At 46.4% G+C, this 57,671-nt stretch carries 44 protein-coding genes, 2 tRNA genes and 2 pseudogenes (2 of these 48 cut by a window edge); 14 read left to right on the top strand and 34 right to left on the bottom strand.

The window, feature by feature from the left end; all coding sequences use genetic code 11:
* From E0E47_RS10285 to prmC, 16 genes are all read right to left on the bottom strand, one after another.
* A protein-coding gene (locus tag E0E47_RS10285) for a HEAT repeat domain-containing protein (RefSeq protein ID WP_130893595.1) crosses the window boundary here: on the bottom strand, positions 1–840 show its beginning. 1,335 nt of this gene lie to the left of the window's left edge; only the first 840 of its 2,175 coding nucleotides appear in the window; it begins with the start codon at positions 838–840; its stop codon lies off the left edge, out of view.
* A 22-nt stretch (positions 841–862) separates the two neighbouring features.
* A complete protein-coding gene (locus E0E47_RS10280; RefSeq protein WP_130893594.1) occupies positions 863–3,046 on the bottom strand; it encodes a HEAT repeat domain-containing protein in 2,184 nt (727 codons plus the stop codon).
* A gap of 11 nt (positions 3,047–3,057) precedes the next feature.
* Complete coding sequence (locus E0E47_RS10275) at positions 3,058–4,653, bottom strand: DUF6850 family outer membrane beta-barrel protein (RefSeq protein ID WP_130893593.1); 1,596 nt, start codon at positions 4,651–4,653, stop codon at positions 3,058–3,060.
* Positions 4,654–4,711: 58 nt separating this feature from the next.
* Positions 4,712–5,929, bottom strand: a complete 1,218-nt coding sequence (locus E0E47_RS10270) for a DUF4876 domain-containing protein (RefSeq protein WP_008626401.1) — start codon at positions 5,927–5,929, stop codon at positions 4,712–4,714.
* Positions 5,930–5,967: 38 nt separating this feature from the next.
* Positions 5,968–8,799: a TonB-dependent receptor gene (locus E0E47_RS10265; protein WP_130893592.1), complete on the bottom strand. Its 2,832-nt coding sequence runs from the start codon at positions 8,797–8,799 to the stop codon at positions 5,968–5,970.
* A gap of 172 nt (positions 8,800–8,971) precedes the next feature.
* Positions 8,972–9,982, bottom strand: coding sequence for an alpha/beta hydrolase (locus E0E47_RS10260; protein WP_130893591.1), 1,011 nt, complete (start codon positions 9,980–9,982; stop codon positions 8,972–8,974).
* 86 nt (positions 9,983–10,068) lie between these two features.
* A tRNA-Leu gene (locus E0E47_RS10255) sits at positions 10,069–10,153 on the bottom strand.
* A gap of 5 nt (positions 10,154–10,158) precedes the next feature.
* A tRNA-Gly gene (locus tag E0E47_RS10250) sits at positions 10,159–10,234 on the bottom strand.
* A gap of 70 nt (positions 10,235–10,304) precedes the next feature.
* On the bottom strand, positions 10,305–10,856 hold the full coding sequence (locus E0E47_RS17325) for a hypothetical protein (protein ID WP_008626398.1): 552 nt from the start codon (positions 10,854–10,856) through the stop codon (positions 10,305–10,307).
* A 41-nt stretch (positions 10,857–10,897) separates the two neighbouring features.
* Positions 10,898–12,238 carry an argininosuccinate lyase gene (gene argH, locus E0E47_RS10240; protein WP_130893590.1) on the bottom strand — a complete coding sequence of 447 codons (1,341 nt, stop codon included), beginning with the start codon at positions 12,236–12,238 and terminating at the stop codon, positions 10,898–10,900.
* Between the two features lie 16 nt (positions 12,239–12,254).
* Positions 12,255–12,737, bottom strand: coding sequence for an SRPBCC family protein (locus E0E47_RS10235; RefSeq protein ID WP_130893589.1), 483 nt, complete (start codon positions 12,735–12,737; stop codon positions 12,255–12,257).
* 27 nt (positions 12,738–12,764) lie between these two features.
* Complete coding sequence (pyrE, locus tag E0E47_RS10230; protein WP_008626385.1) at positions 12,765–13,397, bottom strand: orotate phosphoribosyltransferase; 633 nt, start codon at positions 13,395–13,397, stop codon at positions 12,765–12,767.
* A 537-nt stretch (positions 13,398–13,934) separates the two neighbouring features.
* On the bottom strand, positions 13,935–19,694 hold the full coding sequence (locus E0E47_RS10225; protein WP_130893588.1) for a T9SS type A sorting domain-containing protein: 5,760 nt from the start codon (positions 19,692–19,694) through the stop codon (positions 13,935–13,937).
* Positions 19,695–20,165: 471 nt separating this feature from the next.
* Entirely contained in the window at positions 20,166–20,888 is a 723-nt protein-coding gene (locus E0E47_RS10220; protein WP_232038402.1) for a ComF family protein, read from the bottom strand.
* On the bottom strand, positions 20,863–21,345 hold the full coding sequence (locus E0E47_RS10215; RefSeq protein WP_130893587.1) for a regulatory protein RecX: 483 nt from the start codon (positions 21,343–21,345) through the stop codon (positions 20,863–20,865). The genes E0E47_RS10220 and E0E47_RS10215 overlap by 26 nt, the downstream gene beginning before the upstream one ends.
* A complete protein-coding gene (prmC, locus tag E0E47_RS10210) occupies positions 21,333–22,187 on the bottom strand; it encodes a peptide chain release factor N(5)-glutamine methyltransferase (RefSeq protein ID WP_130894354.1) in 855 nt (284 codons plus the stop codon). The genes E0E47_RS10215 and prmC overlap by 13 nt, the downstream gene beginning before the upstream one ends.
* Positions 22,188–22,237: 50 nt before the next feature.
* Here prmC and ribD point away from each other — a divergent pair, with 50 nt between their 5' ends.
* From ribD to E0E47_RS10155, 11 genes and pseudogenes are all read left to right on the top strand, one after another.
* Positions 22,238–23,314 (top strand): bifunctional diaminohydroxyphosphoribosylaminopyrimidine deaminase/5-amino-6-(5-phosphoribosylamino)uracil reductase RibD, encoded by a 1,077-nt coding sequence (ribD, locus tag E0E47_RS10205; protein WP_008626373.1) that lies wholly within the window; start codon positions 22,238–22,240, stop codon positions 23,312–23,314.
* A 128-nt stretch (positions 23,315–23,442) separates the two neighbouring features.
* Positions 23,443–24,816 (top strand): DUF6242 domain-containing protein, encoded by a 1,374-nt coding sequence (locus tag E0E47_RS10200; RefSeq protein ID WP_130893586.1) that lies wholly within the window; start codon positions 23,443–23,445, stop codon positions 24,814–24,816.
* A gap of 36 nt (positions 24,817–24,852) precedes the next feature.
* Positions 24,853–25,584, top strand: a complete 732-nt coding sequence (porG, locus tag E0E47_RS10195) for a type IX secretion system protein PorG (RefSeq protein ID WP_008626371.1) — start codon at positions 24,853–24,855, stop codon at positions 25,582–25,584.
* Complete coding sequence (locus E0E47_RS10190) at positions 25,574–26,314, top strand: isoprenyl transferase (protein WP_008626370.1); 741 nt, start codon at positions 25,574–25,576, stop codon at positions 26,312–26,314. Before porG ends, E0E47_RS10190 begins: the two co-directional genes overlap by 11 nt.
* Positions 26,315–26,327: 13 nt before the next feature.
* Positions 26,328–28,961, top strand: a complete 2,634-nt coding sequence (locus tag E0E47_RS10185) for a BamA/OMP85 family outer membrane protein (protein ID WP_008626369.1) — start codon at positions 26,328–26,330, stop codon at positions 28,959–28,961.
* Positions 28,962–28,979: 18 nt separating this feature from the next.
* Positions 28,980–29,495, top strand: coding sequence for an OmpH/Skp family outer membrane protein (locus tag E0E47_RS10180; protein WP_008626367.1), 516 nt, complete (start codon positions 28,980–28,982; stop codon positions 29,493–29,495).
* 56 nt (positions 29,496–29,551) lie between these two features.
* The gene (locus E0E47_RS10175) at positions 29,552–30,049 is read left to right on the top strand and encodes an OmpH/Skp family outer membrane protein (RefSeq protein ID WP_008626365.1); all 498 of its coding nucleotides are present in this window, start codon (positions 29,552–29,554) and stop codon (positions 30,047–30,049) included.
* A 176-nt stretch (positions 30,050–30,225) separates the two neighbouring features.
* A complete protein-coding gene (locus E0E47_RS10170) occupies positions 30,226–30,756 on the top strand; it encodes an OmpH family outer membrane protein (protein WP_232038400.1) in 531 nt (176 codons plus the stop codon).
* The gene (gene murI, locus E0E47_RS10165; protein ID WP_008626362.1) at positions 30,753–31,598 is read left to right on the top strand and encodes a glutamate racemase; all 846 of its coding nucleotides are present in this window, start codon (positions 30,753–30,755) and stop codon (positions 31,596–31,598) included. The genes E0E47_RS10170 and murI overlap by 4 nt, the downstream gene beginning before the upstream one ends.
* A gap of 36 nt (positions 31,599–31,634) precedes the next feature.
* Positions 31,635–33,076, top strand: a pseudogene (locus E0E47_RS10160) (MBOAT family O-acyltransferase).
* 13 nt (positions 33,077–33,089) lie between these two features.
* Entirely contained in the window at positions 33,090–34,016 is a 927-nt protein-coding gene (locus E0E47_RS10155; RefSeq protein ID WP_130893584.1) for a hypothetical protein, read from the top strand.
* Between the two features lie 7 nt (positions 34,017–34,023).
* Here the strand turns inward: E0E47_RS10155 and E0E47_RS10150 are convergent, their stop codons facing one another.
* Positions 34,024–35,367 carry a VapE domain-containing protein gene (locus E0E47_RS10150; RefSeq protein ID WP_130893583.1) on the bottom strand — a complete coding sequence of 448 codons (1,344 nt, stop codon included), beginning with the start codon at positions 35,365–35,367 and terminating at the stop codon, positions 34,024–34,026.
* Between the two features lie 708 nt (positions 35,368–36,075).
* Between E0E47_RS10150 and E0E47_RS10140 the strand changes: the two genes are divergently transcribed.
* Genes E0E47_RS10140 through E0E47_RS10130 form a run of 3 tightly spaced genes read left to right on the top strand, consistent with a single transcriptional unit; the run spans position 36,076 to position 39,395 of the window.
* The gene (locus E0E47_RS10140; RefSeq protein ID WP_008628306.1) at positions 36,076–37,149 is read left to right on the top strand and encodes a DNA cytosine methyltransferase; all 1,074 of its coding nucleotides are present in this window, start codon (positions 36,076–36,078) and stop codon (positions 37,147–37,149) included.
* Positions 37,139–38,392, top strand: a complete 1,254-nt coding sequence (locus E0E47_RS10135; protein ID WP_008628305.1) for a DNA cytosine methyltransferase — start codon at positions 37,139–37,141, stop codon at positions 38,390–38,392. The genes E0E47_RS10140 and E0E47_RS10135 overlap by 11 nt, the downstream gene beginning before the upstream one ends.
* The gene (locus E0E47_RS10130) at positions 38,373–39,395 is read left to right on the top strand and encodes an HNH endonuclease (RefSeq protein ID WP_008628304.1); all 1,023 of its coding nucleotides are present in this window, start codon (positions 38,373–38,375) and stop codon (positions 39,393–39,395) included. Before E0E47_RS10135 ends, E0E47_RS10130 begins: the two co-directional genes overlap by 20 nt.
* Before the next feature lie 159 nt (positions 39,396–39,554).
* On the opposite strand, the pseudogene E0E47_RS17620 reads toward E0E47_RS10130, so the two are convergent.
* The 17 genes and pseudogenes from E0E47_RS17620 to aroQ all read right to left on the bottom strand — a co-directional run.
* Positions 39,555–39,710 (bottom strand): annotated as a pseudogene (locus tag E0E47_RS17620) (ABC transporter permease); the annotation flags it as partial.
* A gap of 31 nt (positions 39,711–39,741) precedes the next feature.
* A complete protein-coding gene (locus tag E0E47_RS10120) occupies positions 39,742–41,190 on the bottom strand; it encodes a TolC family protein (RefSeq protein WP_130893582.1) in 1,449 nt (482 codons plus the stop codon).
* Positions 41,171–42,286 (bottom strand): NUDIX domain-containing protein, encoded by a 1,116-nt coding sequence (locus E0E47_RS10115; protein ID WP_130893581.1) that lies wholly within the window; start codon positions 42,284–42,286, stop codon positions 41,171–41,173. The genes E0E47_RS10120 and E0E47_RS10115 overlap by 20 nt, the downstream gene beginning before the upstream one ends.
* 4 nt (positions 42,287–42,290) lie before the next feature.
* Complete coding sequence (locus tag E0E47_RS10110) at positions 42,291–43,412, bottom strand: RNA ligase (protein ID WP_130893580.1); 1,122 nt, start codon at positions 43,410–43,412, stop codon at positions 42,291–42,293.
* On the bottom strand, positions 43,402–44,580 hold the full coding sequence (locus E0E47_RS10105; RefSeq protein WP_130893579.1) for a hypothetical protein: 1,179 nt from the start codon (positions 44,578–44,580) through the stop codon (positions 43,402–43,404). The genes E0E47_RS10110 and E0E47_RS10105 overlap by 11 nt, the downstream gene beginning before the upstream one ends.
* 103 nt (positions 44,581–44,683) lie before the next feature.
* On the bottom strand, positions 44,684–46,045 hold the full coding sequence (locus E0E47_RS10100) for an HlyD family secretion protein (protein WP_130893578.1): 1,362 nt from the start codon (positions 46,043–46,045) through the stop codon (positions 44,684–44,686).
* 3 nt (positions 46,046–46,048) lie between these two features.
* On the bottom strand, positions 46,049–48,262 hold the full coding sequence (locus E0E47_RS10095; protein WP_130893577.1) for a peptidase domain-containing ABC transporter: 2,214 nt from the start codon (positions 48,260–48,262) through the stop codon (positions 46,049–46,051).
* 447 nt (positions 48,263–48,709) lie between these two features.
* On the bottom strand, positions 48,710–49,399 hold the full coding sequence (locus tag E0E47_RS17615) for a WG repeat-containing protein (protein ID WP_232038399.1): 690 nt from the start codon (positions 49,397–49,399) through the stop codon (positions 48,710–48,712).
* A gap of 2 nt (positions 49,400–49,401) precedes the next feature.
* Positions 49,402–50,493 (bottom strand): hypothetical protein, encoded by a 1,092-nt coding sequence (locus E0E47_RS10085; protein WP_130893576.1) that lies wholly within the window; start codon positions 50,491–50,493, stop codon positions 49,402–49,404.
* A 4-nt stretch (positions 50,494–50,497) separates the two neighbouring features.
* Complete coding sequence (locus E0E47_RS10080) at positions 50,498–51,100, bottom strand: hypothetical protein (protein ID WP_130893575.1); 603 nt, start codon at positions 51,098–51,100, stop codon at positions 50,498–50,500.
* A gap of 8 nt (positions 51,101–51,108) precedes the next feature.
* Positions 51,109–51,951, bottom strand: a complete 843-nt coding sequence (locus E0E47_RS10075; RefSeq protein WP_130893574.1) for a hypothetical protein — start codon at positions 51,949–51,951, stop codon at positions 51,109–51,111.
* Positions 51,952–52,080: 129 nt separating this feature from the next.
* A complete protein-coding gene (locus E0E47_RS17610) occupies positions 52,081–53,388 on the bottom strand; it encodes a hypothetical protein (protein WP_232038398.1) in 1,308 nt (435 codons plus the stop codon).
* 270 nt (positions 53,389–53,658) lie between these two features.
* Positions 53,659–54,888 (bottom strand): FtsX-like permease family protein, encoded by a 1,230-nt coding sequence (locus E0E47_RS10065; RefSeq protein WP_130893573.1) that lies wholly within the window; start codon positions 54,886–54,888, stop codon positions 53,659–53,661.
* Positions 54,885–55,220, bottom strand: a complete 336-nt coding sequence (gene rbfA / locus E0E47_RS10060) for a 30S ribosome-binding factor RbfA (RefSeq protein ID WP_130893572.1) — start codon at positions 55,218–55,220, stop codon at positions 54,885–54,887. Before rbfA ends, E0E47_RS10065 begins: the two co-directional genes overlap by 4 nt.
* A 10-nt stretch (positions 55,221–55,230) precedes the next feature.
* Positions 55,231–55,869: an O-methyltransferase gene (locus E0E47_RS10055; protein ID WP_130893571.1), complete on the bottom strand. Its 639-nt coding sequence runs from the start codon at positions 55,867–55,869 to the stop codon at positions 55,231–55,233.
* A 12-nt stretch (positions 55,870–55,881) separates the two neighbouring features.
* Complete coding sequence (pyk, locus tag E0E47_RS10050) at positions 55,882–57,342, bottom strand: pyruvate kinase (RefSeq protein ID WP_008628293.1); 1,461 nt, start codon at positions 57,340–57,342, stop codon at positions 55,882–55,884.
* Positions 57,343–57,380: 38 nt separating this feature from the next.
* A protein-coding gene (aroQ, locus tag E0E47_RS10045; RefSeq protein ID WP_008628288.1) for a type II 3-dehydroquinate dehydratase crosses the window boundary here: on the bottom strand, positions 57,381–57,671 show its 3' portion. Its footprint extends 141 nt past the window's final position; the window shows 291 of its 432 coding nt (coding positions 142–432); the start codon falls outside the window, past its right edge; it ends in the stop codon at positions 57,381–57,383.

Below are 57,671 nucleotides of genomic sequence, written 5' to 3'. Positions count from 1 at the left end.
CGTACCGTTCAGGTATTCCGTGTCGAAATATCCGTGGTGGTGCAAGATGGCCAAGTCCAGGTCGGTACGCATCATTTCGTTCATCAGATGTTCTTTTACCGGATTGTGGTCGGTGTGGTCCATATAGCTGATGCGGTTGGTGCGTCCGGCCAGTGAGGGGAAATGTTCGAAATAAGCCGCTTTCTCGTCCATGCGGGCGGTTTTGGATTCGGAGATATACCCGTGGCCGCTGAAGAAAAACAGTTGTTCGAGCGCCCGTTGTCTTTCTTTCTCCCTTACAGCCTTGGTCAGATATTCCCTGAGCTTCTGGTAGCGGGAGCTTTCGGGCGTGTCGGTAGGCCGGATGCGTCCGCTGTACAAGTCCGGATAGACTTTCTGGCTGCTTTGGGGAGTGAGGGAATAATAAAAATAGGGTTTCTCCTCATCCTTCCCCTGAAACTTGAATTGCAGGCCGAAGTCGTCGTAGAACCGGTCTGAAGGGACAGACGACTCGCGGCGGTCACTTTTTTGGTTCATCTTGAAGGCACTGGTCAGGTGCTGTGCGTCGCGAACCATGACGATGGGGATGTCGCCCACGAAAACAGTCCCTACGATAGGATCGGATTTCTGTTCGTGCAAATGTTTCAGGGTGGCACGGATGGAGTCGGGCACCTGCCACCGGTCGATGACCGTGTACACTTTAAGGCCATGCAGGCGTTCTATGGCGCGGGCATAAGCGTCCACTTCAGGCCGTGCTTCCTGATAACTTACCGAGTCTATGACGATGGCAAATCCGTTACGTGCCGCAGTTTGAACCGTAAAAGCCAGGCAAGTAAGGACGGATAATAATAATTTTTTCATGATGTTCCTTGTTCTATGAGGGTTATTTTAATCGTTTGTAGGTTTTCAGAGCTTCTTGGCGCACTTGTTCCGAGTGGGAAGGGTCTTTCATGAGTTTTTCCACTACGGAGAGTACCTGTGCCGAAGTATAGGCCTGGCGGTGCCATCCCAAAGCCTCGAGTAACGGTAACAGCAGTTCGTCGTCTTTTAGCGTGGCGGCATAACCGGCTACTTGGGGCAAGCGGTAAAGCGGGCAATAGATTCGCATGAAGTTGATTTGTGCCAAAGCACGTTTGCGGGACATTTCCCCTTTACACAGCTTTTCAATCTCTTCGTCCCATCTTCCGGCATAGTTTCCGGCGTTTTTCAATACTTTTTCGGCATAAGTTCCGGGTTGGACCACGTAGGGAGCCATTTGCCGGAGCTTGTCTTCTACGGCGGGGAGCAGGTCCTGTCGGGAAAAGAACTGTGCGCCTTGCAGGGCATTGAATGCCACTCGCGCCGATGTATTTACGTCGCAGAGTTTCCCGGCCAGCGTATTTGCCAGACGGGGATTACCGTTTTTGATAAGCGCATTGACTGCAAAACGCTGCAGCAATTCGAAATTGTCGTATGCCGCGTTTTCAATGGCAGAGACAAAGTAGTCGGAATGCCGTTGTTGGAGGAGCAAGAACGCTTCCAGGCGGACACTTCCGTAGGGTGACGTTTTTAGATATTTCAACAGGTGTGGGTCGGAAACTTCCTTGCTTTCTTGCAATTGGTGCAAGGCCAATGCCTGTATATCCGGATGGAGACTGTGGCGGAGCAACCTTTTCCAATCTTTCGGCTTACCGGAACTGATGAGGTCATTAAGAGAGTGATCTTGTTCCGGAAGGAATGCAAAAGTGGGGTCGCCTACCACGTGCATTTCCAAATCGGGATTGAGTTGGTTCAGGAATCCGATCATAACACCCTGTTCCAACAGGCCGGCAAAGCGGTCCGGCCACTTGTCCTGAAGTACGTTGACAGAGCCTCCCAGTCCGCAGATTGTCTTTCCCGGTTGGAATATGTATTCGTTGGCAATGCAGCTCTCACGATGCCAGGAACCGTTGTAACAGGCGTCCCAGAAGGCTACTCTGCAATTCGGCCGGAAAGCGTAGCGGGCGAAATCAGACAGCACAATGTGGGTCATGGCGCTTTCCAAAGAATCGTCCTTTGCCAAAGTGCTGTCGTCCAACTCTGCCATCCAAGCGTCGGGTAACTGGTCCCGGCTTTGTAAGTTTCGTCTGATACTGTCCGTATCATATCCGAAATGCCGGGCACGGCTCAGGGAGGCGCGGTAACAATGCAGCAAGTACTCGCGTGCTTCTTCCGCAGTTGAGGGTTGGGGCCAAGCACTGAGGTACTGTGTGTCGTAATCTCCATGATGGTGCATGAAAGCCACGCTCAGGTCCGGCGACATGAGCGCGTTCATCAATTTTTGTTTGATGAGTTTTTCGTCGGAATAGTCCATGTAGCGGTAGGCATTGGGACGGTGTGCGAGCGAAGGGAAGTGGGCATGCATGGAAGCCATTTCGTCGATATGGGCCGTTTTGGATTCTGACAGGCTGCCGCTGCCTGTATAGACAAAGACGGACATCATACGTTCGGGATGCAATTTTGCTTCCGTTGCTTTCTGCAAGTAAGCTTTGAGCTTGGTGTAACGTGAACCGGGTATATCGCCGTCGGTGGGACGGATGCGTCCGGAAAACAAATCGGGGTGTACTTGCTGACTTCCCCGTGCCGATAATGAATAGTAATAATATGGGGCTATACTGTCGCGTTTCAGAAAGTCGAATTGCAACGAGAAGTCGTCATAATAACGGTCTGACGGGACAGAGGATTCTTGCCAAGGCATTTTCTGGCTCATCTTGAACGCACTGCAAAGATGCTGTGCGTCGCGAATCATAGGAATGGGGATGTCACCGATAAAAACGGTGCCTATGATGGCTTCGTGAGGCCGGGCGTGCAGACCTTTGAGAGTAGCACGGATAGAATCCGGTATTCCCCACCGGTCGATTACGGTATAGACTTTGAAATGTTGTTTGGATTCCAATGCCCGGATGTATTCAGCCAGTTCGTGTTGAGCCTGTTGGTAGCTGATGGAGTCGATGACGACGGCAAAGCCTTTTCGTTCGGCGTGCAGTGTAGGGCAAAAGAATAGCACGCACCACAGGCTGATAATAGAGTAGATGTTTCTTTTTCTCATAAAACTAATCCTTAAAATTGCAAATATACTCCTGCGGTAGAAAGCGAACGGTTCGTACCGTCGAAAGTATCATCATATTCGTTCTTGTCCCTATAGAACTTGAAATCCGTGGATATATAAATGCCTAAAGTTATTTTCTTAGGAAAGGGGATTGCTACTTGTGCCAAAACCCCTATCAAGGCGTGTCCGGAAGTGGCATACTCGAATTGTGGACGGGTGTATACGGCAGAAATGTCTTCATCGGCCGTTCTGGTGTTTCCATTTCCGTAAGTGCGGTTCAACGGTATACGGTAACCGCCATGGACAGACAAGTCCAAACCTGCGGATTTGATGTTCAGGAACTTGCCTGCAGAAAGTTGTGTGGTTAGTAAGGTGGATGTTTGTTTGGCTTTTCCGGTGGACAACTGGTGATTATAGGCAGATGACGTGAATGCGGCCAAAGCGTCTACGAAGAAATCCTGTTTGTCGTCTTTCAATCGTTCGAAGCGATATTCCAGTCCGGCGGTCATTCGCTGGTCATCCTGAATTTTATATTTGCTGAGCGTCTCGTAATATACCAGGTTCCCGTGTTCGGTGTCTGTCATCATTTTCTGGTCCCGCCATATACCTTTTCCGGAATGGTAGGAAGCCGTCAATACCAGATGGTGGCGTGTCAGACGGTGAGGGGAGAGGAGGAAACGGTTCTGTAGCATCCATTCATCCGAAGTGTAGTCTCCTCCGTAAAATTTATAGGAAGAACCTCCGTCTGTAGCTTCTTCCGAAACATGCGTATAACGGACTTCCGTGAAATTCCCGTATTTTTTGTGTTCCGGTTCCCATACAAGTTGCAAGGCACCGGTATAATTCAGTCCCTTATAGGCACGTTGGTAGCCTGATACGTCACCCGACGAGATACGGTAATAGTCCCCCATACCTTTCATCAGGAAATAACGGTGGCTGTTGAGTGTGTTGACCAACGTATAGGCGATGTCCGAATTATAAAAGGAAATGCCGGCCGTAGCACCTAGTGCCCATTGGGAGTTCAACCGGTGTTCCGCTCCTACGTAAATAGGCAGGACGGTGGTATTGGTTTTGGGGCGAGGGTCTGTCTGGTCGGACAGGCTTCCTAATGTCAATCCGATAGAGATTCCCCCTTTCCAGGATTCATTCCATGCATAAGAGGCCGTCATGCCCATTTCAAAAGATTCCGTGGTAGCGTCGCTTGCCACTGAATCGCAAAGCACAAATGGGTTATCGGGGTTGAGGAAAAGGGTGGAGTTCCACTTCTTGTCTTTCTCTTGTAAATTACGGTAACTGATGAAGCCCGACACGTCTACCTTGCCCAAGTTTTTAATTCCACCCATATAAAACTTGAGATTATCCGACTGTCTGCCTTCATCCACCGCCCGGTAACTTCCACGTCCAATCGTATAGTCCAGTTTGGCCACACCCTTGTTTTTGTAGGAATTAGAAGAGATGCGTGAGGGGTTCAGGCTAGTATACCGGATATTGTCCGACACATTAGCCGAACTTTCATTCCATTCGCTTCGGTACTCTTCTAAAGATTGCGCGTGCATTGGGACGAGAGGACCCAAACTCAACGACAGTAACAGGAAGTAACGTTTCATTTTCTTTTCGGATTAAAACAGGGATGGGATTTGCTCCCGTCCCTGTCAGTTTTCATAATTATTCATCAACACTTGTAGGAGTTTCTCCCGGAGTCAACGGTTGGTCGCGCAAGAAATCGGCGGCAGAATCGTTGGTATCTTTGTAGACGGGTCGCCCGTTCTTCATTTCGACGACCTTGCGGCGGATACATTTGGCCGAATACATAGGGTTGCCTTTCACGCCGGTAGCATCATCTTGCGGCAAGAAGGTGGGGTAATGGGTTTCGCTGTCCGCATCGTAGATGTCTACTGCGTCAAGCACATATTTGCTAGGGATGACCAGATAGGTCATAGTAGTGGATGAGGTTCCCGGTTCGTACATCACGCTCGACTCCAAAGCCGCGTAAGCCTCCGGTGTCATGCCTTCCGGCAATTTTGCCAACACATAGGAACGTCCTGAGGTTCCCAGTCCGAAAGCAAACATGTATTTGTTGTTGTAGAAGATGGTTTTCAAGTTGGGAGCTGCATAGTCCACATCGTTGGCGTTGTAGTCCAAATAGATTTCCCAATCGGCGTTGCTCAGGTCCGGGCAGTTGGCGTAGTCTGCCGCTTGCGACGCATCTTCGCCGTATGCCAGTTTGTGGTTTGTGGCATCGTTGGCAATCAGGACACTCTCACCCGGTTGGAGGGGATAGTCGTGCCCGTTTCCGGGGAATGCCACCACGGAACCCTGTCCGCAGGCGTAAAGGTCTTCGTAGCCATTGGCCTGCCATGCATTTGCCGTTTGTTGGTTCCCGGCAGGAGCAGTCAGAATCAGGTTGTCCAAGTATTGCACTTCGTCCGAGTTGTTGACAATCTCAAAATAGCTCTCGTGCATGTAATACTGTTTGCTTCCTGCGTTGTGGATGGTTTTGAATATCAGGGTCGATTGCATGATTTTTTGTAGGTTGACCGTAACCGGAGTATGAGCATAAAGGTCCACAGACGTGCTGCCGCTGAGGGAAGCCTTGGCTTCATCGGCCACCTTGCCGGTGACCGTCACTTTGTACTGTCCCTGCGGAAGTTCTATCTCTTTCGGGTTAGCGTCCAAGGACAACGTGTCGTTTTTAGTAGTCGAACCCAAAATGAGCTTAAGCTCTTCCACGTTAGACGCTTCCACGTCCGATGGAAGGGAATAGCTGACCGTCAGTTTGTAACTCTTCATACCCTCGTCGTTATCTTCGCTACAAGACACGAAGGAGAGGCCGCATACGGCCATCATGGCTATGACGCCACTTTTAAGAAACTTCTTTCTCATGTTTTCTGTTTGTTAAATGTTTATATATAGGTGTGCTCTCAAAGTTTCAGCTTCAGTTCCGCTCCGAAGTACATGTCCGGGTATAGTTGCGTTTTGGCCAAGCTGTGCGGGTTGGTGTGCCACTTCTTAGTATTGGTGAAGTTGTTGGCGATGACGGACAATTCGGCCACACGGCCTATTTCTTTGGTAAAACGGAAGCTCAGCAATGCCCATGGCTTGATGACATCCTTTTCGTACAAGTAAGGTTGTGTGCGGTACATGATGCGCGACTTGTCCGCGTCGTCGGCATCGGTCGGGCTCCATGCCGTGTAACGGCCCTGCTTGTCGTAGTATCCCACAGGGTCGACTACCAGGTAATCCTTGTCTTCGTAAGACTTGAGATAGTAGCGGCTGTTTCCGTTCTCGTCTTCGTAGATGGTTTGGGTGCTTTCGTACCATACGACCTGTACCGATGTGGTGAATACCATTTTGATGGCCGGGATGTGGGTGATGAGCCGGAACGTGGAATTGAACCGGTCTCGCAGGTTCCCTCCGCCCGAAGGGAGCACGCCTACGTAGTCGAACGAAGAATTGATATAGTTCAGGGGCATGTTCTCATTTTTGCGCTTGATATGGAACCATGCTCCGCTGATGTTCAGCGAGGTGTGCAAGGGCTTGATTTCACCGAAGTCCAACCCGTACTCGATGCCATGCTTGTGCGTGGTCGTACCGTTGGCTGCCCGGCTCCAGGTATACATCTCGGTGGTCTTCGTCCGCAGGGCTGTATGCTCCGTCCCGTCCGTGCGGTAGGTCACGTCGCCGCTTGCGGCATCGAATACGGGGTCGGTAGCCGTGGCCGGCACGGTGTACTTGTCATAGTTTTGCCAGATGAGTTGCGACGTAAAGCCCAGTTCGTGCCGGTGGGATTCATGGAAAAAAGTGGCAAAACCCTTTATCCTGTTGATGCGGAAAGACAGGCCCGCTTCCCATTTCGTGGAGCGTGCCGGACGCAGGTCGGGATTAGCCGTATTCTTTACTACGTCCGTCGTGATCAATCCCAAACGGTCCTTTGTTTCCGTCCCGTATTTAGACAGGCTGGCATTGTCGAAATAGGCATAGTCGGGATAGAGGTACATCAGTGTGGGCATCTTGTTGGAGATGCCGAAACCTCCGGTCAGGGCTAGCAGGTCGAAGACAGGATTGTTCCGGCTGTCCAACAGGTTTAGCGTGGCGTTGACACGAGGCTCGGCTACGAGGAAGTGGCTGATACCCCCACTTTGCTCCCGGTCTACAAACATGTTGCTGACGCGTACTCCGGCTTCCAACATAAGCCCCATGGAGCCCAACCCCTTACGCAGGCGGCTGCTGGCAAAACCCGACAAGGTGTTTTGGGCAGGTATGTCCTTGTAGCTCCGTGGACGGAGAGTCTGTGCCCCTTGAGCCTGCGGTGGGTTGTTTTCGTCGTAAGTGAATCCTTCCCCCCGGTTGGCATCGTAAGTGTATTCCGCGCCGAGTTTCAGGTTGGCATAGTCGTTTTCCGAGATTTGCAAGTATTTGTTTGCCACAGCCTGGGCATACAGGTTGACGGGGATGCCCTCAATGCGGTAAGCCGATGTGTAGCCCACATTACGTATCTGAGCTACGTGTACACCCGGTTCGCGGGCTGTCGTGACCAGTCCGTCGGGATTGTTCACCCAATTGTCGTGGCTGTCTACCGTGCGTGACATTTGAGCTGAGAGATTATAGTCCAACGAAGAGAGAAAGCCTCCGGCAGGCTTGTAACGTCCGCTCACGGAAAGCCGTCCGCCCACGTTGGTGTTTTTGTAATGTATTTGTTGTTCCTCGAACTGGGGATCGTCCTTACGGTTGTTCACGTTAGAGTAAAAGGCTCCTTTCACGTTAAGGGAAAGCGGCCCGAATTGGGCGGAGTATCCGGCCGAGGCCGTGATGCGGTCGTATCCCATGTAGTGCTTGCGCGTATCGGCCCACGACTGCGACCAGTCTACGCTGAAGTTTGCAGCTCCGCCCCTTTTGAGGTTGAATCCCTTGCCGGCGAAGACTTGTTTGGAGTTTGGGTCCGTTTGGAACTTGGCTTCCCAAGGCGTGTGTCCCGCCTTGGTCTTGACCACCACTACGCCCGACGTCAGATTACCGTATTCCACGGAGGGGATACCGCGTATCACTTCCATCGATTCTATATTTCCGGCACTGACGGTGCGTAGGTCCACGCCTCTTCCGGCTGTGGTCTGTTCGCTCATCCCGTCGCTTTGCATGCCCGAATTGGCGCCGAATTTGCTGGGCGATACCACTTGCAGGTTCGATTCGTTGCTTAAAGGGGTGCCGTCTACTACCACCAAGGTGCCTAAGGCATTGTTGTCGTCATCTTCTATTTCGCGTATGTGTGCCTGCCCCAGATTGTTCAAGTTCGGATTTTCAATCAGGTTGCCCGGTACGAGCTGCAACAAATCGTTCAGGCTTTTGGGTTGTACGTGGCGTATGGCGTCCTCTCCGATAAGCGATTTAGAGCCCATTTGTTCTTGCCGTGCTGTCACTGTTACATTCTTAAGGTTGAGGCTCAGCTCTTTGAGTGTGACATCCAGTCTTGTTTTTGAGGATTGGATATGCACCGTGCCCGTCACCGTTTCATAACCTACAAAAGAAACACGGTACTGGTAGGTACCTTCTTTCAGTCGGGTCAGCTTATAGTGTCCGTTCCGGTCGGTATGGGAACCTATGACATTGTTCAGGCTTACCGTAGCTAACTCTATAGGTTTTCCCTTTATGTCGCGCACGGTTCCTTCCAATATATTTGAAGCATTTTGAGCAAAAGACGGGAGAGAGAAGAAAAAGAGTAGGATGATGCCGAGAATGGGATTTTTTCCTTGTAACATGACGTTTAATTTTTGAGGTTACAAAATTATCCCATTCGAGAATGTTCGTCAATACTTAAATATCGGTATATTTTGTTGTGTATCGGGTGTATTGTTCGGATATAAGTCATTCCCTTACGCAGGAATAACTTATAATAAGTATATTTACTAAATATCTTTAAACGGGAATCCGTTAAGGCCGAAGGAAATCTTCTGCCAAAGATACGGCATGTCGGAAAGCTGTATCCTGCCCCGGTACGGTGATGAACAGATGGACGGTGCCTGGCAATACTTCACGGTGCGCTGTCACGCCGAGGCGTTTCACGTGGTCGGTGAAAGCCTTTCCTTGGTCGCATAAGATGTCGCGTTCGGCAGCCACGAGAAGCAGTCGGGGCAGACGTGAGAGCAGGCTGTCCGGGCAAAGGGAGGGAGAGATGAAAGGATGTTTAGCCTGACCGTGTGTGTAAGCTTGATTGAAGGCCTCCATCAACGAACCGTCTAATGCCGTTCCCTTTTGATAGGTTTTCCAAGAAGGCGATGCATCGTTCCAAGCAGATACCACCGGGTAGAAAAGCAGGAGAGAGCGGAGGGGCGGCATCCCGTTTTGCAGGTTATGCAGACAGACGGACAAAGCTAAGTTGCCTCCCGAACTGTCTCCCCCGACGGAAATGAGTTCCGGTGAGCTGCCCCATTCCAAAGCTTTTTTGCGAGCCAATTTTACGGCACGTATACAGTCCTCCAGTCCGTCCGGAAACGGATGTTCGGGAGCCAGACGATAGTCTACTGCCAACACGATGACATTACCCGTGGCGGCCAATGTCTGGCAAAACCGGGCGCAACTGTTAATGCTTCCGAATGTCCATCCTCCTCCATGCAGGTAAATGAGGAGAGGCAGAGGGCTTTGGTTCTTTTTTATGGGAGTGTACAGGCGCAGGGACGGAGTGATTTGGAGGGCATTCACGTCGGTTGGTAAAGGTATAGGAATATTACGTGATACCCGGATACGAGTGAGGGGTACGGTGTCTCCTTGTATGGCTTGCAGTATGGCTTGGGTCTGTTGTTCCTGTAACCCGTCGGGCATGGCCGACAAGAACCGGTCGGCTTCGCGACGGAACGTATCACGGTCTTTCTCTATGGAGTTTTGGCCGTAAACAGTAGGTAAAGTACCTAACAGACTAATGCATATCAGAAGTATAGTTCTCATTTTTTGTTTTGAACGACTTGTTACTATTTATCGTATAAAATAAAAATCGCAACCATTCCTTTGCCGGATGATTGCGATTTTTTTCGTACTCGAAGCGGGACTTGAACCCGCACAGCCGTAATGGCCAAGGGATTTTAAGTCCCTCGTGTCTACCGATTCCACCATTCGAGCAACCTTGGAGCGGAAAACGAGACTCGAACTCGCGACCCCGACCTTGGCAAGGTCGTGCTCTACCAACTGAGCTATTTCCGCAGGGGACTTTTGTATTACGGCTGCAAAGATAGTGTATTTCGGAGTTTACACCAAATTTTTCTTTTATTTTTTACCGGTTGTTGATGACCATCGTGTTGCCGGAATATGTGATACGGTAACGGAACAAGCTTACCCCTTCCTCACCGATACTGATTTGTCCCTGATTGTTCAGGTTGTACGTCCGGCCGCAGGATACGCATGCGGCATAACCGCCTTCTTTCAGTTGCAGGGCGCGGGATATATTATAGGCAGAATAGCAGTTGGGGCAGGCCAAATCGTAGCAGACGGGCAAAGAAACCGTGTTGCCCAATTCCGGGATGTTGGGCAGGCCGGCAATAAAACCGGCGATACCCATTTGAATGGAAGAGTTACCGGCAATGGCAGTGGCATTGACCGGAGTGGTGTGTCCGCTTTCGTCCGTGAACAGGAAACGGTCGCGGTCGCGGCAGATGGTCGTATAGACCCCTAAGCTGTTCAGGGCCGCGTTGAGCTGCGGTACGGTGTTGACGTTTTTGTACACGAAATAGGCCGGATAGTTGGAGTAGGTGTTTTGTACGTCCTCCTTGCAGGCCGTGAGGCATAGCAATGCCGTGAAGATAAAAAAACTCCGTATTCTTTTCATATCAAAGAAACGGAGTTTTTTACCTTTTATTGTGGTGCTTCTTATTTTCCGAGCAGGCGGTTTTCCGCTTCACGGGTGCGGGCGAAGTTAAAACCGTTCCACACTTGTTCCATCAGCCCATGTATCTTGTCGTTGCATAAGTTGCCGATACTTCCTTCGTGGGTGTGGTGCACGTGTTTGTCGGGTGTAAAGTTTCCGGCTTCGATGTCCAGTCCCACTTTCTTGTAAGCATCGCGGAACGGCATGCCGCCCGTGGCCAACCGGTTCACTTCTTCCACGCTGAACATGTTGTCGTATTTCGGGTCGTCAAGGATATGCTCGTTCACTTGTATCTTATTGATAATGTAGGCCGCCATGCGCAGGCAGTCCTTCAATTCCTCGAATGCCGGGAGGAATACTTCCTTGATGATTTGCAGGTCGCGGAAGTAGCCGCACGGCAGATTGTTCATGATGAGTATGACCTGTTGGGGCAGTGCCTGGATTTTATTGCACTTGGCACGCGTCAGCTCGAACACGTCCGGGTTTTTCTTGTGCGGCATGATGCTCGACCCCGTGGTACAGTTGTCCGGCAACTTGACGAAACCGAAGTTTTGCGAGTTGAACAGGCAGGCATCGAAGGCCAGTTTGCTCAGCGTCCCGGCGATGCCTGCGAGGGCGAAGGCCACGTTGCGTTCCATTTTCCCGCGTCCCATTTGGGCATAGACCACGTTGTAGTTCATCGAATCGAATCCGAGAAGTTCGGTGGTCAGCGTACGGTTGAGGGGGAATGATGAACCGTAACCGGCGGCAGAACCGAGCGGGTTGCGGTTGGTCATCTTGTAGGCGGCCTGAAGGAAAAGCAGGTCGTCCACCAGGCTTTCCGCGTAGGCTCCGAACCATAATCCGAAACTGGAGGGCATGGCCACCTGAAGGTGGGTATAGCCCGGCATGAGCACGTTTTTATAGCGTTCGCTCTGGGCTTGCAGTTCTTCGAACAGCACCCGGACTTCTTCGGCTATTTCCTGGAGTTGTGCGCGGGTGAACAGTTTCAGGTCCACCAATACTTGGTCGTTGCGCGACCGTCCGCTATGGATTTTCTTCCCCATGTCGCCCAGTTTACGGGTGAGCAGCAGTTCCACTTGCGAGTGCACGTCTTCCACACCCTCTTCGATGGTGAAGCGTCCGGCTTCGATGTCGGCATGGATGCGGCGCAGTTCCTCCAACAGCACCGGCAGTTCGTCCTTGCCGAGCAGTCCGATGGATTCCAACATGGTGATGTGCGCCATCGAACCCAGTACGTCGTACCGCGCCAGATACAAATCAAGTTCACGGTCGCGGCCGACCGTGAACTTTTCTATTTCTTGATTGACTTCCGTGTTTTTTTCCCAAAGTTTGCTTGCCATATTGTCTTTGATGTGATTAAGCTCCGTATGGAATCATGGCCAACATGTCTGCCAGTTTCTCTACCCCCTCTTTCAGCGGTTTGGCCACCATGCCTTTGATGAACGGGTTGAGTTCTGCCCCTACCGTCAGTTTCATCTTGCATGCCGTTTCGGAAGTGGGCAACAGTTGAATCCACAGGTTGAGATGGATAGGGGAATTGACCGTTTCAAATTTGATACATTTCGGTTCCTCACGCTCGATGATTCGCAGGGAGACTTCCCCTAAAGGGGAAATCTTGCAACTCACGGAGTCCGTGTCGAACGTCATTTCCTGGATACGTTCGTTCAGTTGGTTCAACTTGTCTTCCGGCACCTGGCCCGACATCATGGCGCGTACCGACGGATCGTTGAACCGTTCCTTGATGACGGACAGGTTGTTCAAGTCGGCCAGTTTGGCATAGACGCACGACTGCGCGTAGGGAATTGGCTTGACGTTGCTTTCAAATTGTTGTTTTGACATTTTTCCGTTTTCCTGTTGATGAGACGATTAACCGTTCCAATGGGCCGGGTCTTTTCTCCACTCGTTGAGCACCTCCACGTCGCAGGGGTCGATATAGCCGATGCGTACGGCTTCTGCCACTACGGCTTCATAATTAGTCAGGGTGACCAGTTTTACATTAGCCGCCTTGAAAGCCTGGGCGGCCACGTCGAACCCGTAAGTGTAGGCTGCCACCATGCCGCTCACCTCGCAACCGTTGTTGCGGATGGCTTCCACGGCTTTCAGGCTGCTTCCGCCGGTAGAAATCAGGTCTTCTACGACAACGACTTTCATGCCCGGACGAAGTTCGCCTTCAATCAGGTTTTCCAAGCCATGGTCTTTGGGTTTGGAACGCACGTAGACGAAGGGCAGGTTCAACAAGTCGGCAACCAATGCACCTTGCGGGATGGCTCCGGTAGCCACGCCGGCAATAGCGTCGGCTTCAGGGAAACGCTCGGCGATGAGGCGTCCTATCTCGATTTTTACGAAATTGCGCAGTTCCGGGTAAGACAATGTCTTGCGGTTGTCGCAATAGAACGGGGATTTCCATCCGGAGGCCCATGTGAAAGGGTTGGTCGGCTGAAGTTTGATGGCTTTGACTTTAAGTAACTTAGCTGCGAAGATCTTCTCTAATGTTTCCATAACTGTCCTAAGTTTATGATTCGTGCTGCAAAGATAGTGAAAGGTGGGCGCAGGGGCAAATGAAAACGGAGTTTTTTAATTGGGCTGTGCCGGACTGTACCCTGTCTTCGTATTTGCAAAGGTAGTGGAAGAGGATGACCTTTCGGGGAAAAAGAACTTTTTTCAATGTATAGATTCATGTCTGGCTCAGACCGTTCTATGGCTCTTGGGCACTCATGTGGAGACGCTTGCTTCTCCGTGAAGGGCAGGTGAAGGCTGTGAGTAAGAAAGTTCACTGTAACGAATTGAACCACAGATAGTATGAAAGATGTGAACCCTTTTTCGTTCAATCTCATTGTATGGGTGGCCGAGGTGGCATACGGCATGAAACTGTTTGCGGCAGCACGCAAAATCATTCTGCGCCAAACGAAAAATCGTTCGGCTGAGAATGATTTTGCGTTTGGCGCAGAAAATTCGGGCGCTTTTATGTCATACAAAAACCCCTTGCCAACCCGGGCACGAGACTGCGGGAGGCAAGGGAGATGAGTGGGCACGCTATCATTTCTTAATGAACTTGCGCGTTACGGTTTGTCCGTTGGTGATTACCTTTAAGAGGTAAATGCCAGGAGGATAACTGTGGCATGGGATGCGGATGTCCGTTTCCCATGTTTGTTCCGTATGCTTGCACCGTCCATCCAATCCGATGACGTGAATCTGTTTTTCACTGTTGTCCGGCATGTGGCAGACATGAAGGTTTTCGGTCACGATGGTCGGATAGACGTGGATGGTGTTTTCGCGGGAAGAGCGGATGTCGCTTCCGGGGAATCCCACGGCGTGGAATGCACGGGTATCCCGTATCTCGGGATAGGCCAGTGATTTTACCTCAATCGTGCCCTTGCCGTTTTGGGTGGCATGGAGGTACGTGTGTCCGGAAGCATCCTCTTCGATATAAGCGAATTCACTGCCTTCGATAATGTTCCAGGCGACTTGCGGGTTCGTGGCTTCTTCCGGGTAAACCTGTGCTGCCAGTTCTATGCGTTGCACTCCGGTGCTATTGTCGATATAGAGTTCCTCTTCGGGGTAGATGCGGATGCTTTCTACCGGGACGGGGAAGGATGCTTTTTCTACCGTCAAGTCCTGATGCAGTTGTGAGCCGTCGATGGTCGTGGCGCGTACGATAATCTGCCCGGCCTGAGTCCCGTGAGCGACCAATAGTCCTTGTGGGGTGACATAGGCCAGTTCTTCCCCCTGTATAATCGTCCAGTTCACATTCTTGCACGAGGCGTTCGCCGGGTAGATGTGGGCATACAGGTGCAGGCTGGCTTGTTGCTCGTTCAATACGGCCTCTTTCTCCAAATGCGTGACGGCCAGTTCTTCGGCCAACCGCAAGTTTTGGGCTTGCGCTGCACTGGCTGTGTTCGATTGGGCAGAAGCCATGGCGAGATTGCGCTTCATCGGTTGCCATTCATCTTCGTAATAAGCACTATAAGCTATGGCATAATAAACCACGCCTTCGGGAGCTGTGAGGTCGGTGTATGACTGGGTGCTGCCCGGAACGGTAGCTATTTCGGTTAAGGTTTCAGGCGAGGTGCCTCTCAGGATGCGGTAATGGTCTATGTCGCGTCCGGAGTAAGCATTCCACATCAGGTTCCAACTGCCGTTCATGCCTTTGTTGATGGCCAGGTGGACGCTTTGGTGGGGCGTACCGCTTTCCGTCGGTATACCGAAACTGGTGTTCAGGCAGATACGGTAGCGCGAAGTGGTGACGGCCGGGTTGGAGGCCGTGTCGGTGAACCCCTCGTCTGACGGTTGTGCTTCGCCAATCAAGTCGAATTGGTTGTAGTGGCTGCCCTCTTTGTAGATGCAGACCGTAGAAATGTAATCCGGAAGGTTTTTGAATTTCCAGTTAATCCGGTTTTTCCCGGTCGTGGGGTCTACCGTGACCAAGGCGATCTGCGGGGCTTCCATACCTTCGAGCACGTCGATGTCGCGTTCTTGGTAGATGTTTCCGCAGCCATCGTCTTCCACGTTCATGCGCACGGTATAATGTCCGGTATGCGTGAATGTGGCCCGTACCTCTTTCGTGTTTTCTTTCCGTTCAAAACTGATACCATAGTGCTCGGGAGTATAAAAGTCATCGTCGTCTTGTGACTTGACGGTGAAACTTACGCTCCGGTTGGCCATGAAGATGTCGTCCGATATTTCAAAGTTGGTTTTCGTGTGGGCCAACGTGATTCCGGGCAGGGTAAATGTGGCGTCCAACGGGGGATTGACATAGGTGGACACTTCGCTGCTGATGCCGTCCACGGTTACGGTAAGGGTCTTTTGCCCGGCTGTGCTCCACACCACTTCGTACGTGTGGCCGTCGCTACTGTCCAATACGGTGGCATCGGCTCCGAAATCCACCTTTATGTTCTTTCCTCCCGTGCCGACATACCGTATGGTGGCCGATTTGTCACGACAGATGCGTGGCGGCAAGGACAGCAAAGGTTTGGGCAGGATTTCCACCACCAAGGGGGTGGTGAAATCCGAAGTGGTGAACCATCTGTCTATGCCTTGCATCTGAATCTCATATTTGCCTGCCGGCAGTGCGGATACGGGGATGCGTATCTGTGTCCCCGTCAGTTCTTGCAATGGGGAGGGCAGAGGGGCGGCCTCATTGCTTAGCCCGTTCAACGGGGAGATGATGAATGCCCCTTCTCCGGAAGCCCCTTGCTTTTTCACGCTCAGGTTATAACGCATCTGGCAGGCCGGGGTTTCGGCATCTTCGGCAGCGTTCCATGATATGGTGAGATACCCGTCTTCGTCTTGCGTGGCGCGCAAGCCTTGCGGAGTGTGCGGTGGCGTATTGGAAATGCGGCTGTTGGCCGTGTTCATGTCGTCTCCGGCATTGTTCAGGAACAAGGGCTTTCCGTTGGCATCTTTTCCAAATAGCATATAGGAACCGTTGTCGTCATCGGTGGTTTGCAACTCAAACTTTCCTCCTCCGTAATTGTACAGCCAACTGTTCAAATGCGTACCGACCAAATCAAGGTATCCGTTGTTGTCCAGGTCGTAGAAGATGAGGTCTTGGGTTGTTCCCACGGGACCTTCCACTTTTATGGGAGAGTCATAGTTAATTTGTCCGCCTCGGCTGAGGTAAATATGATAGATGCGGTTTTCGACATTGGCTTCCTCTTCTATGATGATGTCTTTGATGCCATCGTTGTTCAAGTCGGCAAACGCCGGATAGCTCCATTGCCAATGGTCATCGTCGATGATGTCGGTATCTATCCTTTGGAACTTGAAGCCGCCTTGGTTGATGAACAGCACCAGTCTGTCATGGGAATAATGGCCATATTCGTCCCACTGTTTGCCCCAACCGGCCATGTCCATCAGGTTGTCCCCGTTGATGTCGGCATACACGAAGTCGTACTGGAATTCATTACTGGTACCTGAATAGGCGATGCAGTCGATGGGATGAGCCACGAACGTGCGCCAGTCTCCTGTATTCTCATAGATGGTATCGTTTTGGCCGGAATATCCGGACGAGTTGCGCCAATGGTAGTCGGGCAAGCCGTCGTTGTTGAAATCATAGATGGGGTATTCCCAAAAATCACTAATGCCTATTTTAGGTACGAATGCATCGCCTATGGCATTAGTTACGGTGAAACGCCTGTTGCCTTGGTTGAGCATCAGGTTGTCTTTGAATGTCCCATTCTCAGCATTCATACCGCCAATGAAGTCCATTAGCCCGTCCCGGTTGTAATCCCATGCAAAGTTCAGGCTGACATTCAGGTTCGTGTTGTAAATGCCCGGTGCTTTTTCAAAGTCTTGCCCTTCCGTGGTTTGGTACACGCCGTCTGAAGCGAGCAGTTCGGGTTGCCCGTCTATGTCGATGTCGGCAATCTGTTGTATGCTATAGATGGGGTTGCCTAACGTCCTTTTGTCAAACCGGACGGCACTGACATGCAGGTCGTCTGTCCGGGGAGTGCTGGTATTGCCTTCCGCGTCGATCACACTCAGCGTGATGTGTTTCTGTCCTGGTTGGTCGAACACGACTTTTAGGATGCTTCCTGAAGCCTCGGAAGAGATGATGGTGCCGCCGTCCAAATCCCAGTCGTAGCTGAGCGAGGGGTCGGCTGGGCCGTCATAACCTATGATGGCCGTGTCGGCAGTCGTGATGTCCTTGTCCGCGATGTAGAACGGGGCATGCGCCACTTCGTGCCGGTAGATGGCGGCATCCGACCACGCGCTGCCTTTCCCCATGGCATCGATGGTCTGCACGGCGATGTAATAATCCCCTTTTCGCCAACCGGACACGTTGAGCGTCTTGTCCAAGTTGTACTCCATATTGCCCGGCATGAGGTTCAGGCGGTGTCCCTGTTCGTCGGCGCAGGCGTAAAGGATGTCCCCTTTGCCTGGGGCGGTACCGATGCGCAGGGCGTAGGTCAGGTCGGTGGTTGGAGTCAGGTCGTCCTTTCCCGGTTGCCAGTTGATTTGCAGCATCCCGGATGCGGCATCGGACACGAGGGTCGGCATGTCCGGTTTCTCCGGGGCTTGGTTGGCGGCTGTGGCTTCCTGCTTGAAAGAATAAAGGAAGCTGTTTGAGGCTGTAGGCAGCTTGTCCGAAAGGCGTTCAAAGTACATGCTATGGACCAGGATGTCGCAGAAACCGTCATTGTCGAAATCGCCGACGTAAGCTTCGGCGTCGCCCTCCAATCCTCCCGAAGATTCATATTGCACGATTTGGGTGGGTATCAATGCGTCCGGCATTTCCTTGAAAAGCATGTCCTTGCTTCCTTTCAGCCAATAAAGGTCGCATTCCCATCCATTCCAGACTTTGCGGTCTGCGTTCTTTTCCAAAGCCAGTATGTCGTAACATCCGTCGTTGTCTACATCAGTGCATCCGATGAAAAACAGTTGGCGGTGGAAGGTGTTGTCTTCGTTGATGGCGAAATTTCCTTTTCCGTCGTTGATGGCCATTACCAGATAGCAGTATTCCCCCGTGGCTGACGAATGGCTGAAAGGCAAAAGTACGTCCACATAGCCGTCGGCGTTGAAGTCGCAGAAGTAAATGCGTTTGTCCATGGCCAGGTTGCTCATCAACGTTTGCCTTTTGATGCTCCCGTCTTTTTGGAACACCATGCTTTCCACCGTCTGGGTTTCCTCATCATAACAGATGTAGTCCATGATGAAGTCGCCGTTCAAGTCGCGTGGATATAGCCTGCCGCTTTGTGGGGCTACAAGGAAACGGTTGTTGCCCCGGTTGAGCAACAGTGTGCCGGTGGATTCATCAATCAAGTCCGCGTGCCCGTCCTTGTTGAAATCCATGCTATAAAACTCCCTGTTGCTGGAGAAAGTTGCAACTTTCTGTGAAGAAGAGCCACCAATGGCTACGCCCACATCGCCGCCCAAGTTGCCCAGACCTATGCCGGAGGAGGAGGGTTGTGATTCCCAACGGTTATATACCAATGTGTCTTCTTCTGATGAGATAGGTATGATTTCGATGGGGCTGAAACTGCCATCGGCAGCTTGGCGGTATATTTTACGGTTGTCGTGCATCAGGTCGATGCGCCCGTCGTTGTTGTAGTCGCAGGGATAGGGTGCCTCGCTGATATTGTCGGGGATTTGCCATGAAGCGTCCTGTCCGGAGAGGGCGATGGTTCCACCTTCCAAATAGCGGATGTCCGGGAATGCGTCGTTGTTCAGGTTGCACAACCGGGCGTGTTCTCCGCTTTCGGGTATGGAATATTGTTCCATAGGCATTAGTCCCGGATATTGGTAAGAATGGAAACGGAAATCCGTTCCTAAAAATTCCATCTTGCCGTCTCCGTTGATGTCATAGATGTTGCTCATGGCTTCGACGGGGTGGGTCGTGTTTGTCGGCAGGACAATGTGGCTGATTTGTACATTGGCGGTGGTACCTTCCACATGTTGGGCTGTCAGATACACATCATTCCAACCTTCTTGGATTAGTTCTCTGTGTTGGGTGTCGCTTCCTGTGCCATCTTGTTTAATCGGATAGAACAGTGAAATATTGTCCTTTTGGCTATCGATGCCACTGGCATGGAAATACACGGTGGCATCTGCGTGGTCATCCGAGGCATAGAACGAACCGACTTTAATGGTGGCTATTTCGCCTTTTTGGGCTGTGCCGGTCAGGGTGTATACGCCGTTCTGCTCCGTCCAACGGTAGCTGTCATCTTGTGCTTGGGCTGCCATTGCTCCCCATAGGCTGCAGAGCACAAGGAATAAGGCACGGGATAGCAGAAGGAGAGTGCCATTGGATGTGAGAGGGGGTGCGCCGGAGAAGGCATCATGATAATGTTTTTCCATATTTATACTTTTTGTGCCTTATGCAACCCCGGAGCGGCGTTTAATCAAGGAATCATCGGCCATATACAAAAAAGCGTGGGTCGCTGTACCTGTCGCTCGTCCCACTCTTCAAGGCGTCTCGCATTGCCCATTTCGTCAAGAACGAGCAACGCAGAAGCCCACGCAGAATATGTGTACACCCCATCGGTTGTATCCGTGTTGACGAACGGACACAACAAGGGCTATAAAATACATATCCCAATGGGCATCTATCGTTGCTTTGTCATTCGACGAAATTTCAAGTTTGCGAGACTTTGAAGAGTCAAAAGAACAAAGCGCCTGATAAACGCCTTTTCCTATATGTCGTCCCACCCCTCCGCTTCTGCTTGTCAGACTGCTTCAAGGTGAGGATGTGGCAAATTTACAATTTATCTCTGAATAAGGAAAACGGTTGGGTGTTTTTCTTTAAGAAAATGAGCGGATTCCTGCTTTTTACGAATGCCCGGCCCATGCGAGGCTGAGCACGCTGAAGCGGACGCGGCAGGCACGGGCAATGGTCTCGGCGCAGGACAACATGGTGGCTCCGGTGGTGATGACGTCGTCTACTAACAAGATATGGCGGCCTTCCAAGCTCCCGGGATGCCGGACGGCAAAGATGTCCCGGACGTTCTCGCGCCGTTGCCGGTGGTCCAAGGTGGTTTGGCTCGGATTGGATTTGGTGCGTACCACGCTTGTCGTATCGGTGGGGATGCCGGTGGCTTCGGATATGCCCCACGCTATCCAATCGCTTTGGTTGTAGCCCCGTTGCCGTTCCTTTTTCCGGGACAAGGGAATGGGCACGATGAGGTCTATCCCGTCGAAAAAGCTTGTGGCTTTCAGTTCCTCGGCCATCATACGCCCCATGGTTTTCCCTACTTCGGGATGGTTATGGTATTTCAGTTCGAACAAAATGCGGCTGTAAGGAGAGTGTGGGGTGTAATGGAAAAAAGAAATTCCTTTCTCGATGGGAACCAGTCCCCAAAATATGCGGGCGATGTCGTTTTCTTCAAACGAGATGGTCCGGACACGTGGGAGGTCGGCCTGGCATCGTACACAGAGCACCTCTTCACCCGGCGACATGCGCCTGCGGCAACAAAGGCAATACCGGGGGAAGAAAAAGTCCAAAAGGGCTTGGAGGTACGGCGAGAGACTATGTAAAATCTTCTTCTTCCACATGCAGGCAACGCGTAATGGCATTCATTTCAAATCCGCGGCTGAGGCCGAAGCGAATGAGTTTCCCGTTGCGCTCATAGTCGGAAACAGCCTTCACGCTCCGGGATTTGCTTTGCAGAAGCTTACGGAGGACACACAGGTATTCCTCTTCTTCGATTTCGGCCAGTGCCTCCCGGCAATACGTGTCGGGAATGTTCTTAAGCCGGAGGGCTTGCATGATTTTAATGCGCCCCCATTGGTTATATCTGAATTTGTCCCGTACGAAACACCGGCTGAACCGAGTTTCATCGATGAATTTTTCCGCTTGGAGGCGTGTGAGCACCTCTTTCTGTTGCGCTGCCCCGAGTCCCCATTTGTCCAGCTTCTTTTGGATGTCGGAAAGACAGTATTCCGCGCCGGAACAGCAGGCCGCAGCCTTGTTGAAGGCTTCTTGTGTGGTCAGTTCTTTCATTTTCTGCATCGTATCATTCGTTCATTGTCGTAGAAATCTTTCTTCAAAGTGACGTCTCGTAAGCCGAGGCTTTGGAACAGCCGGGTGGTTTCCCATCCGTATGCCCTGTTGATTTCCACGTAAAGCCGTCCGCCTTCTTTCAACATCTTTACGGCATATTCCCCTATTGCCCGATAGAAGAGCAACGGGTCATGGTCTGGGACAAAGAGTGCTTGCGAAGGTTCGTAGCGCAGCACATTCTCTTCCATGTCCTCCCGTTCATGCTCGCAGATGTAGGGGGGATTGCTGACGATAATGTCCCAAAGCGGGGAGTCCTGTCCTTTGGACGGAGAGTCCAATATGTCCTGGTGCCGGAAATCCACGGCGGCCCCCAAACGCTCTGCATTCTCCCGGGCGATGGCAAGGGCTTGCGGGCTGATGTCGATGGCAGACACTTGTGCTTGCGGCAACTCTTGGGAGAGTGTGATGGCTATGCAGCCGCTGCCCGTCCCGATGTCCAATATGCAGGGCAATGAAAATCCCGACTCTTTTTCGTCCCGTATAATCCACTTCGTTAATTCTTCCGTTTCGGGGCGCGGCACAAGGACACCCGGAGCCACGGAGAAAGTGCGGCCACAGAAATCCGCCTGCCCTAAAACATATTGTACAGGTTCTTTTTGCGACAGGCGTTTCACAATATTTTCAAGGTCCCGGCGTTCTTCTAAAGAGAAAGTCCGCTCCCGTCCCATGCAGATGTCGACTTGCGTGAGGCCGAAACGGGTTTCCAATACCAGACGTGCGATGGCGCGTGCTTCCCTTTCGGGATAGGCTGTGGAAAGCTTGTCGAAGATATATTTGAAAGAAGCATTCATCTCTGTGATGGGTTTGTCGGACAAAAATAGGCATTTTTATCGGATTGGATATGACAACAGACGAAAAATACATGTCCCGTTGCATACAACTGGCACGCAACGGGTTTTATGGCGCAGCACCGAATCCTATGGTGGGGGCTGTCATTGTACACGACGGGAAGATTATCGGCGAGGGGTATCATGTGCGTTGCGGCGGACCGCATGCCGAGGTGAACGCGATCCGTTCTGTGGGTAATCCGGAACTGTTGAAAGAGAGTACGATATACGTAAGTCTGGAGCCATGTTCGCATTATGGAAAGACGCCTCCTTGTGCCGATTTGATTGTGGAAAAAGGGATTCCCCGTGTAGTGGTCGGGTGCATGGACCCGTTTGCCAAAGTGGCGGGCCGGGGCATACGGAAATTACAGGAGGCCGGCATTGAAGTCACGGTCGGTGTGTTGGAGGCCGAATGCCTGGCGTTGAACCGCAGGTTCATGACTTTCCATACGCACCGTCGTCCTTATATTACGTTGAAGTGGGCTGAATCGGCCGATGGCTTTATGGATGGCCTGCGCACGGACTATGAAAAGGAAAAACCTTACGCATTCTCCACGCCGTACACCCGGATGTTGGTACATCGTTGCCGGGCGGGTCATCAGGCTATTTTGGTCGGGCGGCAGACCGCTCTGGCCGACAATCCTTTGCTGAATTTGAGGCTTTGGCCGGGTAAATCTCCTTTACGCTTGGTGGTAGACCGGAATGGCAGTCTTCCAAAGCATCTGGCTCTTTTTAACGATGGAGCGGAAACACGCGTGTATCTGGATGCTTTGTCGGTTCATCCTCTGTACGGGGAACAGGCGGGAGTTACTTGCGTGCGTTTGGATTTCAGTCGGGATATTTTGCCGCAGGTTTTGGATGATTTATACCATTTGTCAGTCCAGTCCCTTTTGGTGGAAGGAGGACGTCGGTTGCTGGAAAGTTTCATTTCAGCCGGACTTTGGGATGAAATCAGGGTGGAGCAGTCCCCGGTATGGTTAAAAGAGGGCGTTCCGTCTCCGTCATGGCCTCACGGACGGATACGGACTACAGAGGTGGAAAGACATTTGTTGGTTCATATACTCTCGTCGCGAGGCAGTTCGGCCGTATAATCGTGTGGATGAACGCAAAAATACTTCGATTTATCGAAATTTTGCATAATTCAACGCTCTATGTTTCGTAAAAGTAAAAAATGTGCGTACTTTTGTACCTTGATAAATAATATTGTATTGATAGATTTATGAAAAAATCCATATTGTCATTGTCTTTAGCCGTGCTTTCCGTGTTATTGATATGCTCGTGTAAGGACGACGACGAGGTTGTGTTGAGTTCTGATTGTTATATTAGCAGTTTTACGTTGGGGAATGTGAAGAGGCAGATTACGACGGTGAACTCTGCCGGTCGGGATACTACTTATACCATTTCTTATAGTGCTTCTTACTTTCCTATGACGGTCAATCAGTTAGACGGGAAGATAGCCAACAAAGACTCTCTTCCTGTAAACAGTGATGTGAAAGCTGTATTGGCCACTGTGGAATCTTCCGGAACCGTAGTGTACAAGAAGGTATCCGAGGGAGAGGACGCGTGGAAGGCTTATTCTACTTCGGACTCGATTGATTTTACGTCGCCTTTGACTTTCCGGGTATATTCGCCCGACTATTCGGCAAGCCGCGATTATACTTTGCAGGTGAATGTACACCAACAAGACGGAGAAGTGTTTTCCTGGGAAAAAGTGGCGGAACCGGCAGCATGGTCGACTGCGGAAGCGGTAAAGACGGTGGTGTGGAAAGGATACGTATGGCTGTTCAGCCGGGAGAATGGCGGTGTGCGTGCGTTTACGACAGCTTTGGCAGACGGAAAAAGTTGGACCGAACGGACCTTGTCGGGATGTGCGGCGGCCGATGTGTCGACTTTGGTGGTATTTGGCAATGAATTGTATGTGAGCGGGGTGGACGGTACGTTGATGCGCTCGGAAGACGGACTGAATTGGAGCGTATGTGCGGCAGACCGCAGCGTACGTTTGTTGGTGGCCGACAGGACGCATCTTTATGCGCTTTCGGACGGACGTGTTTGGCGTTCGGCGGATGGCGCGTTATGGCTTGAAGAAGCTTTGGACGAAACGCCGGCTTTCTTGCCGGTACAGGATTTTGCAGCCGTCTCTTATACGCAAGAGAATGGCTTGGAGCGGACGTTGTGGATTGGCAACCGCAGCATGGACGATTATCCATCAGACGAGGCGGCCATGGTGTGGAGCCATAGTCTGGCCGCAGGGCAGGAAACGGCTGTTTGGGCTTATTTCAATGCCGCGCCGGACAACCGTTATACTTGTCCCCGTTTGCAATCCCTGAATCTCATGCGTTACGATGATGTGTTGTTGGCTTTGGGCGGTAAGTCACTGGACGGGACGGCCCATAAGGCTTTCGACAATATGTATGTGAGCCGGGATAATGGTGTGACTTGGAAAACCGACGGGGTATACGTCCTGCCCGGTGGTTTGGAAGGAAAAGATGTGTTGATGTCCGCCGCGGTGGATGCCGAATACCATGTGTGGCTTGTTGCAGGCAGCGAGGTTTGGCGCGGACGGTTGAACCAGTTGGGGTTTGAAGACCGTTGATTCAAGCGGGCAGGCTTAAATATAGATACGACGGGGATGAAGAAGGTTCTGGTAACATTGTTTTGCTTGTGGTTGGGGCTTCCTTGGGGGGGCAAGGCGCAGGACGACATTTACCGGATGGAGTTGGGCGGCGGCGTAGGCGGATGCTTTTATTTGGGCGATGCCAACAGCAAGCCGTTTGCTCATTTGGGAGCCATGGGAAGCGTTGTGGCGCGCTACATCTTCAATCCTCGTATGGCGATAAAAGGGAACCTGGCTTTGGGGCATATATCGGGTGAGACGGGGAAAGACTTCTTTCCCGAGAATGCTGGAAGCGGCGATGCTGACGGGGGGAGGCCCGGCGTGGCGCATTTCAAGCGCAATGTGATAGATTTCGGTGCCCAGTTCGAATTTAACTTCTGGGGATACGGTATCGGGCGCGGCTACGAAGGATACAGCCGTATCACTCCTTATATGTTAATCGGAGCCGGACTGACATTGGCACCCAAGCCGGTACAGGCCGATGCGGGATTCAATATCCCGGTGGGAGTCGGAGTCAAGTTTAAGGTAAGGCCCCGGTTGAATATCGGGTTCGAATGGAGCATGCGTTTTACGACAACAGACCGTTTGGATGTATCCAATATGGATGGGGTGATACTTCACGATCCGTACGGTGTGAAGAGTGGCGGTTTTAAGAACAAGGACTGCTATTCGTTTACGATGTTGTCGGTCACTTACGATCTGTTCCCTAAGTGTGTAAATTGTAATAATATAAAATATGTCTTTTAACAACGAAATAGACGCTGCGCGTGTTCCTCGCCACGTGGCCATTATTATGGATGGTAACGGGCGTTGGGCGAAAGCCAAAGGGTTGCCGCGCACGGCCGGGCACCAGGAGGGGGTGGAAACCGTGAAGAAGATTACGGAGGAAGCTGTCAGGTTAGGTGTCAAGTACTTGACTTTATATACGTTTTCCACAGAAAACTGGAATCGTCCGGTGCCCGAGATAGCGGCACTCATGGGATTGATTCTCGACCATCTTGAAGATGAGATTTTCATGAAAAACAATGTCCGTTTCCGTGTAATCGGCGATATGTCCCGTATTCCGGAAGCCGTGCGTGTGCGTTTGGAAGAATGTATGCAGCATACGGCCGCTAACGGGAAGATGACGATGGTCATCGCATTGAGCTATTCTTCCCGTTGGGAATTGGCGCAGGCCATGCGGCAAATAGCTGAAGAGGTGCAAACAGGTGTTTTGTCGCCGTCCCGGATTACGGAAGAGACCATCGAAGCCCATTTGGTTACCCGTTTTATGCCGGATCCGGATTTGCTGATTCGTACAGGCGGTGAATACCGTATCAGCAATTACCTGTTATGGCAATGTGCCTATACGGAATTTTATTTCTGTGATACCTATTGGCCGGATTTTGATGAGAAAGAGTTCCGCAAGGCGATTGCGGATTACCAGTCGCGGGAACGCCGATTTGGCAAGACCAGTGAACAAGTGGCTACAAAATAAGCAACACCGACGTATGAAAACAGTAAAGAGCATCTGCCTTACATTATTAATATTGGGTACGGGTATTTCATCCGTGCAAGCTCAAACGGGAGAAAAACAAATCAAGCCAACCGTAGAATATTCCCGTGTGCCCCGTTCCTACACTATCGGAGGAATTTCCGTGGAGGGAGCAAAGAACTATGACGATTATATGCTTATCGGGTTGTCTGGGCTTACGGTCGGCCAGAAAGTCGATATTCCGGGGGAAGAAATAACTGATGCTGTCAAGCGTTTCTGGCGTAACGGTTTGTTCTCGAATGTTTCGATAGAAGCGGATAGCGTGGTGGAAGACAAGATTTTCCTTTGCATCAAGCTGACACAGCGTCCGCGTGTGTCGCAGATCAATTACAGCGGTGTGAAAAAGGGAGAGCGTGAAGATTTGGAAAACCGTATCGGTCTGTTGAAAGACAACCAGCTCACTCCGAACATGATAGACCGTGCGAAGTTCTTGATTAAAAAGTATTTCGATGAAAAGGGATACAAGAATGCCGAAATCGAGATTTTGCAGCGGGATGATGTGGCCGCACCGGACAAGACCATCGTGGACATCCGCATCGACAAGAAAGAGAAGGTGAAGATACACTCCATTACGATCGAGGGGAACCATGCTTTGAGCACGAAGAAGATAAAAGGAACGATGTTCGTTCCGGGCGTTTTCAAGAAGACCAACGAGAAAGGACGTCCCGGCAGTTGGTTCCGTACGAAGAAATTTATTGAGGAAAAGTACAAGGAAGACAAGGAAAACCTGATTAAGAAGTATAACGAACTGGGATATCGGGATGCCGTGATTCTGGAAGACAGCGTGGTGCCTCATAATGAGAAGACGGTGGACGTGTATGTGAAGGTGGAAGAAGGCCAAAGGTACTATCTGCGCAATATTGAATGGGTCGGCAATACGATTTATCCCACGACAACATTGAACAATTTGTTGCGGATGAAGAAAGGAGACGTATACAACCAGACGAAACTGGAGGAGCGCACGTCGACCGACGAGGATGCCGTGGGTAATCTTTATTACAATAACGGATATGTGTTCTACCGGTTGGATCCGGTGGAAGTGAATATCGACGGCGACTCGATAGATTTGGAACTCCGTATCTTCGAGGGGCCGCAGGCCACGATACGCCACATCGCCATCAGTGGTAACGACCGTGTGTACGAGAGCGTGGTTCGCCGTGAGTTGCGTACCAAACCCGGTGACTTGTTCAGCAAGGAGGCTTTGGAACGTTCCTATCGTGAAATCGCTTCGATGGGGCATTTCGACCCGGAACAGATTGACCCGAAGGTCGTTCCTTCGCAGTCGGACGGTACGGTGGACATCGATTGGGGATTGGTGTCGAAGTCGAACGACCAGATAGAGTTCTCTTTAGGTTACGGGCAGACGGGTGTGATTGGAAAAATCGGCTTGAAGTTCTCGAATTTCTGTTTGGCCAATTTATTTTCAAAAGGTGGGCTCCGCCGGGGTGTGCTGCCGCAGGGTAACGGCGAGACGTTTAGTATCAGCGGACAGACGAACGGGCAGTATTACCAGTCGTACAGTGTCAACTATATGAATCCGTGGTTCGGAGGCAAGCGTCCTAATGCCTTGTCGTTCTCGGCTTTCTTCTCTAAGCAGACAGACGTGAGCGACAACTATTACAACTCCTCTTACTATAACAGTTACTATAATTACCTGTATGGTTATGGTACGAATGGGTATAACTATTATGAGAATTTCCTCGACCCCGATTCGTACGTGAAACTGTTCGGCTTGTCGTTGGGATGGGGTAAGCGTTTACGTTGGCCGGACGATTATTTCCAACTGTCGGCCGATCTCTCTTACCAACGGTATATTTTGAAAGATTGGAATTATTTCCTCATTGCAAATGGTTCTTGCAATAACATTGCGTTGAATCTGGCATTGTCCCGTAATTCTACGGACAATCCGATTTATCCGCGTCGAGGTTCTGAGTTTACATTATCCGTAGGATTGACGCCCCCGTATTCTTTGTTTGACAACAAGGATTACAAGAATCTCGCGAACAACTACCAAAGCGCAAGTTACGACCGTGAGATGCAGGAGAAGTACAAATGGATCGAGTATCACAAATGGAAATTCAAACTCCGCACCTACACGGCTTTGAGCAGTGCGGTGAAATGCCCGGTGTTGATGACCCGTGTGGAATTCGGGTTGTTGGGAGCTTATAACAAGTATAAGAAGTCGCCGTTTGAAACCTATTATGTCGGGGGAGACGGAATGTCCGGTTACTCTACGACGTATGCTACCGAAACTATCGGTTTGCGCGGTTACGACAACGGTTCTTTGACTCCAAGCGGATATACGGGTTATGCCTACGACCGTTTCACGTTGGAGTTGCGCTATCCGCTCATGCTGCAAGGTTCAACGAACATCTATGCGCTGACCTTCATCGAAGGCGGTAATGCGTGGTCGAGCGTGAAAGATTTCAATCCGTTCGACATGAAACGTTCAGCCGGAGTCGGTGTGCGTATATTCTTGCCGATGGTAGGTCTGTTGGGAATCGACTGGGCATACGGTTTCGATGATGTCTTCGGTTCCAAACAATATGGCGGAAGCCAGTTCCATTTCATTTTGGGACAAGAATTCTAATTTAAAAACAGAAGAAAGATGAAAAAGTTATTCACTTTGTTGTGTTTGCTCATGATAGTGGGCGCACAATCAATGGCACAGAAGTTCGCGTTGGTCGACATGGAGTATATCCTGAAGAATATCCCGGCATACGAGCGTGCCAGCGAGCAGTTGAACCAAGTCTCCAAAAAATGGCAGGCCGAGGTGGACGCATTGACGGAAGAGGCACAGGTTTTATATAAGAATTACCAAAGTGAGGCCGTCTTCCTGAGTACGGAACAGAAAACCAAGAAAGAAGAGGAAATCGTAGCCAAGGAAAAGGAGGCTGCCGAGTTGAAGAAGAAATATTTCGGTCCGGAAGGTGAGTTGTTCAAGAAACGTGAAAGCCTGATGGCTCCCATCCAGGATGAGATATACAATGCCGTAAAGGACCTTTCGGACAGTAAGGGGTATTCGTTGATTTTGGACCGTGCGTCCGATACGGGTATCATTTTTGCCTCTCCGAAGATAGATATAAGCAATGAAGTACTGGCGAAATTAGGATATTCCAACTAACATTCGTACATTTGCATGCTATATGAAAAATAATAATATAAAAAATAGACATTAAGATGAAAAAAGTGATTTTAATGGCATTGTTGCTCGTACCGATGAGCATCTTTGCACAGAAGTTTGGCCATTTCGATTCAAGTGCCATTATCCAACTCATGCCGGAATATACTACGGCGCAGACCGAAATCCAACAGCTCCAGGCTCAGTATGAGAACGACCTGAAACGTATGCAGGACGAACTGAAGAAAAAGTCTGAGGAGTACGACAAGGAGAAGGCAAACCTGTTGGACAATGTGCGTCAGCGTCGTGAGGCTGAGTTGCAGGATTTGTACAACCGCATTCAACAAAGCTATCAGGACAACCAAAAGTCTTTGCAAGAGACTTCGCAGCAGAAGATGCAGGCTATTTCCGACAAGATGTTGGGAGTTATCAAGCAGATTGGGACAGAGGGCGGCTATGTTTATATCATGGACGTTTCGGCGGGTATCCCTTATATCAGCACGACGTTGAGTACGGATGTGACGGCTGACATCAAGCAAAAGTTGGGCTTGAAATAAGCGGGATATTTTTCGTGCTTTTCGCATACAGGCTTCCCCGGTGGCATTTGCTGCCGGGGAAGCCTTTTATTTGCAAATGTGTTTTTCCGAGAAAAAAAGGCTGTTTTTTATCGGTATGAACATAAAAATGAATACCTTTGTTACGGTATAATAATATACGGTTCATGATGCGAAAAATGAATAAGTTAGTCTTGTGTCTCTCTTTTTTGTTATTGCCTTTCTCGGTCAAGGCGCAGGCTACGCAGGGCAAATTCGGTTATCTGAGTTACAATGCCATATTTCAGGCTATGCCCGAATATGAGGTTTCCCGGCAAAAGTTGGCGGGCTTGAAGTCTAAATATGATAAGGAAGCCCAACGGAGTGAGGAAGAATTCCAACGGAAGTTTGCGGAATTCCTTCAAGGACAGAAAGAATTTCCGGAGAACATCTTGTTGAAACGTCAGCATGAACTGCAAGACCTGTTGACCAAGAGTATCCGTTTTAAGGAAGAGTCACAGAAGTTGCTCGTGCAGGCGGAAAAGGATTTGCAGGCCGACATGCTTTACTTGTTGAACGAAGCCATTCGTGCCGTAGGTGTGGAAAGAGGGTATGCCTATATTATCAATACGGACGGTAATACCTGTCCTTTTATCAATCCCGCAATGGCCGACGATGTGACGAACTATGTGAAAGAAAAGCTTCAGTTGCCCATTAGTGTCGAACCATGAAAGTTGCTTTAACTGAAAAGCCGGGGCCTATCGGAGTGTTCGACTCCGGTTACGGCGGATTGACCATCCTGCATGAGATCCGCCAGTTGATGCCGCAGTATGATTATCTTTATTTGGGGGATAATGCCCGCACACCCTACGGGACTCGTTCGTTCGAGGTCGTATATGAGTTTACGCGTGAAGCCGTGCAGAAACTCTTCGACTTAGGTTGCCATCTGGTGATATTGGCTTGCAACACGGCTTCGGCCAAAGCTTTGAAAACCATTCAGCAGAACGACCTCCCCAAAATGGAGGGGGAGACGCGTCGCGTGTTGGGTGTCATCCGTCCTACGGCAGAATGTATCGGGCAGATAACCCATAGCCGTCACGTAGGAATTTTAGCCACATCAGGTACTATCAGTTCCGGTTCCTATCCGTTGGAAATCCGGAAACTTTATCCCGACATTGCCGTGAGCGGGGAAGCCTGTCCCATGTGGGTGCCATTAGTGGAAAATTACGAATACGATTCACCCGGAGCCGATTATTTTGTGGAAAAGCGCATCGGCAACCTGCTCCGGAAAGACCCTGCGATAGATACCATTATTTTGGGGTGTACGCATTATCCCTTGTTGCTGAACAAGATTCTGAAATACACTCCTCGTAATGTGCGTATCGTCCCCCAGGGAGAGTACGTGGCCTATAGCCTGAAGGATTACCTGCAACGCCATACGGAAATAGAAACGTTGTGTACGCAAAGCGGCACGTGCCGTTTCCTGACCACGGAAAGCCCTGACAAATTTACGGAATCAGCTTCCATTTTCCTTCGTCAACATGTGGAAGCCGAGCGCGTGGTGTTGGAATAAAAAATAGTGGTGATAAGATAGATATGGGAGTTTGGTATGTTATTTAATTCGATTGAGTTTTTGTTCTTCCTCCCTCTTGTATTTACAGTGTATTGGCTTATTTTAGGGGGGGGGGTAAGTGTAAGAATATTTTTATAGTTGCGGCCAGTTATGTTTTCTATGGATGGTGGGACTGGCGGTTTCTGTTCCTAATGGCGTTGACTACATTCTGTAGTTATTTCAGCGGCATTTTATTGGCAAAGTATGATACGTATCCGTTGAGGCGGAAATGGATATGTGGAGGAAATATCCTATTGAACCTTCTTATTCTGGGATATTTTAAATATTATAACTTTTTTGGAGAGAACTTTGCAGCTTTTTTCCGAATGTTGGGTTGGGAAGTAGACTGGGTGACCCGGGACATCCTTTTGCCGGTGGGCATCAGTTTCTATACGTTCCAGGCTTTGAGTTATACGATTGACGTGTATCGCCGTAAAATGTTTCCTACCCACGATGTGGTGGCCTTTTTTGCATTTATCAGTTTTTTTCCGCAGTTGGTGGCCGGTCCGATAGAAAGGGCGACCCACCTCCTTCCGCAGTTTTTAAAGCCCAGGGTATTCTCTTATGCGGCGGCAGTAGACGGGATGCGGCAGATTCTTTGGGGGCTGTTCAAGAAGATGGTCGTGGCAGATAATTGTGCCGATGCCGTGAATGAGATTTTTGCCAATTACCAGACCGCCGACGGCATGCAACTGTTCTTGGGTGCATTGTTTTTCACGTTTCAGATTTATGGCGACTTTTCGGGATATTCCGATATAGCTATCGGTACGGCACGCCTTTTCGGGGTGGATTTGATGCGTAATTTCAGCTATCCTTATTTCTCACGTGACATTGCCGAATTTTGGAGGCGTTGGCATATCTCCTTGACCACATGGTTTCGTGATTATATTTACATACCTTTGGGAGGAAGCCGTTGTGCGAGGTGGAAAGTCATGCGCAATACGGCTGTGATTTTTCTGGTCAGTGGATTCTGGCACGGGGCTAACTGGACATACGTGTGTTGGGGGGCGTACCATGCCATGCTATTCTTCCCCTTGCTTTATTTCGGGAAGAACCGTAAACATGTGGACGGTGTGGCCGAGGGGCGCATATTGCCTACGGTAAAAGAGGCCTTACAGATGCTGATGACATTCTTGCTTGTCGTTCTCGGTTGGGTGATATTCAGGGCCGAGACGATAGGGCAGGCATGGGAATATATTGCCAGGATGTTTACACATTTCACGTTCAGGCTTCCGGCTCATGGGAATGACCCGTTGATTTATATAGGCATCCTCTTATGTGTCGAGTGGTTGCAGAGGGGTAAGCAGCACGGGTTGCAAATCGGCGCCGGTGGTTGGTTTAAGTACAGGGCTGTACGTTGGTTGCTTTATTACGTGGTTTTCATTGCGACGTTCTTGTTGTCCGGGCAACAGGAAGAGTTCATTTATTTCCAATTTTAAATAATAAGAAGTCATGAAACGGTTCATTGTGAATGTATTGTTCTTTTCTTCTTTCTTATTGGCTTTGGCCATAGGCATGGAGTGCATGCTGCGCCGTGTACCGAATACTTATGCTTTCAAACGGAGTTTGATGGAAGAACAAGGGAGGCATATCAAGACCTTGGTCTTGGGCAGTTCCGTGGCAGAGTGCGGGATTGCTCCTTCTTGTTTCCCGTCCGGGACTTATAATCTGGCTGTTTCGGGTCAATGGTTGCGTTTTAACCTCCAAATGTTCGGGCAATATCAGGAATATATGCCGGAGCTTGAAAACGTGATATTGGGAGTGTGTTACCATACGTTGTGGAGTGACGATGACGTGGAGACGGATGAATGGAGTATTGTGGAGCATGGCATCTATTTGGATATCCATTTGGAAGATGATTTTTTGCCGCATAGTGAATTGTTGTCTCTCGGTGCCCGTTCATTGAGAAAATGGTCGAAGTTCTATCTGTTGCACGGGCAGACTATGCTGTGCGACTCATTGGGACTTGACCATAGCTTCGATTTGTCGGAACGGGCTGCTGATTGGCGGGAGAAGATTGCTTCTGTGGTTGCCGGGCACAATGGCTTGGTACAGTCGGACAAGGACGGGGTGCGCTATGGCCGCAATATGGAACGGATATGCCGTTTGGCAGAGATGTGCAGGGAAAAGGGAATAAAGTTGTGGATAGTGGCACCGCCTGTGCATGAAGATTATTATGCGAGGTTGGATTCCTGTGCGTTGATCCGACTCCGTAACGGATTGTCCGAACTATCTTCTGAATATCCTAATGTCCGTTGGTTGGATTATTTAGGTGACACGCGTTTTTCAGATGATGATTTTTATGACGGGAATCATTTGAGTGCCGATGTCGGGGCGCGGAATTTCTCCCAAATCCTTCGGGAGGATATGGGGGTATAAGCCAAAGTTACAATTCCGCCACGCGGTACCGGTTCCCATAATGCGTATGCACTTTCTGCACCCCTGCGGTCACGAGGGCTTGCGCCAGTTTGGGCAGCGTCACGCCTGCCATCGCCCCGGGTTCCAACCGTCGCAGCCGTGCGAATATCTCGGGCAGCGAAAGCGGGCGTACCTTCTCGCCCGGCTGAGCCGCACGATAGTAGCGGCGCAACACCTCCCCGGCCGGGCAGATGCGGTAGAAAGCCGCGTTGTGCAACCGCAGGGCGTTCTCTTCCCCGTGGCTGAACCAGTACCGTTCCCCGTTTTCCAGTTCCGCTTTCAGCTGGGCGTAGATTTGCGCATGGTCGATGCCCGTGCAGTCGACAGGATGTTCCACGAGCACACAGATGAACCTGCGGCTTCCCGAAGGGTCGGAAAGCAGTTCGCGCGAGTTGGAGGTGCCGATGAAGGAGGCGATGCGCGGCAGGGCTTGGCCATGCCTTTGGTATGCCTTGCGCAGGTTGAGGGCAGAGAGCTGCATGAGGTTCTTCAGGAGCGGGTGCTTCTTCTCGGGTATGCGGTCGAACTCGTCCAGGTTCAGCAGCCCCATCTCGGTGAGCTGCCGTTCCACCTTGTCGGGACGTGCGAGGTCGACGCTGTCGGTGTAGTAGGCCTGCAACTGCGGTGGCAGCAGGGCGCGGCAGAAGGTGGACTTCCCGAGTCCCTGTTCGTCGCTGACGAGCAGTGGCGCGGTGCTGTGTGCGTGCAGTCCGTCGGAGAGACCTGCCCATTGCGCGGCCAACCCGAGCATCCACCGGTGGAAGGCTTGTATCCACAAGGGGCTGTCCGACACGCGGGCGGCCAGGTCGTGCAGCCGGTCGCGCCCGTCCCATGCCGGTAGCCGTTGGAAATACTGCCGGAAGGGATGGTATTCCGGTACGTCTGCGGAGTGCACCATGCGTGCCACGTCGCGGTCCCAACAGTCGATGCCGTGTCGGTGCGCTTCGAGGCATACGGCGTTCAGGTCGCGTTCCGTGACGGGCCGGAAGGTGCCGTTTTCCTTATCAGGCAGGCAGCGGAATTCCGTGGCTCCGGTGAGCACGTTGAAGCGGAACCCGTATCGTCCGGCAAGGAAGCTGCCGAGGGCGGATTCGAGGTTGGCGGCTTTTAGGGATGCCGTCTCACGGACAGCGGGTGCGGCTTCCGCTACCCGGAGGATGTCCCCCGTTGTTTCGGGAAGGGTATTGTCCTGTGGGGCAGTGGAGTTTCCGTTTTCCGGTAAGTTGGTACGACGGGTGTCCGCCGTTTTGTCCGCATGCCGTTTTTCATTCCACCTGCAGACGGCGGCATGCGCGATTTTCTTGAAGTCCATTATGCTTTGTGTTTTCGGTGTTTTCTCGTTTGCAAATATACGAAATGGAAAAGCCCTTGTCAAGTCCTTCACCGTAACCCTGTTGATTACCAGGTGATTTATATTTGTAAATCGGAGCCAGTATGCTGTTTCCTCATTTTCCGGTGAAATCCCGGTGAAGGATGTGAAGTCAGAAAGTTCACCTTAAGGCGTTGGTACAGAGGGCGTCTGAAGGATGCGAACCTTTCCGGGCAAAAAACTGTTTGTGGGAAGTTGGTGAGGGGAAGAACACCCTCCGGAAAACATTCACGCATCCTTTTTACCCGGTATCCGGTACAGCAAAGCCCGTAAAATGGATGTCTGCATAGCTGAAAACCGTTCTCGGCGGATTGAAAAATCGTTTGCAGCAGAACGGAAGATCGTTTGGCGCAGGATGTACGGGCGGTTTTGTATTCTATTGGGCAATAGTTTCAGGTAAAGGATTTTATGGGTGGCTTTGTTAATATATAGTTTGTTTGTTTTTGTTGCTCTTGTTCTTTTTAACTTAAACTTCTTTATGGATTAGTGCTTTTCGTGTTTTTTGAGTAACTTTGCAATCCAATTTCGTCTTGTCGTAGACGAACAGACCAGTAATAAAAGAGTAATTGAATAAAACTGTCTTAAAAATCCTTCATGGTCGCAAATGGTTGGTCGCCAGTCAGTACTGTGAGGTTGTAGCTTGTGTTATAAATGGCTGACAAAAAGTACAATGTCGTGGATTTGTTTTGTGGTTGTGGAGGTCTTTCAAAGGGATTTGAAGAGGCTGGATACAATATACTCGTTGGGGTTGACTTTGAGCAGAGTGCCTTGAATACATTCAGTTACAATCACAACGGTGCGGTAGGCTTGAGATTAGACCTTTCAGAGCCAGAGTCTTTTGATGCCATAGTTGATGCTGTTGACGGTCGTTTGGTCGATATTATAATCGGTGGTCCCCCTTGTCAAGGGTTTAGTCTGACAGGTCCTCGTAATATTGATGACCAACGCAATAAACTTTACCTCGCTATGATTGAAACGGTGCGACGCTTCAAGCCCAAGGCATTTCTCATAGAAAATGTTCCTGGTATGGCAAACCTGTATGGTGGAGCTGTAAAGGAAGAGATTATAAGGAGGTTTACCCAAATGGGGTATAAGGTGTCGTGCAAAATTGTGTGTGCCGCAGATTATGGGGTTCCTCAAATTAGGAAACGGTTGGTCTTCATTGGCCTTCGGGATTCAAAAGCTTCTTATGAATTTCCGGTTCCTTATCGGTTACCGGATAATTATCTAACCTGTGAGGATGCCATAAGTGACTTGCCTGCACTTGTTGATACTTTGGGGGAAGAAGTGGGTAAGTATGAAATGGAGCCTTTGAATGATTTCCAAAAACTGATGAGAGGAGCTTGTACGACCTTATACAATCATACGGCAATCAATCATAAGCAATTTGTCAAGGATGTCATAGCCCTTGTGCCAGATGGGGGGAATTACAAGGACTTACCTTCAGGTGTGGGTGAAAGCCGGACATTCCACATGGCTTGGACACGGCTCAACAGTAAAAAGCCAGCCCGGACAGTTGATACTGGGCACCGGAATTTGTTCCATTATAAATATAACCGATGTCCGACGGTACGAGAGAGTGCAAGGATACAAACATTTCCTGATGATTTTGTGTTCCTGGGTAATAGAGGGCAACAAAACAAGCAAGTGGGTAACGCTGTTCCTGTCCTGATGGCAAAAGCTTTGGCTACAAAACTTTTGGATTACATGCCTTATGAAACGTAATGTCGTTTTAAACACGCTTGATCTTTTTGCAGGTTGCGGGGGGCTTACGGAGGGGTTCCTCCAGTCAGGCCACTATCATACAATAGGAGCCGTGGAATGGGAAAGGGCTCCCCGTGAAACTCTTAAGCATCGTTTGCAAACAGCTTGGGGGTATAATGACGCGGATAATGTTGTGGTGCGCTTTGATATCCAACGTACAGAAGAACTTATACATGGTTTTGATGACCCGGTATATGGTTTGCATGAAGGGTTGGAAAATCTGGTAGGAGGGCGGGCTGTTGATGTCATAATTGGAGGCCCTCCATGCCAAGCATATTCTTTGGCCGGACGTATACGCGACGAACATGGTATGCGCAATGATTACCGAAATTATCTGTTTGAATGCTATGTCAAAATAGTCAAATATTTTAAGCCTAAGTTTTTTGTGTTTGAAAATGTGGTAGGGTTGTTAAGTGCAGCACCCGATGGTACATTGATTACAAGTAGGATATCAGAAGCTTTTAATGGGGCGGGATACGTGGTTACGCCCAATTTCAAAACTGCCCTGTTTGATGTGGCTGATTATGGTATTCCCCAACACCGTAAAAGGGTAATCATCCTTGGTATATCCAAGGGCCTGTTTGGAGATAAATGTGGTAAGATGCTTGATTCATTCTATACATGCATATTGCCTTCCCTAAAAGGGAAAGCAAGGAATGTCCACGATGCAATCTCTGATTTGCCGGCGCTGTATCCATTGGAATTTCCGAAGAAGGAGGGGAAATCTAAGATGTCACACATGCAACGTGATACACGATATTTTACGAATCATATTCCTCGCTTTCATAATGCGAGGGATATAGCCGTATTCAAGTTGCTTGCCGAGGACATAAAGAGTGGCAAAAGGGAGTATGTCAGTATTGAACGCTTGAAGAAACTTTATACAGAGGTTACAGGAAAAGTGAGCAACATACATAAATATTATGTATTGAGGGAAAACGAACCCAGTAATACCATTCCTGCACATCTTTTCAAGGATGGTATGCGGCATATCCATCCAGACCCTGAACAGGCTCGGTCGATTACTCCAAGGGAAGCGGCTCGTTTGCAAACATTCCCGGACGATTTTGAATTTTTGGGTGCGGCAATGTACCAATACAAAATGATTGGGAATGCAGTACCTGTTGACTTTTCTAAAATAATAGCAGAGGCTCTATATAAATTATATACTGATAATTACGAAGATGGCAGAATTTTTCATTAAACGGTTGGGGAGGCAAGAGATGGGGTCTCCTACGCCAAAGGAGGGTGGTGGTTGGCAATTCCATAGAGGACGTTATATGTTAATCTCAAAGGAATTTTATAGTTTCTTCCCACATTTGTCGACTACTATACTTAATGATTGTACGGCGCTTCCGATTTTGACAGAACATTCTGATGAAATCATCTATGCGCAATATGTCTACCATAATTCAAAGCATGTTGATACGGCATTGGTTGACGGCCAACCCCGTGACGAGTCAAGAATCTACTTGAATGGTAAATTGGATAATGAAAAAACATTGTTCATGCCAGGTGATATTGTGGTAATGATGAAATGTAGGGAGCAAGATGTTACATTTTATGTGTTGCATATATTTCAAGCCACTTCGCCATATTACAGCTTTTGGAATCAGAAACTGAATGGAAAGGCTTATGGGGTATGGGAGGGGGATTCTGCACCAACCTTTGACCATGAGTTTCACTTACCAACTAAATCGGCATCAGTCATTGGAGACAACCGGGTTGTAAATGCGATTGAGACGCAGCAAAAACAGGTAATAGATGCCATGGCTATTTCTGAAATAGAAGCTTCCATGGGCGCAGAACTGTTCAACAGCCGTACTTTCCATGACTTTGTGATGATGGCCTACGGGGAAAGATGTGCCATTACCCACAGGGTTATATCATGCAATGGGTTTAACAATCTGGAAGCCGCTCATATTATGCCGCAAGCTCATAAGGGTAGTTTTCTCCCTTGTAATGGTATTGCTATGAGTCGGGACATGCATTGTGTTTTTGATAAGGGTTTCTTCACAATAGAAGACGACTATACGGTCATTGTGCATGCTGACGTTCTTGCCACTGATTCATACTTGAATGAATATAATGGGAAGAAGATATTCATACCGCAGGTTGAATATTTCCGTCCATTGCCAAGGTTTCTCCAATATCACAGAGACAATGTGTTTGGAACATTCCGTCAAATACGTAGTAGAAGGATGTGAATTCTTAACTTGTTAGGATGGCGTAAATGACATGAAGACATGCCGATGCTTGTCATTATGGTATTGGCGTTTTAAAGGTGGTTTAAAGTAAAAACGTAAATACACCTTGGTGTTTATGCAGGTTGGGATAAGAACGGGAAGTACAGTTATGTAAAATCGTCACTCGAGCAACCTTTTGCTCAAGTATCTTACGGGGTACCATAATGCACCATAGCTGACCAACAATACGGTAAAGAATACGATGACGACATCCCACAGGTGGATACTGACGGGGTAGGCATCCACGACGAAACTGCCGGAGGAGTTGCCTAAGGTACGTGGGTTTTAATTTTATATCGAACTCACGTCAATATAACTTTTCATTTGTCCGAATATCAATTAAAGCTAATTGCCTATATTTATAGACACATAAATAGAAATTACGAATTAACTTGTTATAGGCTATGAAATTTTCCATTTGTTCCATTTTGGCCTTTATGACTTTTTGCATATCAACTTTGCCGTGTTTGGCATGTAATTTCACCAAGTCCAGTTGTTGTTGAACCAGTGCCAATGTTTGGTCGTACAGATTAATTCCGTAAAGTATTCTATTCATATCTAATAGGTCTTTCTCATATTCTATTTTTGCGTTTTCTATTTTATGTTTGATGTCTTCCTTTAACTTCATTAGTTCTACTTCGGCTATTTTCTTTCTATTTTTATATATGTTGCCATCAAACAACGGGACATCTACTGACAATGAAGCTATCATGCTGGAAGCTTTTTCGTCTAAGATGTCTGAAAATGCCTCAAATTGAGAGTTGTATCCAGAACCCAAAGATAAGGTCAGTATGGGGCCACGTTCTTGTTTTAGCTTTTTTAATTCTATAGAGTGGTTCATTATCTCCAACTTATTTGGGAACTTAAAATTGTATTCTATGGCCGCATTAATAACGTTTTGCATTTTGTAATTTAAACTGCATGCCTGTATCGTTTTATCATCAAAGTAAACTATTGGGGTCAAATCGCCATGTAGTCCTATACACAGTTGAAAAAGTCTTCTGGCTTCTTTTAAATCCAAGTCGTTTATATTATTCTTGGATTTGATAAACTCAATCTCGGCTTCCAATAAGTCTTCTTTAGAGATTCGTTTGAATTTATATAGACTTACGGCTTGTTCATAAATGAAACGAGAAAGTTCTAATTGTTCTTGGGATAAATCATATTCCCTTTGTGCTATCAATAGATTGAAAAAGGCATTTACTATTTTGTACTTTGCAGCCTCTATTCCTTGATAATACCTTACACGCTCAGTACTTTTACTTATTTCATTTTTCTTTTTTTCCCATTTGTACAAATTCGGCCCTAAAAGATTTTGCGAATAGGAAATATTACCCAAATTGAAATAATATGAATGGTCTTTATATCCGACATTAAAATTGTCCAACCTGTTTAAATTGGAGGAAAAAGTCAATGTCCCTCCTGTAAATGGCAACAATTGTTGTATCTGTAGTCCAACTCCTGTCGTTGCATACCGTCTGCTTACATAGGCATCCTTTCCATCCGGTTGAGTAACTATTGAGATCATTTTCCGATAATCTGGCAAAGACGCATTTAAGCGTATTTGAGGTAATAAGTTAGCATCAAAAATCTTATAATATAACTCATGGTACTTTGAGTCATACTGTAACTGTTTATATTCAGTAGTCGTTTCTATATACCGCAAGGCATCTTCTAATGAAAACCTCACTTGTCCATAGATGTTTATGGAAAAACAGTATATACATCCTAATAAACTATAAATATTTTTCAGCATATTGTTTTTTATAATTTGCAAACTTTATTTTTATTCTTCTCCAATTTGCATATACAGCAACAAATCCTTCTTCATTTATTCTGTCATATAGCAAAAGTTCTTTTAAATTACCATGGGAAGGGAAATGCTCCACACGAGGAAAAGGTAAATGCAAAAGTTTTGATAGGTGTATTTCTTTATTTAACAGGTTATGATAAGCACCTATTAAAAAGAGGTCTTCACACGAACCATAATTAACAATGTTTCTTGTATCTGGAGAAACGATTTCAAAGTAATAAGTCAAGTCTTTATCTAATGAGCTAAATGCATGTGCATACTTTCGATATAAAATAGAAGTTCCCAAAATGGCTTGTTTGGATATGAACGAGTTTCTCGTGGCAATAAATGGGAATCCATCTTTCCAATATAATAATCCTAATACACCGTCCTTTTTTTCATATAATTCAAAAACCTCTTTTCCATTCGGGATAAATTCTTTGTATAATTGATGAAGTTCAAAGAATTTTTTCATGGGTCGGTATAAGATATTTCCTTGTAAATCGGCGATAAGCCCCCTGCTCCATAAGGTTACTTCATTCCAAAATTCGTATTGTTTGCATAAAGGTGTATAATCATATATACACAGTTTATGGTCTTCATAGTGGTGTTCTTTCCTTATTATACCTTTGAAACATAGCCATTCCATAAACTTTTGAGGTATTCGTTTTGGATTCAAGTGCATTAATACAGATTGTTGTGTTATTTGCAAGTTCTGTTCAGCCTCATTGTATGGCAAGAATCCGGCCCACGAGATTTCATCTGTATCAATGGGGCAAGTATCCGCTTTTTCTTCCAATCTTGTCACAAAGTAAATTATCCGCCTTTGGAAAGTTTCATTGTTCTGGCTTATTAAATACGGTTCAGGAATAATTTTGTCCATGGTCATTTTTATTCCGGTTTCTTCATAGGTCTCCCGGATGGCTGTGGTTAAAAGCCCTTCTCCTGTTTTCATGCCTCCTTTCGGTATAGACAGATGCATGCCATTTTGATCTTTTCTTTGCCGTACCAATAGAATCTTCTCTTCGTACAGTATAACCAATCCAACAGAAATCAACATAGTTTTACCACAATTTTTCTTTCAAATACCTGTCTTCCCAATTCCATACAATGGTTTCATATATATGGGGTTTTGACATTCTGTCATTAATGTCGAAATAGTTTATGTTTATTACCTTCGCATTTTCAAAGGATATGTCTTTTTTTAGATTGAATAAATTAATAATGTACTCCTTTTCTTGTCGAAGCCAATAATCAAATCCCATAAGTTTATAATAAGAAGGGACTTGGCCTTTTATAGAAATGAGTTCTGAATCTCCATTCTTTAATGCATGCCATATATCCATTGTAGATATACGTAAGGGAACCTTCTTTAATATGCGTTGAAGTTCAAGAGATTTTCTGTAAAAAGCCTTGTCTCTATTGAAGTGGAAATCCAGTAACTTATGTGCTTCCTGATACCATGGGAACTTTAACTTCATCATGGTGCCATTTTCGAAATAAATCACAAAGCCTTCTTGGTTAGGCAGGTTCAAGGCTGCTAACTCGTCAAAATTAGTGATATGCCCATATAAATCCGTATAATCTTTGCATGTAGGAAATCCTATATCCGGAAGTTCGAGTATTTTATTATGGTTTTTATCAATCATTCCTATTAGAACCAAGTCACGTTTATTCCCATAGTCAATCAATACTTTTGTTTCCGGATATATGGCTTCAAAAATATAGGTATACCTTTTATCTAAGCGGCCGAATAGATGACTGTATTTCTCATATAGAATCTTGGTTGCTTCCAGTGCTTTTATATTCGTAAAGGATCTTTGTGTGGCTAAATACGGTTTTTCACCCATCCAATAAAGGGTTACCATAGTTCCGTCCACTTTCTCTAAAATGCGTCGTTTGCCTTTCGGGATCTCCATTGTTTTGTCTTCGCTTAGCAGCACTGCGTTTTGGCTCAGATACTGGCGATAAGTCCAAAACTTAGGAAAAGGATGTTCCACAACATCCCCTTTTCCATTTACAATTAAGCCACGGCAATGGATACTGATATCGTCCCAAATCATGGGCTTCTCGTTTCCATTGTCTTTATAATATCCAAATAGATATAAATCAGCATCAGGGTGTTTCTCGCAACATACATTGGTTTTTTCTGTATATTGTCGTAATAAGTTTAAATCAAAATTCATCTATCATAAATTTTATGGTGTATATAATATAGGCTTTATAATATGCAGGAATATCGTAGCTGTTTAGCAATAGCTCCGTATAACTTATAAAAATAGAGTCCTTGTTTTTAATACCGATGCCTTGTTCTTTTATTTTCTTACACAATAAAAAGAGTTTTTCTTGATAAAGGTCAAAACCTATTTGTTCTTTCATGTCCCAGGCTTTCAGCATCTCCGTATAATTCGAATATAAACTTTTCATATTCTGTTTTGAAAGATTATTGTGTTCTCTTTCTATTTTTCCGATTATGGCGTGCCATTGTAATACGTTCAATGCATAAGAACATACATCCGAAGCATGTTCATGCAGTAAATGTTCATAAAGCTGATTGTTGACTTTATAGAAGGCATCTATATCCTGATAAAAAAACTTAGCAGTTAAGATATAGATAACAATTAGATGTGTTATAAGGCTTTCAATTTCATCCTTTTCAATGTTGGTTTCTGATATGGCCGGGTATTGGATGGTGGAAAGAGCCGATGTTGTTATTTCCCATATTTCTTTTCCAAAATGTTCTATGCTGTTATGTTCTCTTACGTAAGGTATATGGATGGATTGCAGTTGGTACTCAGGAGAATGATTGTATAGGAACATTTGTAATTTTTCCACTAACTTGCCTATATTCTGTTCTTTTATAAAAAAGAAAGATACATTTATATTCTTCTGTCTGCCATCAGTATCGTATTGGAACAATAAATTACAGTTTGATAGAGTGTCTTTTATTTCATTTGCCAAGGGGTAAAATATGTTGGAATAAAAACTCTTCGTATCTGATACATTGCAGAATCTGACACAAAACTCATTTTCCCGTTCTTTTTGGAATATGGACGACATGGCTTTCTCTATTTGGTTTAAACTTAAATTGTTTTCCAATCCATAAATAGGCTTGTCCATAACTTCCACTCCCAATAAAAGTTCCCGGGCCATTCCCAATTTATCTACAATACATATAGTTTTCGTGAAAATAGCTGCATAGATAGCATCTTTTTTAAGAAGCAAATACAAGCAAAATGTCAGATCCAATGAATATACGATGTAATGTCTGTCATTAATTTTATACTCTCTGAGCGATCTTTTCCCATTACCTGTATTTTGGATTGATATTAATTCTATATGGCCATTTTTCATTTTCTGTTTTAAAAACAGTATCGAGGAATAATAGGTGAAATTGCATTCGCAATCTCTTATTATATCCTGTATATGACAAAATATAGTATCCATAATTTTAAATTTAAAAGTGCAAAGGGTATTCTGGATTTATTTTTTCCGATGGATTTTGTGTTTTATCTGTTGATGGGATTGTTGTATCTGGCCCGTTATCTGTCAATAGTGTTGATATTTTATAAAATAAACTGGTTATCAATCGCTTCTCTTCCGTTACAATTTCAGCCGTACCATACATCGTTTCAGCAAAGGACAGTTCTTTTTCCTGTTCGCTTACTATTCCATTGGGTAATTTTATATAGACCAGATAATTTTTTTCCACGGAATTAAGGGATATGTCCGAGACAACTCCGTTTAAGACTCCATATTCCTGATATGGATATAAATCGACTTTGATATTGACTTTTTCACCGACTCTGACATCCCCGGCACCATTGGCAGGAAGCATAGCGATTCCATAATAAGTATTTTTCTCATAAATGAAATTGAATGCCATTTCGCCTGTACTTATATACATTCCATCAGAAATGATATTAGCATATTCAAGAATTCCATCGTGGGGAGCCTTGAATACATATAGGTTTTCCCAATTTTCTATTTCTGCTATCAATTTGTGGTAAGCCTCTCCTAAGGCCAGACGTATTTCAGTGACAGCAATTTCTTTTTCGTCTTTTAGCTTTAATTTTTTTATTTCATTTTCTTGGATAGACAGTTTTGCTTCATTTATATTATGGTAACTTGATATGACTTTACCCTTGATGTTCAGGAAGTCTAAATAAGCTTTATCCAAATCGTCTTTAAGCACGGCTTCACGTTGGAATAAAGCCGAATCTGTTGTAAAAACAGCTTTACGTATGGATTGTTCCTCTTTATAAATACCTAATAGTTCAAGATTATTGTTTATCACCATTCGGCCATGGGTTATATTATGTTCTATCAAGGCTTTTTCATGATGAAAGTTATTCGTGTTTCCCATTATAATCTTGTATTGAACATAAGCTTTTAGTAAAGCATAAAAGGAGTTTTCCATTGTACCCAAGTGGAAGGAAGATTCCACTAATGTGTCTATCTCTAAATCTGTATTCCAGATATTTACATGTTGGAGCCAATCTTTTATTTTCTGCACATGCTTGTAATTGGCAGGATTTTCCACCAATGCCACATACTCACCCTTGTGGCATCTTTTGGGTAATCCTTTTGCCAACATTACGATTTTTCCATCCACTTGTGCTTTTAATACCGTAGGTGGGCGTGTAGATGTCACACGCACTTCTGCTTGCACTATATTAGGTACTTTGATTATGAAACTTAATAGGATAATTAGTAACACAAAAGAGAACAGGCCATATACAATCGAAGATGTGTAGCTCTCCGGTTCGCGGTTTGCCACTTCATAAAAATCTTCCGTATGTTTTATATACTTATCCATATTTCATGCCGTAATCAATTGCCGGTTGAATAATCTAAAATATTCTCCTTTTTTCTTCATTAGAAATTCGTGGTTCCCTATTTCAATGATTTGCCCGTCCTTCATTACCAGAATTTGGTCTGCTTCTTTCACAGAAGACAGCCGATGGGCTGCAATTACAATCGTCGGATGTTCCAATCGGTTTTTGATTGATTCTATGATATTCATTTCATTGTTGGGGTCTAAAGAGCTTGTTAATTCATCAAGGAAAAGATATTGAGGACGGCCATATATGGCTCTCGCAAATAAAATCCTTTGTTTTTGTCCTTCACTCACTCCGCCTCCGGTTTCATTGATGCGGGTTTGATAAGCCAAAGGCATTTTTTCTATCTCATCCTTAATGTTAGCCGTATTTACGGCATCAAACAAACGCTCTTTGTCAAGTTCCCTTCCCAATAATATATTATTTAATATGGTGTCATTCAGCAAAGTGCTGTCCTGCGTCAGTATACCGCATTGTGTGCGCCATTCTTCTAAAGAGATAGATGGCAGATGCATTTGTCCTAAAGAAAGATAACCGGACGTGGGTATATACAATTCTCCCAATAGTTTGATAAGAGTGGATTTGCCACAGCCGCTTTCTCCTACTAATGCGGTAATCTTGTGTTTGGGAAACAAGCATGAGACATTCTTTAGTACATAATTGTCATTGATATTATACTTAAAATATACATTGTTCAAACATAAGTTTTGGTCGTAGTCCGTCATGTTTGTATTTTCTTCCTTGTGTATGGGTTCTTCGGGAGTAATGGAGCTGATTTCATTTATGCGCATATAGCTAAGGTTTGACAGTTGTATGGACATGATGAAATTTATCAGGCTTTCCATTGGGACTTGCATTTGTCCCAATATATATTGTACGGCAATCAGCATTCCAATAGTCATTTCCCCCTCCATTACCGCAAGCGAGGCCACATATATTAATGTGAGGGCTTTAAATGACATTAATAATATAGAACCTGTATTTTGGATTTGGTCTACATTCAATAATTTGATCCGTGTTTTAAACAATTTAGTCTGTACTTTTTCCCATTGCCAACGTTTGGCCATTCCATAGTTGTAGCTTTTGATATCTGCAATCTTAGATAACATTTCTACCCAATGGCTTTGATTCTTGGCCAGATAAGAAAAATACCGGATATCCATCTTTTTCCGAATGGACCAGAAAAACAAAACCCATACCACATAGAGCAAACTTGCTACTACAAAAATCCAAAATATAGTTTTGTTGTAAAAGAACAGGATGCTGCCGAATAGGAATAGTTGGAAAATGCCCAAAACAAAGTCAAAAACCCCTCCCATCAGGACACCCTCCAAACGGTCATAATCGTAATTGCGTTGCATAATATCCCCCATCAGTCTTGTCTCGAAGAAAGACACTGGCAGGCTAAATAATCTGGAGATGAAATCAGATTGCATTCCCAACTTGATGCGGGCTGCAAAGTGGGTATTGATAAGTTGTTTCATCCAATTTCCTAAAGCATTGCCTATTGTCAATACCAAACTGGATACAAGCATCAGCGTGATGAAATTAAAATTTTTGGCAGGGATGCCGATGTCTATGATGGATTGCGTGATAATCGGGAACAAAGCACTGATAAAAGTAATGACAAACATCAGCATGATAACTTTCAGTACGCTTTTTTTATAGGGTTTCACGTAAGTCCATAAATATTTTGCCATATCCAGATAGCCGGATTGCTTTTTCGGATGGTTGGTTTGGTTGAATCGGTCTGTAAGTTCCGTCGCAATACAAATCCCCCTTTTATAATTTTTTCCGGGTACAGGTTCCAAATGTCCCAGCCAACCTTGTGCAAATTCCTTTAGGGTATATTTTACCAATCCTGTTTGTGGGTCTGAAACATAGATATATTTTGATGTGATTTTATAAACCACGACAAAGTGATGTCCTTTCCAATGCACGGTGCAAGGTAGGGGCATTTCATTTCTGAATTTCCAATATGACATGCTGAAAGCCTGACTTCTCAAGCCGAGTTTTTCAGCGGCTACCACATAATCATAGACCGAAATACCTTCTTTTCTTATTCCTGTTAATTCACGTAAAAACTCCAACTCATAGAAACTTCCGTAATATTTGCATATCATTTGCAGGCATGCCGGACCGCAATCTTTGGATTCTAATTGACGGGTATGAGGAAAGTTCTTATGGAAAAACATGGGTTCTTTATTTGTCAGATTTCGGTGATAGCAAAAGAAAAGTATATTGAATCAAGATCATATTCTCTTGGTCTTTTAAAGATACTCTGCTTCAAAAAAAGGCTTATTGCATACACATCTTTTGCCGAGAGTAAAACTAATATATTCTTAGATGATACTATTCTAACGCTTGTTACCATTCCTATGCTATCTATTTTTACACTTATATAGAAAATAGTATGTTTATTTTGGGCTTCATTCCTTAATCGAATTATGTTGTCATCGGTTATATATTGTGAGATATTCTGCTTAATTTGTCTGATTTTGGTTATAACCAGACTATCTTGTAGATATTTCTCTTCCTTATATTTTTCTACGGATAAGTTACTACCTTAGTGTCTTTTTCAAGAGTTTCCCATTCGGCAACATATGTACACGCATCATTTTTTGTTGATAGTTCTTCCCATACTATGGTTTTATCCGTTGTATTTTTCCTGTTTTATTAAACGGTTCTTTATTCTTTTCTAATCCTTTTTGTATAATAAACATGGCTTTTTCGAGTGGCATTCGTTGTTTTTGGTATATAATTTCTGTTTGTATCCCTTTGTATTTCAAGGGTACAGAATCAAGTAAAGCCGGACAAATTTCTTTTCCTTCTTTATTGATCACTCCCCAATGTCCTCCGGTTATCATGTGATACTCCCCGGATTTGTCTATAGGTACATTATGTCCCCCGGTGTTAAAGAAGGCATGTCCGTTTTTAAATGGAGTAACAAAATCAAAACGTGGTGGAATGACTATATGTCCGGTTGTATCAGCAAATCCCATCTTGTTGTTATTTCCAATCATTCTAAAAACACCCTCAGAGAGGTGGTCCGGACCATTATCGTACTGGAAAACTTTAAATAGCTCTGTCCCTGAAGGAGAAATGGCTACAATATCTTTTTCCTTAGGTTTGCTGATAAAGCCTAATGTGCGATATGGAATGTGGCACATGTATTTTCCATAAGGGATTATTGTATCTCCCAAATTGTTTTCGTAACCATAGGTGTCATCATATTCACGATATATTAAGTGAAGTTCCGATACCTCTTGCGCTGCAATGTTAGATAAGAAACTAAGCATAAGATAATTTGTGAATATATGTTTTTTATCCATTCTCAATTCTTTAACCACATTAAAACGTCTTTTCTCCGAAGGAGGATGGGAAAATAAATATAATCTAGTCCGAAGGCAGAGGGCTTTTTGAATAAATTCTTATTAGTTATGCTTGTCGTGATATTATAGATGTCTTCGCAAGTTAATAGCTGAATAATGGTAGGAGGAATATCGAATATCATAGTTGGGGTGTTGCCATTTTTATTTACGCCTATATAGATCTTCAATAGCACCATTTTTTGTTCAAGACTTACTATTTTTTGCATTTTTTCTTGCCCTAAGCAATTATATATAGTGCGTTCAATTGTTTTAATTCCATCTATATTATATTTGCAACGTAGAAACTCTTGTTTATAAAGATCTTCAGTGTCTCTGGTTAGTTTGTTGGTATCTTTTAAAATAACTTCATATCCATTCATGTAGGCTTTTGTATGATTGTAGCTGCCTTGTTCCCATACAATTGTTTTATTGTGACATGTATCTGTTTTTAGGATGATATTGGAACCATCCCTTTTTAACCATTTCAGTGCATTTTGTGTTCTTAAAGAAATAAATAGTGATATGTAATCAATATGAAAGTCTGTAGGACGTTTAAACGAGACTTGTTCAACAAGATTTTTCGTAATCATATAAATATCCTTGGCAGAAAGATAAGAGTTCTTTTTCAAGGAAAGTTGTATTCTCGCCATATCTATTTGACCGGACTTATTTATATTGATAAAGACCGTTAGTGGATCTGTGCCAATAGATGTGGTAAGTATTTGTTTTAAGCTCTCTTTAGGTAGACTTTCATAGATTATTTGTTCGCATCTTTTTAAGGCATATTGAACCTCTTTTGTTTCAATATAGCGATTCCTGAATCCAGTTTCTAAATCGTTTTTTGGATTCTTCATGTTTTTGTTGTTACCATATCTTTCTACATAAGCAATTATTCTGTTGTCGCTATGGAATTCCCGGAACACAGCTTTGTGTTGAAAGGAATCAATTTCCGTTTTTATTTCATTCTTTTTCTTTGATTCATCTCCATCACAATGAAATGGCCATATAGATAAGGCTAAAAGGAAGAATGTTTTATATGTGATAGTATAGTTCATATAACTATTCTTTTCTTGTTACCGTATTCAGCCACTTTTCTATCTCACGTTTTCGAATAACATAGGATAAGTGGGCTGATTTTAATTCATAACTTAATGGTTTTTTAAATGAAATTTTATCTCTGAAAATACAAGTCATTTCATAAATGTCTTTTGAGCTTAAGAACTTTGACGTCTTTTCGTCTAAGATAAACTTTACTGCATTTACCCGACCATGCTTGTCCACATCTAAGGAGATAGAAAGGACTATATTGATTCCAGAAGATGTTTTATTTATCTCCATCATTTTTTTCATTCCAATATACGAGAATATTAATATATTTGAATGTGATATTTTATTGGTTACGCATGAATCTCTTAAATATCTTGTTAATGCAAGATCCTTCAATTCTGATTCACCCTCTTTGTGTAAAAGCGAGGGAATATTCCACTCTTTTACATAAGCCTTGATTCTTTTATTGCTTGTGACTTCCCATACGATATGTTTGTCATGAACTTTTTCTATTTTCAAACGTTTGTTGTCATGTGATGATGCTCCGTAACAAGGTATTCCATTATAGTAAAACAGAATGGATAGAAAGATTGAAATTATAACAATTCGTATCATATTATATATTATTTATATGAAATTCCAAATAAGTCAAAGAAAATGTTCCATTGATAATTATATCCTCCTTCATATTGCCCTTCATATTTTTCTTCATATTGATATCTTTCTTGGAAAGAATCAAAGTAGTTATTTATCGTATTCTCCCATTTTGTATAATCAACTACTCCATTGTCATTGACAATTCCATTCAGTTCTTCTTCCCAACCATCACGTTCGTCGTTAGTTACAGTTGTAGTCCAAAAAAATAAGCCCGTACCTTCTTTTTGATCAACAACTCTCAAAAGGTCTCTCATTAAGTTTTCTTGAAATTCATTCATTGCATGATCTTCGTGATTTAGTAGTCCTAAGTTGCTTTGAACGGCATGAACCAACTCCCCTCTCAAATAATCCTTATCAGCCATTCTTAAAGTAATCACTCCATTAGCAAACTGTCCCGGTTTGGGAGTTCCATCACTTTTGACCAAATTGACATCTATTTGAATTTTGATGTTGTTATCCTTAATGAATTTTTGAAGACTGTCCGGAAGTTTTTCTATCAATGCAGGAAGTTTGGCTTCTTCTTCGGATTGATTTAAAGTGTTTTCTCTTGCATCGTCATCCCTGTCATCTTCAAATCCGTCATCCAAACTTTCGTCCATATCCCAATCATTTTCCTGATGCCAATCCTCGTAATCAGTATCAGGGACTGGATCTGTAATTTCTGGCCTTACTTCTATTTCAGAAAATTCCCATCCGTTATAAGTGGGTTCTTCTTCAAGACCGTATCCGTCTCCTCCCAACAACTTACGGGCACTTAATTCACTAATTGCAGGAATGGACAATTTTAATATTTCCAATTTCTTTTCCATGGTGTAGAGTTTATGGTCGTTAATAGTTGATTTTATCTATCACTTTGCAAACGTAAATAAAATCTCATTGGCCTCAAAATAAAAATAAGGAAAAAATATGAGATGTGTTGTAAAACATGTTTTGCTTTTCTATTGGCTATCGTTATCTAACAGCCTTGATATATTATAAGTTATTCCGAATTTCTCATGAGGTTTTAATAGTAAAACTCCTAATGAGTGAATGAATAAATAGTAATACAAGGAGATTCCTTCTGTTGGAAAGGATTGGAAATCGGAGCTTTTTTCTTTGCTTTTATTTAAAACCTTTTTAATGTTTATACATGTGTCTTTTAATATATTGTCTAATTCAGGATAAAGGACCTCTTTTTGTCCCACAAGCGGTAATAATTCTTCTTTCTGTTCATTGTATTTTTTATCCATGCAGGTCAAAAGTTTGCGTTTGCGTGCCAAAAGTTGGCGAGTGTTATACATGCCGTTGGTGTCTAACACTTCGGGCATTAAACGACTCAGGGTATCTGCCCAAAACGTCCTCATCTCCTTTTTAGGCACAACATCGTGGAGATAATAATATGCAAAACGGTAGGCCAACAACAACCGATAGCTTCCGGTTTCTTTTCCCCAATGCTTCATGGTTAGGCTGGATAACGTGGACATCACGTTTGCCAATTCATCGTATAGCAGTTGGCCGCCCAAATACAGCCCTTCGTAAAAGCAGCTTGGGTAGGGGTATGAAATTCCATGTCCAAAAGAAGTGAAATCCAAGTCCTCCGTCGTGGTTTCCAATATCCGTAATGCTTCTGGGATATTATTCTCGGGGGAATGGAATGAAATATATATGCCTTGTTCCATGGATTGTCCTTGTCCTACATAAAATACGGTGGGCATGAAATTGGAGGTCTTTTTTACTATTATACGGATATTGCACATGGTTCTTTCGTCTGACGGCAAGGCTTCGGGCAAAAAAGCGAGTAAATGACGGGAGGATGTCGGAGTGGACAAGGCATATCCGTTCGTGTGGTTTTTCAGCAGGCCGCCGAAAGGACGAAGCAAAGCTTCCAAACTGGCAGAAAAAGCGCGGCCATCTCCGTCATTTAAATACTTGCCTAACGCATGGTATAACACTTCCGTTTCTTTGGGGTATGCAGGCAGGAGTTTATCCAAGTGTTTGCCTGAATATGATTTCCTTCCGCATATAAGACGGGCGGTCATCACGACGGCTTCCGAGGCTGTGCATAAATTCGATTTTGGATCTTTGTCGTTATGCAAAACATCCAATGATGATGTCACAGATGCACGAAGAGCCAGAATGTCACGGTCTTTTAAAGTCCACGGCTTACTCGAAAGAACATAACGTTTGAGCTGTTCTAATCTTCCGCTTTCATCGTATAGAATAACACCTTTCTCGAATAATGATAGAAAAACAAAATGAGCCGTCATATAATCCTTGTATACTAATTCATGGATTTTGTTGCAGGGAAAAACAATGAATTGGTATACGCATCCATCAAAAGTCAGACTTTCCGTTGTTTGCCGGTTTGAAAGTTCGGAAAGCAACACTACATCAATGTCTGAGTCAGCCCGTGTTTCTCCTACGGCATGACTCCCCGTAAGCATAATCCCTTTTATTATGGAACGGGGATAGAAGCGGTATGTGACCGCTATAATCCTTTCTGTGAAAAGAGAATTGAGCCTTTTCATAGGGCGGAATCAGTCGAGCAGCCTTTTGCTCAAGTATCTTACGGGGTACCATAATGCACCATAGCTGACCAACAATACGGTAAAGAATACGATGACGACATCCCACAGGTGGATACTGACGGGGTAGGCATCTACGACGAAACTGCCGGAGGAGTTGCCTAAAGTGATAAGTCCGTAGGTTTGCTGCAGGTAACAGAGACCCAGTCCGGCAAGGATGCCGATTAAAGCCCCGAAGCCGGATATCATGCGTCCTTCAAACAGGAAGATACGGATAATCTGGTTGTCTTTGGCTCCTAAGTTGCGCAGGGTACGCACGTCTTCTTTCTTGTCTATAATCAGCATGGAGATGGAACCGATGATGTTGAAGCTAGCTACTAAAAGGATAAACGTAAGAAACAGGTAGGCGATGAGCTTTTCCACTTCCATGATGCGGAACACGTCTTCCTGTTGTTCGTAGCGGTCTTTTACCGTAAATCCGTTACCTAATATTTTTTGGATGTCGGCTTGTGCCTGGTGGATGTCCACACCATCCTGAAGTTGCAATTCTATGGCGGAAACACGTCCCTGTTGCCCGAACAAATCCCGGGCAAAACGAAGGGAGGTAAGAATGTAACCGGCATCGTATTTGGCCTGTTTCACGGCAAAAACCACGCCGGGTGAGTATAATTCGCTTTGTGTGAAGCTTTCCGTCGGATTGGACAGGTTGACCCGTTCGCCCTTTTGGGGGGCGTAAACCTTTAAGGGAGTGTCGAAACTGGCTCCCAGTCCTAATTGCGCAGCCAGTTGTATGCCCAATACGCCGAATTCCAGTACATCGGCATGTAAAGTGAACGTACCGTCTCCGTAAAGCAGTTTGTTCAGGTCTGCCATTTGGGCGAAGTTGTCGTCTACACCTTTGATGGTGACCATGGCTTGGTGTTCACCGCAAATGACAAGTGCATGGTCTTCCAACGTTTCCGTGTAGATTTTGATTCCCGGATAGGTCTTCAGGGCCGTGAGTCTCGGGTCGTCTGCGGCCATGGTCTTCCCTTGGGATGGCGTGACCTTCAGCTGTGGGTCGATGGCTGTGAAAAATGAGGCGACAAGGTCTTGGAACCCGTTGAATACGGACATCGTACAGACCAATGCCATGGTGGCCAGGGCTACACCGCATACCGAAATCGCAGAAATGATGTTGATGGCATGGTGCGATTTCTTGGAAAACAGGTATCGTCGTGCGATGTAGAACGGGAAGTTCATTCTTTCAGCAGCTTGTCGATGTTTTCGATATAGTCCAAGGAGTCGTCTACGAAGAATTTCAATTCGGGGATGATACGTAACTGATGGCGTACGCGTGTCCCCAGTTCGTAACGGATGGCTTTCATGTTGCCATTGATGTTCTTTATGATTTCTTCGCTTTGTTGGCTTGGAAATATGCTCAGGTACACGCGGCAGATGCTGAGGTCCGGACTGATGCGGCAGGCACTTACCGAAACCAATACTCCTTTCATCGCCTTGGTTTGCAACATGAATATTTCGCTGAGTTCCTTTTGTATCAGCCGGGAGATTTTGTTTTGTCTGGTTGTTTCCATATTTTTTATTTTATTTTTTGCGGATGAGGGTCAACCCGTCACGTAAAGGCAGGATGACTTTCTCCACACGTGGGTCTGTGGCTATACGGTCGTTAAAGGCGGTGATTCCCCTTGTCTGTGCGTCCTTATGGGGGGGAGGTTCTAATACGTGGCCGTCCCACAAGGTGTTGTCGGCCAAGATATACCCTCCCGGTTCGAGGCGTGGGAGAATCATTTCGTAGTAGTCCGTGTAGCGTCGCTTGTCACCGTCTACGAAAGCCATGTCGAACGTGAGTCCCATTTCCGGAACCCGTTCCAAGGCATCGCCGATGATGAACTCTATTTGTGAGGCGTATGGGGAGTTCTCAATCCATGGTCGGGTGAAATCCTCCTGTTCGTCATTGATTTCAAAGGTGTACAAGCGGCCGTCCGGTTCAAGGCCTTCTGCCATGCAGAGGGCTGAATAGCCACTGTAAGTCCCGATTTCCAGAATACGCTGCGGACGTATCATGCGGACCAACATTTTGAGCAAACGTCCTTGCAAATGTCCGGAAGCCATGCGGGGACGCAGCAGTTTTACATGCGTGTCCCGATACAAGGCTTTCAGATATTCGCTTTCCTCGTCGATATGTCCGAGGATATATTGGTCCAACCGGTCCGTTTCCTGCATATTCGGTAGATATTAGAGATAGCGTGTCCGATTGGGCAGTACGTACTCCATGGCGTGTTCCAATACGTCGCCTACTACGTTGATTTCAAGGAAAGAGGTCTTCGTGCCTTGCTTTCCGCCGCTCAGGTATGCCACCATTTCGTTTTCGGAGAGCACGCCGTCTTTGAGCAGCTTCTGAAGGGCGGCGAAGTAATATGCTTGCCCGTTGGCCTTTTCCGGCATAAAGATGGCTTCCACTCCGTAGGACAGTGCGAGATGGCGCATGGTCTTTTCCTTGTAGCAGACGGCCAATACCGGATATTTGCCGCGGTAGGCTGCCAAAGACCGTGCGGTTAGTCCGCTGAAACTATCGGTAATGATGGCACGGATGGGCATCAAGTTCGTGGCACGTACAGCCGACTTGGCCAAGAATGAAGTTACGTCTGCCTTTTCCGGCGTGAGCGGTATTTGTATGTCGTTTTCCTCCAGTTTGTCTTTTTCAGCTTGTGCTGCAATAGTGGCCATCGTGCGTACGGCCTCTACCGGATATTTGCCGTAAGCCGTTTCGCCGCTCAACATCAAGGCATCTGTACGGTAGTAGATGGCATTGGCGATGTCCGTTACTTCTGCCCGTGTCGGACGTGGGTTGTTGATCATCGTATGGAGCATTTGTGTGGCTACGATAACCGGCTTTTTGGCCAGGATACACTTCTTAATCAAGATACGCTGTATGCCTGGGATGCGTTCCTGAGGTACTTCGATGCCCAAATCTCCCCGGGCAACCATGATGCCGTCTGCCTCTTCCAGAATTTCATCGATGTTATCCACGCCTTCCTGATTCTCGATTTTTGCGATAATTTTGATGTCGCTGCCGTATGCGTTCAGAATTTCGCGGATGTCCAAAACGTCCTGCTTGTTGCGGACGAAAGAATGGGCGATGAAATCTATGTCTTTTTCGATGGCATAAAGGATGTTGTTACGGTCTTTTTCTGTGAGGGATGGCAGATTGATGCGTACACCCGGCACGTTCACGCTTTTGCGACTGGCCAGTGTCGCATCGTTGCATACTTCGCAATACAAAGCTTCTTCATCCTTATCCGTTACTTTCAGTTCAAGGTCTCCATCGTCTATCAATATCTTGGCACCTACGGATAAGTCGTTTACGAAGTGCGGATAAGTGACATAAATGCATCCGCGCACGGTTTCCTTGTCCGGGTTTCCTATGATTTTAACTTTGTCGCCGGTCTTATATTCAGTAGTTTCTTCTGCATTCTTCGTAGTTCTCACTTCCGGCCCTTTGGTATCCATTAATATGCCGATGCGGTTGGATACCTCACGAACGTTGGAAATCAGTTTCTCGAAACCTTCCCGGCTAGCGTGGGCTGTATTCATGCGTACCACGTTCATACCGGCATTGAAAAGGTCGCGAATAAAATCCACATCGCAGCGCAAGTCTGATATGGAAGCGACGATCTTCGTCTTTTTCAACATCATAATCTTTATACCTTTTAAAATTTAATACCTATACTTTTTTATTGTGCCTTTCCTGCGCGTAGCAGTGCTTCGACCGCCAGTCTGTAAGAGTCAAGGCCAAAACCGCAAATAACACCTAAGCAAGCACATGAAATCATGGATATGTGGCGGAACTCTTCCCGTTTGTGCACATTGCTGATGTGCACTTCGACAACCGGGGCGGAAATAGCCCTGATGGCATCTTGCAGGGCAATGGACGTATGCGTGTAGGCACCGGCATTCAGGATGATGCCTGTGTCTTCAAATCCAACTTCGTGGATTTTATCGATCATCTTCCCCTCGATGTTGCT

The organism is Paraprevotella xylaniphila YIT 11841, from assembly GCF_900683745.1.
GTDB classification, from domain to species: domain Bacteria; phylum Bacteroidota; class Bacteroidia; order Bacteroidales; family Bacteroidaceae; genus Paraprevotella; species Paraprevotella xylaniphila.
Note: the sequence above shows the minus strand (reverse complement) of the source record. Positions and strands in the feature narration are given on the sequence as shown.

Excerpts from the sequence above, each read along its gene's own strand:
- ribD (WP_008626373.1), top strand. The coding sequence starts at position 22,238 with ATGACAACAGACGAAAAATACATGTCCCGTTGCATACAACTGGCACGC.
- E0E47_RS10190 (WP_008626370.1), top strand. The coding sequence starts at position 25,574 with ATGTCTTTTAACAACGAAATAGACGCTGCGCGTGTTCCTCGCCACGTG.
- E0E47_RS10140 (WP_008628306.1), top strand. The coding sequence starts at position 36,076 with ATGGCTGACAAAAAGTACAATGTCGTGGATTTGTTTTGTGGTTGTGGA.
- pyrE (WP_008626385.1), bottom strand. The coding sequence starts at position 13,397 with ATGGAAACATTAGAGAAGATCTTCGCAGCTAAGTTACTTAAAGTCAAA.
- E0E47_RS10135 (WP_008628305.1), top strand. The coding sequence starts at position 37,139 with ATGAAACGTAATGTCGTTTTAAACACGCTTGATCTTTTTGCAGGTTGC.
- E0E47_RS10085 (WP_130893576.1), bottom strand. The coding sequence starts at position 50,493 with ATGAACTATACTATCACATATAAAACATTCTTCCTTTTAGCCTTATCT.
- prmC (WP_130894354.1), bottom strand. The coding sequence starts at position 22,187 with ATGAATGCTTCTTTCAAATATATCTTCGACAAGCTTTCCACAGCCTAT.
- E0E47_RS10175 (WP_008626365.1), top strand. The coding sequence starts at position 29,552 with ATGAAAAAAGTGATTTTAATGGCATTGTTGCTCGTACCGATGAGCATC.
- E0E47_RS10170 (WP_232038400.1), top strand. The coding sequence starts at position 30,226 with ATGAATAAGTTAGTCTTGTGTCTCTCTTTTTTGTTATTGCCTTTCTCG.
- E0E47_RS10105 (WP_130893579.1), bottom strand. The coding sequence starts at position 44,580 with ATGAAAAATGGCCATATAGAATTAATATCAATCCAAAATACAGGTAAT.
- E0E47_RS10055 (WP_130893571.1), bottom strand. The coding sequence starts at position 55,869 with ATGCAGGAAACGGACCGGTTGGACCAATATATCCTCGGACATATCGAC.
- E0E47_RS10155 (WP_130893584.1), top strand. The coding sequence starts at position 33,090 with ATGAAACGGTTCATTGTGAATGTATTGTTCTTTTCTTCTTTCTTATTG.
- E0E47_RS10270 (WP_008626401.1), bottom strand. The coding sequence starts at position 5,929 with ATGAGAAAGAAGTTTCTTAAAAGTGGCGTCATAGCCATGATGGCCGTA.
- E0E47_RS10215 (WP_130893587.1), bottom strand. The coding sequence starts at position 21,345 with ATGCAGAAAATGAAAGAACTGACCACACAAGAAGCCTTCAACAAGGCT.
- argH (WP_130893590.1), bottom strand. The coding sequence starts at position 12,238 with ATGGCAAGCAAACTTTGGGAAAAAAACACGGAAGTCAATCAAGAAATA.
- E0E47_RS10110 (WP_130893580.1), bottom strand. The coding sequence starts at position 43,412 with ATGAATTTTGATTTAAACTTATTACGACAATATACAGAAAAAACCAAT.
- E0E47_RS10185 (WP_008626369.1), top strand. The coding sequence starts at position 26,328 with ATGAAAACAGTAAAGAGCATCTGCCTTACATTATTAATATTGGGTACG.
- E0E47_RS10095 (WP_130893577.1), bottom strand. The coding sequence starts at position 48,262 with ATGTTTTTCCATAAGAACTTTCCTCATACCCGTCAATTAGAATCCAAA.
- pyk (WP_008628293.1), bottom strand. The coding sequence starts at position 57,342 with ATGATGTTGAAAAAGACGAAGATCGTCGCTTCCATATCAGACTTGCGC.
- E0E47_RS10235 (WP_130893589.1), bottom strand. The coding sequence starts at position 12,737 with ATGTCAAAACAACAATTTGAAAGCAACGTCAAGCCAATTCCCTACGCG.
- E0E47_RS10130 (WP_008628304.1), top strand. The coding sequence starts at position 38,373 with ATGGCAGAATTTTTCATTAAACGGTTGGGGAGGCAAGAGATGGGGTCT.
- E0E47_RS10100 (WP_130893578.1), bottom strand. The coding sequence starts at position 46,045 with ATGGATAAGTATATAAAACATACGGAAGATTTTTATGAAGTGGCAAAC.
- E0E47_RS10180 (WP_008626367.1), top strand. The coding sequence starts at position 28,980 with ATGAAAAAGTTATTCACTTTGTTGTGTTTGCTCATGATAGTGGGCGCA.
- E0E47_RS10200 (WP_130893586.1), top strand. The coding sequence starts at position 23,443 with ATGAAAAAATCCATATTGTCATTGTCTTTAGCCGTGCTTTCCGTGTTA.
- E0E47_RS10150 (WP_130893583.1), bottom strand. The coding sequence starts at position 35,367 with ATGGACTTCAAGAAAATCGCGCATGCCGCCGTCTGCAGGTGGAATGAA.
- E0E47_RS17610 (WP_232038398.1), bottom strand. The coding sequence starts at position 53,388 with ATGACGGCTCATTTTGTTTTTCTATCATTATTCGAGAAAGGTGTTATT.
- E0E47_RS10225 (WP_130893588.1), bottom strand. The coding sequence starts at position 19,694 with ATGGAAAAACATTATCATGATGCCTTCTCCGGCGCACCCCCTCTCACA.
- E0E47_RS10260 (WP_130893591.1), bottom strand. The coding sequence starts at position 9,982 with ATGAGAACTATACTTCTGATATGCATTAGTCTGTTAGGTACTTTACCT.
- E0E47_RS10115 (WP_130893581.1), bottom strand. The coding sequence starts at position 42,286 with ATGTTGATTTCTGTTGGATTGGTTATACTGTACGAAGAGAAGATTCTA.
- E0E47_RS10275 (WP_130893593.1), bottom strand. The coding sequence starts at position 4,653 with ATGAAACGTTACTTCCTGTTACTGTCGTTGAGTTTGGGTCCTCTCGTC.
- E0E47_RS10280 (WP_130893594.1), bottom strand. The coding sequence starts at position 3,046 with ATGAGAAAAAGAAACATCTACTCTATTATCAGCCTGTGGTGCGTGCTA.
- E0E47_RS10265 (WP_130893592.1), bottom strand. The coding sequence starts at position 8,799 with ATGTTACAAGGAAAAAATCCCATTCTCGGCATCATCCTACTCTTTTTC.
- rbfA (WP_130893572.1), bottom strand. The coding sequence starts at position 55,220 with ATGGAAACAACCAGACAAAACAAAATCTCCCGGCTGATACAAAAGGAA.
- E0E47_RS10120 (WP_130893582.1), bottom strand. The coding sequence starts at position 41,190 with ATGCTGAAAAATATTTATAGTTTATTAGGATGTATATACTGTTTTTCC.
- porG (WP_008626371.1), top strand. The coding sequence starts at position 24,853 with ATGAAGAAGGTTCTGGTAACATTGTTTTGCTTGTGGTTGGGGCTTCCT.
- E0E47_RS10075 (WP_130893574.1), bottom strand. The coding sequence starts at position 51,951 with ATGGAAAAGAAATTGGAAATATTAAAATTGTCCATTCCTGCAATTAGT.
- murI (WP_008626362.1), top strand. The coding sequence starts at position 30,753 with ATGAAAGTTGCTTTAACTGAAAAGCCGGGGCCTATCGGAGTGTTCGAC.
- E0E47_RS10065 (WP_130893573.1), bottom strand. The coding sequence starts at position 54,888 with ATGAACTTCCCGTTCTACATCGCACGACGATACCTGTTTTCCAAGAAA.
- E0E47_RS17615 (WP_232038399.1), bottom strand. The coding sequence starts at position 49,399 with ATGGATAAAAAACATATATTCACAAATTATCTTATGCTTAGTTTCTTA.
- E0E47_RS10080 (WP_130893575.1), bottom strand. The coding sequence starts at position 51,100 with ATGATACGAATTGTTATAATTTCAATCTTTCTATCCATTCTGTTTTAC.
- E0E47_RS10220 (WP_232038402.1), bottom strand. The coding sequence starts at position 20,888 with ATGTGGAAGAAGAAGATTTTACATAGTCTCTCGCCGTACCTCCAAGCC.
- E0E47_RS17325 (WP_008626398.1), bottom strand. The coding sequence starts at position 10,856 with ATGAAAAGAATACGGAGTTTTTTTATCTTCACGGCATTGCTATGCCTC.